Origin of the sequence: Nocardia jiangxiensis NBRC 101359 (assembly GCF_000308615.1) — a bacterium.
Classification (GTDB): domain Bacteria; phylum Actinomycetota; class Actinomycetes; order Mycobacteriales; family Mycobacteriaceae; genus Nocardia; species Nocardia jiangxiensis.
In genome coordinates, this window is the sequence record NZ_BAGB01000061.1 from 115,343 (window position 1) to 173,013 (window position 57,671).

At 68.2% G+C, this 57,671-nt stretch carries 46 protein-coding genes (2 of these 46 running past the window's edge); 22 read left to right on the forward strand and 24 right to left on the reverse strand.

From position 1 onward, the window contains the following. The 4 genes in view from ON40_RS26805 to ON40_RS26820 are tightly spaced (at most 45 nt apart) and all read right to left on the reverse strand, a layout consistent with a single transcriptional unit that may run on beyond the window. Positions 1-495: the 5' portion of an ESX secretion-associated protein EspG gene (locus tag ON40_RS26805; protein ID WP_040827383.1), read on the reverse strand. Its footprint begins 264 nt before the window's first position; 495 of the gene's 759 nt are visible here — the first part of the coding sequence; it begins with the start codon at positions 493-495; its stop codon lies off the left edge, out of view. A gap of 45 nt (positions 496-540) precedes the next feature. Next, on the reverse strand, positions 541-1,875 hold the full coding sequence (locus ON40_RS26810) for a WXG100 family type VII secretion target (protein ID WP_040827385.1): 1,335 nt from the start codon (positions 1,873-1,875) through the stop codon (positions 541-543). Continuing rightward, positions 1,868-2,278, reverse strand: a complete 411-nt coding sequence (locus tag ON40_RS26815; protein WP_245568005.1) for a hypothetical protein — start codon at positions 2,276-2,278, stop codon at positions 1,868-1,870. The genes ON40_RS26810 and ON40_RS26815 overlap by 8 nt, the downstream gene beginning before the upstream one ends. 19 nt (positions 2,279-2,297) lie before the next feature. Then, positions 2,298-2,933: an alpha/beta hydrolase gene (locus ON40_RS26820; protein WP_040827387.1), complete on the reverse strand. Its 636-nt coding sequence runs from the start codon at positions 2,931-2,933 to the stop codon at positions 2,298-2,300. 288 nt (positions 2,934-3,221) lie between these two features. Between ON40_RS26820 and ON40_RS26825 the strand changes: the two genes are divergently transcribed. Continuing rightward, on the forward strand, positions 3,222-6,725 hold the full coding sequence (locus tag ON40_RS26825) for a bifunctional RecB family nuclease/DEAD/DEAH box helicase (RefSeq protein ID WP_040827389.1): 3,504 nt from the start codon (positions 3,222-3,224) through the stop codon (positions 6,723-6,725). Between the two features lie 39 nt (positions 6,726-6,764). On the opposite strand, the gene ON40_RS26830 is transcribed toward ON40_RS26825, so the two are convergent. Continuing rightward, complete coding sequence (locus ON40_RS26830) at positions 6,765-7,940, reverse strand: alanine racemase (RefSeq protein ID WP_373281976.1); 1,176 nt, start codon at positions 7,938-7,940, stop codon at positions 6,765-6,767. A gap of 77 nt (positions 7,941-8,017) precedes the next feature. After that, positions 8,018-8,479 carry a hypothetical protein gene (locus tag ON40_RS26835; RefSeq protein ID WP_040827391.1) on the reverse strand — a complete coding sequence of 154 codons (462 nt, stop codon included), beginning with the start codon at positions 8,477-8,479 and terminating at the stop codon, positions 8,018-8,020. Between the two features lie 414 nt (positions 8,480-8,893). On the opposite strand from ON40_RS26835, the gene ON40_RS26840 reads away from it, so the two are divergent. Continuing rightward, positions 8,894-9,640, forward strand: coding sequence for a tyrosine-protein phosphatase (locus ON40_RS26840; RefSeq protein WP_040827394.1), 747 nt, complete (start codon positions 8,894-8,896; stop codon positions 9,638-9,640). A gap of 13 nt (positions 9,641-9,653) precedes the next feature. Here the strand turns inward: ON40_RS26840 and ON40_RS26845 are convergent, their stop codons facing one another. Next, positions 9,654-10,673 carry a glutathione S-transferase family protein gene (locus ON40_RS26845; protein ID WP_040827396.1) on the reverse strand — a complete coding sequence of 340 codons (1,020 nt, stop codon included), beginning with the start codon at positions 10,671-10,673 and terminating at the stop codon, positions 9,654-9,656. Positions 10,674-10,741: 68 nt separating this feature from the next. Here ON40_RS26845 and ON40_RS26850 point away from each other — a divergent pair, with 68 nt between their 5' ends. Next, the gene (locus ON40_RS26850) at positions 10,742-11,539 is read left to right on the forward strand and encodes an enoyl-CoA hydratase/isomerase family protein (protein WP_040827398.1); all 798 of its coding nucleotides are present in this window, start codon (positions 10,742-10,744) and stop codon (positions 11,537-11,539) included. A 95-nt stretch (positions 11,540-11,634) separates the two neighbouring features. Continuing rightward, entirely contained in the window at positions 11,635-12,903 is a 1,269-nt protein-coding gene (locus ON40_RS26855) for a class I adenylate-forming enzyme family protein (RefSeq protein ID WP_040827401.1), read from the forward strand. Here ON40_RS26855 and ON40_RS26860 read toward each other — a convergent pair whose 3' ends face one another. Continuing rightward, a complete protein-coding gene (locus ON40_RS26860; protein ID WP_051193586.1) occupies positions 12,904-13,329 on the reverse strand; it encodes a VOC family protein in 426 nt (141 codons plus the stop codon). It lies immediately after the preceding gene. Positions 13,330-13,333: 4 nt separating this feature from the next. Beyond that, the gene (locus ON40_RS26865; protein ID WP_040827543.1) at positions 13,334-14,242 is read right to left on the reverse strand and encodes a helix-turn-helix domain-containing protein; all 909 of its coding nucleotides are present in this window, start codon (positions 14,240-14,242) and stop codon (positions 13,334-13,336) included. 333 nt (positions 14,243-14,575) lie between these two features. On the opposite strand from ON40_RS26865, the gene ON40_RS26870 reads away from it, so the two are divergent. From ON40_RS26870 to ON40_RS56140, 7 genes are all read left to right on the forward strand, one after another. Continuing rightward, complete coding sequence (locus tag ON40_RS26870; protein WP_040827545.1) at positions 14,576-15,295, forward strand: hypothetical protein; 720 nt, start codon at positions 14,576-14,578, stop codon at positions 15,293-15,295. 43 nt (positions 15,296-15,338) lie between these two features. Next, positions 15,339-16,262, forward strand: a complete 924-nt coding sequence (locus tag ON40_RS26875; RefSeq protein ID WP_040827403.1) for an ABC transporter ATP-binding protein — start codon at positions 15,339-15,341, stop codon at positions 16,260-16,262. Then, complete coding sequence (locus tag ON40_RS26880; protein WP_051193587.1) at positions 16,259-17,077, forward strand: hypothetical protein; 819 nt, start codon at positions 16,259-16,261, stop codon at positions 17,075-17,077. Before ON40_RS26875 ends, ON40_RS26880 begins: the two co-directional genes overlap by 4 nt. A 158-nt stretch (positions 17,078-17,235) precedes the next feature. After that, the gene (locus tag ON40_RS26885; RefSeq protein ID WP_051193588.1) at positions 17,236-21,105 is read left to right on the forward strand and encodes an ABC transporter ATP-binding protein; all 3,870 of its coding nucleotides are present in this window, start codon (positions 17,236-17,238) and stop codon (positions 21,103-21,105) included. A 243-nt stretch (positions 21,106-21,348) separates the two neighbouring features. After that, on the forward strand, positions 21,349-25,170 hold the full coding sequence (locus tag ON40_RS26890) for a multifunctional oxoglutarate decarboxylase/oxoglutarate dehydrogenase thiamine pyrophosphate-binding subunit/dihydrolipoyllysine-residue succinyltransferase subunit (protein ID WP_169541909.1): 3,822 nt from the start codon (positions 21,349-21,351) through the stop codon (positions 25,168-25,170). Between the two features lie 224 nt (positions 25,171-25,394). After that, positions 25,395-26,099 carry a PadR family transcriptional regulator gene (locus ON40_RS26895; RefSeq protein ID WP_040827553.1) on the forward strand — a complete coding sequence of 235 codons (705 nt, stop codon included), beginning with the start codon at positions 25,395-25,397 and terminating at the stop codon, positions 26,097-26,099. A gap of 85 nt (positions 26,100-26,184) precedes the next feature. After that, positions 26,185-28,563 carry a DHA2 family efflux MFS transporter permease subunit gene (locus ON40_RS56140; protein WP_083895950.1) on the forward strand — a complete coding sequence of 793 codons (2,379 nt, stop codon included), beginning with the start codon at positions 26,185-26,187 and terminating at the stop codon, positions 28,561-28,563. Positions 28,564-28,612: 49 nt separating this feature from the next. On the opposite strand, the gene ON40_RS26905 is transcribed toward ON40_RS56140, so the two are convergent. After that, positions 28,613-30,361 carry a molybdopterin-dependent oxidoreductase gene (locus tag ON40_RS26905; RefSeq protein ID WP_083895964.1) on the reverse strand — a complete coding sequence of 583 codons (1,749 nt, stop codon included), beginning with the start codon at positions 30,359-30,361 and terminating at the stop codon, positions 28,613-28,615. Positions 30,362-30,674: 313 nt separating this feature from the next. On the opposite strand from ON40_RS26905, the gene ON40_RS26910 reads away from it, so the two are divergent. The 3 genes from ON40_RS26910 (at position 30,675) to ON40_RS26920 (ending at position 35,549) form a co-directional block, all read left to right on the forward strand. After that, positions 30,675-31,796: a S1C family serine protease gene (locus ON40_RS26910; RefSeq protein ID WP_245568006.1), complete on the forward strand. Its 1,122-nt coding sequence runs from the start codon at positions 30,675-30,677 to the stop codon at positions 31,794-31,796. Positions 31,797-32,471: 675 nt separating this feature from the next. Continuing rightward, on the forward strand, positions 32,472-33,512 hold the full coding sequence (locus tag ON40_RS26915) for an ATP-grasp domain-containing protein (RefSeq protein ID WP_373281981.1): 1,041 nt from the start codon (positions 32,472-32,474) through the stop codon (positions 33,510-33,512). A 39-nt stretch (positions 33,513-33,551) separates the two neighbouring features. After that, on the forward strand, positions 33,552-35,549 hold the full coding sequence (locus ON40_RS26920; protein ID WP_040827406.1) for a hypothetical protein: 1,998 nt from the start codon (positions 33,552-33,554) through the stop codon (positions 35,547-35,549). A 103-nt stretch (positions 35,550-35,652) separates the two neighbouring features. On the opposite strand, the gene ON40_RS26925 is transcribed toward ON40_RS26920, so the two are convergent. From ON40_RS26925 to ON40_RS26940, 4 genes are all read right to left on the reverse strand, one after another. Further along, positions 35,653-37,443 (reverse strand): AMP-dependent synthetase/ligase, encoded by a 1,791-nt coding sequence (locus tag ON40_RS26925; protein ID WP_040827408.1) that lies wholly within the window; start codon positions 37,441-37,443, stop codon positions 35,653-35,655. A 123-nt stretch (positions 37,444-37,566) separates the two neighbouring features. After that, positions 37,567-38,475, reverse strand: a complete 909-nt coding sequence (locus tag ON40_RS26930; protein ID WP_040827411.1) for an alpha/beta hydrolase — start codon at positions 38,473-38,475, stop codon at positions 37,567-37,569. Between the two features lie 19 nt (positions 38,476-38,494). Next, positions 38,495-39,325 (reverse strand): SDR family NAD(P)-dependent oxidoreductase, encoded by an 831-nt coding sequence (locus ON40_RS26935; RefSeq protein ID WP_040827413.1) that lies wholly within the window; start codon positions 39,323-39,325, stop codon positions 38,495-38,497. Next, positions 39,322-40,890 (reverse strand): flavin-containing monooxygenase, encoded by a 1,569-nt coding sequence (locus ON40_RS26940; protein WP_040827415.1) that lies wholly within the window; start codon positions 40,888-40,890, stop codon positions 39,322-39,324. Before ON40_RS26940 ends, ON40_RS26935 begins: the two co-directional genes overlap by 4 nt. Positions 40,891-40,950: 60 nt before the next feature. Between ON40_RS26940 and ON40_RS26945 the strand changes: the two genes are divergently transcribed. Beyond that, complete coding sequence (locus tag ON40_RS26945; RefSeq protein WP_040827417.1) at positions 40,951-41,583, forward strand: TetR/AcrR family transcriptional regulator; 633 nt, start codon at positions 40,951-40,953, stop codon at positions 41,581-41,583. A 38-nt stretch (positions 41,584-41,621) separates the two neighbouring features. Here ON40_RS26945 and ON40_RS26950 read toward each other — a convergent pair whose 3' ends face one another. The 3 genes from ON40_RS26950 to ON40_RS26960 form a co-directional block, all read right to left on the reverse strand. Continuing rightward, positions 41,622-43,226, reverse strand: coding sequence for an MFS transporter (locus tag ON40_RS26950; RefSeq protein WP_083895952.1), 1,605 nt, complete (start codon positions 43,224-43,226; stop codon positions 41,622-41,624). Between the two features lie 7 nt (positions 43,227-43,233). After that, positions 43,234-43,737, reverse strand: coding sequence for an MTB12 C-terminal domain-containing protein (locus ON40_RS48350; RefSeq protein ID WP_063713092.1), 504 nt, complete (start codon positions 43,735-43,737; stop codon positions 43,234-43,236). 80 nt (positions 43,738-43,817) lie between these two features. Beyond that, positions 43,818-44,810: a glycine betaine ABC transporter substrate-binding protein gene (locus ON40_RS26960; protein ID WP_040827419.1), complete on the reverse strand. Its 993-nt coding sequence runs from the start codon at positions 44,808-44,810 to the stop codon at positions 43,818-43,820. Between the two features lie 243 nt (positions 44,811-45,053). On the opposite strand from ON40_RS26960, the gene ON40_RS26965 reads away from it, so the two are divergent. The 4 genes from ON40_RS26965 to ON40_RS26980 are packed head-to-tail and all read left to right on the forward strand — an operon-like array spanning position 45,054 to position 48,548. Next, positions 45,054-45,950: an ABC transporter substrate-binding protein gene (locus ON40_RS26965; protein ID WP_051193604.1), complete on the forward strand. Its 897-nt coding sequence runs from the start codon at positions 45,054-45,056 to the stop codon at positions 45,948-45,950. 57 nt (positions 45,951-46,007) lie between these two features. Beyond that, entirely contained in the window at positions 46,008-47,159 is a 1,152-nt protein-coding gene (locus ON40_RS26970; protein WP_040827421.1) for an ABC transporter ATP-binding protein, read from the forward strand. Positions 47,160-47,175: 16 nt separating this feature from the next. Continuing rightward, positions 47,176-47,859 (forward strand): ABC transporter permease, encoded by a 684-nt coding sequence (locus tag ON40_RS26975; protein WP_040827423.1) that lies wholly within the window; start codon positions 47,176-47,178, stop codon positions 47,857-47,859. Further along, positions 47,856-48,548 (forward strand): ABC transporter permease, encoded by a 693-nt coding sequence (locus ON40_RS26980; protein WP_040827426.1) that lies wholly within the window; start codon positions 47,856-47,858, stop codon positions 48,546-48,548. Before ON40_RS26975 ends, ON40_RS26980 begins: the two co-directional genes overlap by 4 nt. A gap of 27 nt (positions 48,549-48,575) precedes the next feature. Here ON40_RS26980 and ON40_RS26985 read toward each other — a convergent pair whose 3' ends face one another. From ON40_RS26985 to ON40_RS27010, 6 genes are all read right to left on the reverse strand, one after another. Next, positions 48,576-48,974, reverse strand: a complete 399-nt coding sequence (locus ON40_RS26985; RefSeq protein ID WP_245568008.1) for a VOC family protein — start codon at positions 48,972-48,974, stop codon at positions 48,576-48,578. A gap of 18 nt (positions 48,975-48,992) precedes the next feature. Continuing rightward, positions 48,993-49,652, reverse strand: a complete 660-nt coding sequence (locus ON40_RS26990; RefSeq protein ID WP_444543724.1) for a response regulator transcription factor — start codon at positions 49,650-49,652, stop codon at positions 48,993-48,995. After that, positions 49,619-50,740, reverse strand: a complete 1,122-nt coding sequence (locus ON40_RS26995) for a sensor histidine kinase (protein ID WP_051193590.1) — start codon at positions 50,738-50,740, stop codon at positions 49,619-49,621. Before ON40_RS26995 ends, ON40_RS26990 begins: the two co-directional genes overlap by 34 nt. Before the next feature lie 5 nt (positions 50,741-50,745). Continuing rightward, on the reverse strand, positions 50,746-51,234 hold the full coding sequence (locus ON40_RS27000; protein WP_051193591.1) for a hypothetical protein: 489 nt from the start codon (positions 51,232-51,234) through the stop codon (positions 50,746-50,748). 107 nt (positions 51,235-51,341) lie between these two features. Next, positions 51,342-52,550 carry a DUF1501 domain-containing protein gene (locus tag ON40_RS27005; protein WP_040827430.1) on the reverse strand — a complete coding sequence of 403 codons (1,209 nt, stop codon included), beginning with the start codon at positions 52,548-52,550 and terminating at the stop codon, positions 51,342-51,344. Between the two features lie 14 nt (positions 52,551-52,564). After that, positions 52,565-53,872, reverse strand: a complete 1,308-nt coding sequence (locus tag ON40_RS27010) for a DUF1800 domain-containing protein (protein ID WP_040827570.1) — start codon at positions 53,870-53,872, stop codon at positions 52,565-52,567. Between the two features lie 83 nt (positions 53,873-53,955). Between ON40_RS27010 and ON40_RS27015 the strand changes: the two genes are divergently transcribed. The 3 genes from ON40_RS27015 to ON40_RS27025 all read left to right on the forward strand — a co-directional run bounded on the left by ON40_RS27015 (position 53,956) and on the right by ON40_RS27025 (position 56,414). Then, positions 53,956-54,639, forward strand: a complete 684-nt coding sequence (locus ON40_RS27015; RefSeq protein ID WP_040827431.1) for a response regulator transcription factor — start codon at positions 53,956-53,958, stop codon at positions 54,637-54,639. A 34-nt stretch (positions 54,640-54,673) separates the two neighbouring features. Beyond that, positions 54,674-55,993 (forward strand): sensor histidine kinase, encoded by a 1,320-nt coding sequence (locus tag ON40_RS27020; RefSeq protein WP_040827433.1) that lies wholly within the window; start codon positions 54,674-54,676, stop codon positions 55,991-55,993. 94 nt (positions 55,994-56,087) lie between these two features. After that, positions 56,088-56,414 (forward strand): hemophore-related protein, encoded by a 327-nt coding sequence (locus tag ON40_RS27025; RefSeq protein ID WP_040827435.1) that lies wholly within the window; start codon positions 56,088-56,090, stop codon positions 56,412-56,414. Positions 56,415-56,502: 88 nt separating this feature from the next. On the opposite strand, the gene ON40_RS27030 is transcribed toward ON40_RS27025, so the two are convergent. Continuing rightward, on the reverse strand, positions 56,503-57,671 hold the 3' portion of the coding sequence (locus tag ON40_RS27030; protein ID WP_245568009.1) for a glycoside hydrolase family 27 protein. It continues 214 nt past the right edge of the window; only the last 1,169 of its 1,383 coding nucleotides appear in the window; its start codon lies beyond the right edge, outside the window; it ends in the stop codon at positions 56,503-56,505.

Genomic DNA, 57,671 nt, shown 5'->3' on the forward strand with positions numbered 1-57,671 from the left:
CGGTCCGGAGATCGGCACGGTGACCAGATCGCGACTGTCCTCGCGGACCCGGCCCACCGGTGCGCTGTAGCGTGGCCCGGTGCCCGCCACGTTCTCCGGCAGCATCGAAATTACTCGGGGCGCAAGGGATTTCGGATTACCGACGAACAGCCGGATATCCGAACCGCGATCCGGCGCCTGGCCCGCACGCTGCGCGGCCACCACGGTGACATGTCCGGAGCCCGCGCCGAGCACCCGCACCGGTGGCGCGTCGGGTTCGGACCCCTGCCTGCCGAACACCTCCACCCGCACGTCCGGGCGGGCCAACACCCGCAACGCCCCTTCCAGATCGGGATCGAGTGTGCGCGAACACCATTCGTTCAATTCCGGCAGTTGTGCGGCACGTTCACCGCTGTCGCGAGCGGACAGTCGAACGGCGAGCGGATACGGAATCCGGTCGCCGTCGGTGCGCTCCCAGGCCAGTGCGAACTGGTCGGGCGTGAGCGTCCATTTCACCGGCGGCGGCCCGCCACGGATTCGAGAACCGACACGGTCGTCGGCTCACTCCTCATCGTCGACCCACTCGCCGACCACCGGCGGCGTCGTCGGGTCCAGATGCCCGACCAGCTCGGTGCCGGGTTCGGCGGGCTCGAGGAAGGTCGGATCGTCGAACTCGGGGTAGTAGTCCTCGTCGTCCTCGTACTCGTCCTCCGGAGAGCGCCGCGGCGGAGCCGGAACGGTGTTGCCCGGACGGGTCGCGTCGCCCATGGCGAACGCGCCACCCGCGAGTCCGCCGACGATCCCGGCACCCATCCCGGACGAGACGTCGCCGCCGCCGGAACCGTCACCGCTGGTGGAACCGTCGGACTGGTCCTTGCGCTTGCCGTCGCCGTCGGTGCTCTGCGGCTTCGTGGAGGTGTTCTGCGGTTTGGTCGACGTACCGCGCGGCTCGGCGGCAGCCGGGGCGGGCGCCACCGCGGGAGCGGGCGCCGATGTCACGGGAGCTGCCCGATCGGCCTGCGGCGCAACGACATTCACCGGAGCGGCGGTGGACGCGGGGTGCACGGCAGCGGGTGTCGTCGTCGCGGCGGGCGCGGTCGCCGGGGCGGTGACCGAGGCCGGTGTCACCGCGGCGGCGGCATCGGTGCGCACCTGGTCGGGCTGCGCAGCCTGCTGCTGGGACGGCTGGTGGATGGTCGGATCCGACTGCGTCCCGGCGAGATTCGAACTCGGCCCGTGCGATGTGGTCGGGCTCGCGGTATCCACGCTGGTGCCCGGGGCGCTCACGCCGGGCTGCGGCGTGGTCTGCTGCTGAGTCGGGTACATGCCGCCGACGGGGAAGCCCGGCACGTTGTTGCCGGTCGGGATGAAGGCTCCGACATAGACCGAATTCATCACCCGCACGACATCCAGGCGGACGTTCTCCGAGGTCTTCTGCGTCTCGGCATTGGCGGCGGCATGCTTCGGATCCAGCAGTGCGGCATCGAGATCCATGGCAGCCGAAACCGGGTGCGATACCGACGAACGCAGCGTCTCGGCTGCGTCATTGGCCTGTCCGAGACGATGTCCGACTTCGGACATCACATCGGCCAGATTCTGTCCCAGCGATTCGAACGCCTGCACGGCATTGGCGGCCAGTTGCGCGGCACTGCCGCGCCAGCCGTCGGCGATGGCCGCACGAATCTCCGCATGTGCCTGTTGCACAGCATCGCTCATCGCGCTGCCCGAACTCTGCCAGGTCTGGCGGCCCGCGGTGAGCACCTCCGGCTTGAGCGCCATGACGCCGCGGTAGATCTCGTCGTAGGTCAGGTGGTCGAAGACTTCGACGTTCGGCGCGTAATCCGGGTCGGAGTGGGTGGTTTCGACCGTGGTGCCGTCGCCGCTGATCTTATGCATGTCCGGCCCCCACCACGTCGCTGTCGGTCTTGCCCAGGGCCGCAGCGATATCGGCGTCGTGCTGGGTGTAGGCCGCGCCCGCGGTGCGCAGCGTCTGCGCGAGCTGGCGGGCCGCTTCGGCGTACTGTCGCAGATGTTCGAGTGCGTCGGCGGCCTTGCCCTCGAATCCGCGCTGCAGCGAGCCGCCGGACTCGAAACCGCCGAAGCCGGGCATCGCGGTGGCCGCGTGCAACACCTGCATCTGCGCTTCCACCTGCTCGGCCAGGGTTTCGTAGCGGCGCGCACAGCGTTCGTGGACGCCCTCGGTGACCAGTACACCGTCCATCCACAGTTCGCCGTCGTCGACCGCTTGCGTCAGGGCTGCCACATCGCTGCGCAGGTCCCCGGTCTCTTGTGATTGCACCGGTCCCCCTTTCTCGAGCTCACTCCACAGGTGTGCGCACCGCGCTCGCGACCACACCCCGTACCCACTCCGCGATGTCGGCGGTGACCCGCGCGTGCACCGGTTCGTGGAGCAAATCGTGCCCGGCATCGGTGTACTCACGCAACCCTACAGATTGTTGACGCCCGGTCCAGTCGCGAATCGGATCGATGGGTGCGCGACGATCGTCGACACCGTGCAGGGCCAGAACCGGTAGTCCTTCGGGCACAAGCGCATCGGGAGTCGCCGCGCGCGTGGGAGTGCCGGTGAGCACGAGCCCGGCGCAATCGGGCAGGGCCGCGAGTGCGGTCAACGCGGTGGCCGCGCCGAGCGAGTGGCCCGCCACGATCAACGACGCATCGGGCAGTTCCCGGCGGATCAGGGCGGCCAGCCGCAGCGCGTCGGCGGCGAGTTCGTCGATGGAGCCGGGCGCGGCCGGATCACCCTCGCTCAGCCCCTGCCCCGCGGTGTCCAGCCCCCACACCTCGATGTGCTGTGCGCCCAGCGCGCGGGCGAATCGGTGATAGTGCCCGGTGTGCTGCCCCGAGCCGGGCAGCCATTCCAGCACGGCCAGCGGTTGCCGCACCGGCCAGCGCCGATAGTGCAGCCGCCCGCGCGCGCCCTCGAAAAACGGCATACCGCAATCCTTTCACCGGTCGCGCCCGTCCGCGCGGCACCCCCTGCACCTGTGAAAAGCCCACCTGACCACGCACGAGGGCCCGCGTCCCATACACTCGGATCCGGGCCTTCCGTCACGCGGGGGTGCGGGCCGGTCCCCACGGCTGACTGCGTTTCACTTCACGTGACGACACGCGCCGCGTACGCCACGCCGTGCGACCTCGAATGATTACGCTGTTGCGCGACTCGGCACGCAACGGTGCGTCGCCCGGGGCTTCGGGTGTCCCGAGACACAGGAGGGCCACGATTGATTCTGTTCGGTGATCGCGTCGTGTGCAGCACCAGTGACCTGGTGGAAGCGGCGCGCTGCGAGTTCGCGCTGCTGCGCGCGCTCGATGCCGAACTGGGCCTGGTGCCGCCGGTCGCGGGTACCGGGTCATCGCCCGATTCCCTGGTCCGGACCGACGCCCGTGCGGTGGACGCCGAACTCGACGCCCTCCCGGCCCACCTGGCCGCCGCGGCGGAACGCATCGATCCGCCCGCCGGAGACGATGCCGCCGCGATGGTCGCCGCCCTGGAGCGCGCCGATCGCCGGACGGTTGCCGCCCTGCGGGCGGGCGCGCCGGTGGTCGCCGACGCACGGTTCTTCGACGGCGAGTTCACCGCCGGATGCGCCCTGCTGGTCAGAGGCGAACACGAGGGACCCCGCCCTGCCTCGACGGTCCTCGACGACAACGACGATTCCGTGGTCGACGGCGACGCCCTGGGCGCGACAGCCGACCGACTGCCCGCGTTCTCGATCAACGACGCCGCAACTTCGGACTACTCGACCCACGGTGCACTCGCCGACCGGCCGTCGGATTATTCGACACCCGATCGAGCACCGGTGTACTCGATCCACGGCGTGGCAGGTTCGAGATCCCCCATCGGCGCGCTGATCGACCTGGCGGGCTGCGCACATGCGATGCAGCAGCGGGGTTTCCAGGTGGATCCGCGCCTGCGGCTGCGCCTGCCGGACGGCTCGGAGATGATCCAGGACCTGGACACCGCCGCCGCGGTGTTCCGGGCCCGGCGCGCACGGCTGGCCACGATCCTGGCCGGGAAACAGAACGAACTGCTGCATGTGCAGTGGGGCGATCGCCGCTATCTGGCCTGCGGCCACTGCCCGACCTGCACCGCGGAACTGGTGGCCGGTCGCGATCTGCTGCTGGTGGCCGGTATGCGCCCGGGGGTGCGGGCGCAGTTGCGCGATGCCGGTATCACCACCGTCGATCGCCTCGCGGCCGCCGATTCCGCGGTCACCGGCGTTGCGGCACATACCTTTTCCGCACTGTCCCGACAGGCCGAGGTACAGCTGCAGCACGAGCGCACGGGCGCGGCGGTCTATACGGTGACCGATGCGGGGGCGCTGGGTGCGCTGCCGCTCCCCTCGCCCGGTGACGTCTTCCTGGCCGTGACGGACACGCCCGCCACGGCGGTGGGCGTCGGCGTGGCCCCGGCGCATCACTCCGAGAGCGGCGAGGATCCGGTGGTGCTGTTCCACGCCTTCGCCATCGCCGGAACGGATTCGGCCGACGAGGGTTTCGACGCCGCCGACGAGACGCCCGACCTGCTGGAATATCTCCTGGACCGCCAGGAGCACCACCCGGGTATGCGGATCTACCACTACCGTTCGCCGGTCCGGCAGTTGCTGGCCCGACTGTGCGTCCGGTACGGCGCGGATGAGCAGATCATCGATGACCTGCTCGGATCCCTGGTGGACCTGTACCCGATCCTGCGCTCCGCGCTGATCATCGGGCAGCGCTCCTACCGCCTGACCGATCTGGCCGAGCTGTTCGACGCGGGGACCGAAATCCGTTGCGAGGAACTCGAATCGGAGTGCGCGCACGCCTTGCGTCTGCGCGAGTGGCTGCGCGGGCTGGCTGCCGAGCACGGTGTTCGCCCCGCCGCACAGGCCCCTCGCCCGGAGACCGAACCGCTGCCCGCGGTCGAGGCGGCCCTGCGCGAATTCGCCTTCGACTTCGACGAATCCCGCAGCGCCGCACAGCGGGCCGCGGCGCTGACCGCCGCGACCCTGGCCTATCACCGCCGCGAGCGGCAGCCGCTGCACTGGGCGCACGAGGATCGCCTGCGGCGGCCGATCGCCGAATGGGAGGACGCTCCGGGTGTGCTCATCGCGGACTGGGGCACCGTGGACACCAAATGGCACAGCACCGGTGATCGGCCGATGCGCCGCTACCTCACGCTGACCGGACGTCTGGGCACCGGTGCCGCACCACGTCCCGGGACGCCGGTGCTCACCGTCTACGACCGGCCCGTCCCCGGCATGACCAGCTCCCCCGGCCGCCGCACGACCGCGCAGGCCACCATCCTGGGCTGTTCGCTGGATGCCAATTTCGACGACGCCCTACGGGTCGAGGAGTTGCTGCCGCAGGGCTGCGAACCCTACGACGAGCTACCGGTCGCGATCGTGCCGGGCCCGCCCGGCCAGGACGAGAACATCGCGGACGCACTCGAATCCGCGGCGCACGAACTGCTGGTGAGCCTGCCCGAGGTGCCCGCGACGGCCGCGTTCGACCTGCTGCTGCGGCGTCGGCCGCGCCTGCGTTCGGGTGCGGCGCTACCCGAGGTGTTCGGTGATCACGCCGCGGCCGTCACCGCGGCGGTGCTCGATCTGGACGATTCCTATGTCGCGGTGCAGGGGCCGTCGGGGACCGGCAAGACCGACACCGCCGTCCGCGTGGTGGAACGGCTGGTCACCCGGTACAAGTGGCGCGTCGGAGTGGTCGCCCGGTCGCACTGGGCGGTCGAGCAGGTCCTGGACGCGCTCGTGCGGGTCGGCGTACTGCCGGAACTGGTCGCCAAATCCGAGACCCACGCGGTGGCCCCGGAATGGCTGACCATCGAGCCGGGCCGTTACCCGCGTTTCCTGGACAACGCCGTCAACGGCTGCGTGATCGGCGGCCTGCCAGGCGATTTCGCCGACGCCGCGCAGGTGCCGCCCGGTGCGCTGGATCTGCTGCTGATCGTCGATGCCGGGCATTTCTCGCTCGCCGACGCGATCGCGGTCGCGGGCAGCGCGCACAATCTGCTGCTGCTCGGCGATCCGGCCCCGCTGCCCGGACACGGCATTCATCCCGAGCCGGTACACGATTCGACGCTCGGGCGTCTGCTCGGCGAATTGCCCACGCTACCGGTCGAATTCGGCTACTTCCTGGATCGGACCTGGCGGATGCATCCGCAGCTGTGCGGACCGGTGTCCCGGCTGCGGTACGCCGGACGGTTGCGTTCGAGCGAAACCGTCACTCTCGCACGCGATCTCGAAGGCGTCGCGCCGGGTGTGCGAACCAAGCCGATCGAACATCACGGCAACAGCACCGAATCCGCCGAGGAGGCCCGCGAGATCGTCCGCCGGGTGCGGAATCTGCTGGGTCTGCCCTGGCATCAGGGCGCGGTGACCCGACGCCTGCACCCGCACGACATCCTGGTCGTCACCCCGTATCACGCCCAGGTCGCGCGCATCCGCACCCTGCTGTCCCGGGCCCGCATCGAGGACGTCCTGGTCGGCACCCCCGAACGCCTGGCCGGCCGGGAGGCCGCGGTGGTCCTGGTCTCCATGACCACCTCCTCCCCCGGCGACGCCCCGCACGGCATTCACACCCTGCTGTCCCGCCACTGGATCACCACGGCCGTCTCGCGCGCCATGTGGACCGCCGTCATCGTCCACTCGGCCCTGCTCACCGAGTACCTCCCGGACACCCCGGAACAGCTCACCGATCTGGCCGCTTTCCTGGAACTCGCCCAGTCCTAGCGAGCACACCGCAGGGCAACCGATTTCGGCCGTAGAACCTCAGCCGAAGTTCTGTCCCTCGCCCCGGTAGGTGGGGACAGTGGTGCGAGTGCCGTCGGCGGCGACGATCTGCAGGGTCTCGAAACGTTCGCACAGTTCGCCCGCCTTGGCGTGCCGGAACCAGACGCGGTCGCCGATCGCCAGCTCACCGGCTCCGGCGAGCGGGGTCTGGACCTCACCCGCACCCTCGGTGCCGATGAGGCGTAATCCGCTGGGCCACACGGGCTTCGGCACGCGGGACTTTCCGGCCGGACCGGAGGCGATGTAGCCGCCGGAGAAGACCGTGGCGATATCGCGCGCAGGGCGGCGCAGCACCGGCTCGGCGAAGTACAGAGCCGGACGCGGGGTGAAGCTGCGGTATCCGTCGAACAGCGTCGGCACGTACAGTCCGGAGCCGGAGGTCACCTCGGTGACGCCGGGTGAGGAGACGCTCACCTCGATCGAACCGCTGCCGCCGCTGTTCACGATCTGCAGATCACCCACCACGGAACGGACCGCGTCCAGCACCTTGGCGCGGCGGGTGGCGATCTCCGCGGCCGAGAGCCGTTTCACCAGGCGCACAGCGGGATTCGTATCGGGCAGGCCCGCGATCTGCGCCTCGTACGTCATCACCCCGACGACCTCGAAGCCGCGATCGAGTGCCGCACGAGCCAGGCGCGCAGCCTGGTCCGGGGTGCGGATCGGCGAGCGGCGCACACCCAGATGCAACGGGCCGATCCGCAGCGAGGCGTCCACGTCCAGGCAGATGCGCGGGCGCACCCGGTCGGTGCCGACGGCGGTCTTGATCAGCTCGAGCTGTGCGGTGTCGTCGACCATGAGCGTGACCGATTCGCGCAGCAGATCGTCCTCGCCGAGTTCGGCCAGCGCGGCGCGATGCACACTCGGATATCCCAGAAGAACGTCCCGGGCGCCTTGTCGCACCAGCCAGATCGCCTCGGGCAGTGCATAACCCATGATCCCGGCGAATCCACCGGACGCGGTCAGGCGGGAGCCGAGCACTTCCTCGAGGACCGCACGGCAACGCACCGATTTACTGGCCACGCGGATCGGCACACCCGCCGCGCGGCGGACCAGATCCGCCGCGTTCGCCTGTAATGCGGCCTGATCCAGCGCGGCCAGAGGCGGATCGAGGTCGGCGGTGGCCGCATGCAGCCCGGCGATGGACACATCTGTCACATAGTCCACTGAACCATGAAACTGGACATACGTCCAGTTAAGTGGCAGCGCGCATCCGGCATCCCTCGCGGCAGTGACTACTTGTCCACGGCCTTGGTGGACAGACTCGACACGAGATCGTCGAGCACTACCACGGTCGTCTCGTCGTCACAGTCGGCGAGCCAGCGCAGCACCGTACCCTGCACCACCGCGACGGCGTAGGCCGCGATCGCCTCCACCGGCTCGATCCACTCGGTCCCGGACCGCTCCGCGCACAGCCGCAGAAATGCCGTGACCTCGGCCTCCTGATTCTGGAACAACGCGACCGCCGACTGCTCGACCGCACATTCGTCCTGCCCGTCCCACCGGCGTCGCAATGCCGCGATGGTGGCCTCGTAGATGCGCACCTGACGTTCCGGCGCGGCCGTGATCGCGGGCCACAACGCGCTCACTCCGGCATGCAACAGCACCCGCAGCGCACGCGTACCGGAAAAGTCGAGCTCGGCACACGCCCGTTCCACCGCATCGGCGAGCGCCGGCCTGGGCCGGAGCTCGGTCATCTCTCCACTAGCGCTCAACGAAGACTCCCTTGGGCAAAACTGAACACACGCGCCTCGCCTGCGCGGGCCGCTCAACGGGTTACGGATCCTCGCTGATCGGACCGGACCCGTGCCCGGTCGACCCGTTCAACCTTCCTCAATATAGAAGGTTTCCAGGGGTGGCGACCGAGTTCAGCGTGGTTTTACGGACTGACGGAATGTTTTGTTACCCCCTTGGAACCAGGCTGCGATCCAATGGACATCAGTCCCATCATCCCGCCGGAAAATGAGACGAGTCGGTGATCGGGCCGAAGTTCCAGTGAACCACGGATTCGGCTCCGAATCTCTGTGGCGGATCCCACACGCCCCGGAGATTCGCCGGTTCGATCAATGAACGACACCCGGGGGCAACCGGCCCGACCGTAGCCTTGACAGATGAATACCGCGCGTCCAGACCATTTTCTGATCTCCGGTACCTTCAACTACCGCGACGTGGGCCGACTTCACACGGCGCGCGGACGCAAACTACGCAGCGGGGTGCTGTTGCGCTCGGCACATCTGTGCCGAGTCGACGCGCGAGGCCGGGAAACATTGCGTGAACTCGGTGTGCGTACCGTGCACGATCTGCGCGGACCACGGGAGATCGACCATCTGGGCGCCGATGTCCTGCCCGAGGGCGTTCGCCTGCGGCTGACCCCGTTCAACTCGGCCATCGACGGACAGCCGCCGCACGAGGCGGCCGCGGAGCGCGACGGACTCGCCGAGATGCTCGAGGTCTACCGATCGTTCCCCGGCATGTCCGAGGCGCATCTGGCCTTGCTGGCCATCACCGAATCGATCCTGCGCGGTCACGGCGCGGTGCTGGTGCACTGCGCCGCGGGCAAGGATCGCACCGGCTGGGCGATCGCCACCCTGCTGCGGGCGATCGGTGTGGCCGAAGCCGACATCCTGGCCGACTTCCTGCTCAGCAATCATGCGGCCGAGGCCCTGGCCGCCGATGTGCACCGCAATTCCGGTGGCCGCCTTCGCCTTCCGCCCGAGGTGCTCGGCGTCCGACCGGAATACCTCGCCGCCGGCACGGATTCGATGCACGACCTGCACACCGACCTGAACGGGTACTTCACCGCCATCGGCCTCACCGAGGACGTGCGTACCCGGCTGAGTGAGCGCCTGCTCGAGTGAGCCCGGCGATCGGTCAGATCGCGAACTGGTCCGTGACCTGCTCGGCGGGACGCGGCGGGGGCGGCGGGGTGCCGTCGCCGAACGGGGTGCCGGGCAGGGTCTCGCGGCCGTGCGGGATGAGCCAGCCGGACAGCTCGGGGCCCTTGGGCACGATCCCGGTCGGATTGATGTCGGTGTGAACCATGTAGTAGTGCTGTTTGATCTGAGTGAAGTCGATGGTGTCGCCGAAACCCGGGGTCTGGAACAGATCGCGGGCGTAGGCCCACAGCACCGGCATCTCGGTCAGCTTGGTCCGATTGCATTTGAAATGCCCGTGGTAGACCGCATCGAAGCGGGCCAGCGTGGTGAACAGCCGCACATCGGCCTCGGTGATGGCCTCGCCGACCAGATAGCGCCGGTCGGACAGCCGCTCGGAAAGCCAGTCGAGGGCGGTGAACAGCCGGTCGTAGGCCGCATCGTAGGAATCCTGGTCACCGGCGAACCCGCACCGGTAGACGCCGTTGTTGACCTCGGTGTAGACGCGCCGGTTCACCTGGTCGATCTCGGCGCGCAGCGGTTCGGGATACAGCTGCGGCGCCCCCGGGCGGTGGTGCCGCACCCACTCGGTGGAGAAGTCGAGGGTGATCTGCGCGTAGTCGTTGGTGACGACCTGCCCGGTCGGCACGTCCACCACCGCGGGCACCGTGATACCGCGAGGATAGCCCGGGAAACGCGCCAGATACGCATCGCGCAGGAAGTGCACGCCCAGCACCGGGTCGACACCGCCGGGATCCAGATCGAAGGTCCAGCTGCGCTGGTCGTGCGTGGGACCGCACAACCCCAGCGAGAGCGCATCCTCGAGGCCCAGCAGCCGCCGCACGATCAACGTCCGATTCGCCCACGGACAGGCCCGCGCCGCGACCAGCCGATAACGTCCCGGCTCGACCGGATACCCGTCGCGGCCGTCGGCCGTGATGCGGGTGGTGATGTAGTTGGTGTCCCGCTCGTATGCGCCGGGCTCGATATAACCGGCCGTCTCGGAAGTGCCGCTCATACCCCGAGTCTGGCAGATCGCACCGGGTCCCTCTCCCCTTCGCCGCCTCGGCTGGCTAGATTCGGCCCATGAGTGAGCTCCCCGAACCCACCCGCCTGGACCGCACCGAAACGGACGCCGGGGCACAGCTGGCGACCATCACCATCGACCATCCGCCCCTGAATCTGTTCGACCAGGCCCTGCTGGACTCCCTGGCCGCGAATGTGGCCGAGCTGACCGCCGCGCCGCCGCGCGCCGTACTGCTGCGCGCGGAGGGCAAGGTCGTCTCCGGGGGCGTGGACGTGCACGTCTTCGAGGGGCTGTCGATCGAACAGGGCACCGAGCTGTGGGAGAACCTGTTCGGCCGCATCATCCATCCGATCGAGGCGCTGCCGTGCCCCGTGGTGTTCGCCGCGCACGGGCTGACCCTCACCGCCGCCTTCGAAATCGCCCTGGCCTGCGACATCATCCTCGCCGCGCCGAGGGCGAAATTCGGGCTGGTGGAGACGGTCGTCGGGCTGACGCCGTCCATGGGCGGGCCCCAGCGGCTGGCCGAACGCGCCGGTTCGGGCCGCGCCCGCGAATTCGTCATGACCGGTGACCTCTACGACGCGGCCACCATGGCCGACTGGGGTGTGGTCAACGCCGTGCACGAGGACGTGGACACCGCAGCTCGTGCCCTGGCAGCCCGGCTGGCCGACGGCCCGACCCGCGCACACGCGGCAACCAAGCAGATCATCGAGGCGTGGCGGTCCGGCGGTGTGGCGCACGCGGATTCGGTGACGCCGCGGGTCTCGGGCGAACTGTTCGCGACCGAGGATCTGCGCGGTGCGGTGCGCAGCTTCCTGGACGTCGGGCCGGGCAAGGCGAAATACTCCGGACGATGACGTCGGAGACACGTTTGCCGACAATCAACCCACGATTGTGAGCTGAGTCATATAGTCACAGGTGCCTGCCGGATACGAGGCACTCGGAGGGACGCATGCCACAGCTCGTCGAATATCCACAGACACGAAATCCGTGGTGTACCAACCCTCTTGCTCGCGGCGCCGACGGCGTTCTGCGATACGGCAACCTCAATCCGGCCCTCACCGAACTACTCGACGTCCAGGTACACGCGTTCTCCAACCGCGAGGCTGTGGTGGAGATAGGCGGTGCGAGCGGGCACGAGGTACGCCTGACCTACCGGCAGCTGTGGCACAGCGCGTCCAGGATCGCCGGCGGGTTGCAGGAGCACGGCATCGGCTACGGCGACCGTGTCGCGGTGCGCATGCCCGTGGGAGCGCGCTGGGTGCAAGCCTTCCTGGGTGCACTGCTGTCCGGCGCGGTGCCGGTGCTGGTGCCCGATCCGCTGCCCGATGCGCTTGCTGGCCAACTGCTCTCGGACAGTTCCGCGGATTTCGTCCTGGACGGTGGCGGGGCCGAGGCGCACTACGCGGATCTGCCCGACGGTGCGGCCTTCATCGACGACGGCGCGTCCCTGAGCGAGCTGGCCCTGCTGTGTTACACCAGCGGCGGGGTCCGCCCGGACGGTTCGCCCGCACACGGCGACCCCAAAGGGGTGGAGTTGACCAACGAGAATCTCCTCTCGGCGGTCCGTTCCATGGTGGGCGCACTCGATCTGCCCACCGACGGGCTGCGCAATCTGGTCCTGCTGCCCCTGGCCCACGCCAGCGGGTGTGTGGATCAGATGCTGCCGACCTTCGCGGTCGGCGGCACCGTCGTACTGTCTCCGGACCCGGCGTTGATCGCGGAAACCATTGTGGCCGAACGCATCGACGCGGTCTGCGCGACACCGCGCATCTTCGCCGGACTCCTGCCCGATCTGGCCGGACTGCACGCCGAGGCGGTGCGGCAGGTCTGCAGCGCCGGACATCGCGCTGAACTGGCCGCAACCGATCCCGGTACCTGCGAGGTCGTCGCCGCCGCACTGCGCGAGGTGTTCCCGCTGGCACGGCAATGGTCGGTCTGGGGCGCAACCGAGACCAGCGGGATCGGACTCGCGTTGGCCGACAGTGGCGAACCACACCGCCACGACCTGCTCGGACTTCCGTTCGGCGGAACGGAATTGGCCCTGTGGGGTCCGCGCGCCGAATCCGGTCACGGCGAGCTGCTGTGCCGCGGGCCGAATGTCGCCCCGCGCTACTGGAACGACCCCCAGACCACCGAATCCCGTTTCACCGGAAGTTGGTTCCACACCGGCAATCAGGTCGACATCGATGCGGACGGCCTCGTCCACCGCGCCGAATGATCACTCTCCGTCCGGCGCTCCGGCGTAGGTGCCGAAGCTCCAGATCACGCCCTCGGGATCACGGCAGGTGAACCCCCGGGAACCGTAATCCTCATCGCGCAGCCCGCGCATGATGATCGCTCCGGCTCGCTCCGCCCGGGTGTACAGCTCGTCGGGGTTGTCGACGACGACGTACACCGACCCGCTGGCGGTCGGCAGTTCGCTGTGCACCGAGTCCTCACGGACCGAGCCGAGCATGATGCCGCCACCGCCGGGCCAGCCGAGCTCCGCGTGCTGGACGACATCACCCTCGCCGTAACGGGCACGTTCGACGAAACCGAATGCACGGCAGAGGAATTCGATCGCCGCGGGGGCGTCCCGGTAGGTGAGGCACGGCCACACCGGGGTAGCGACGCGGGCGCTGATTTCACTGGTTGTGTCTGTCATGCCATCAGCCTTCCAACAGGTCGGGTACCGGGTCTTGGACGAATGGGAACACCTCGCACGCCAGCCACCGCGAGGGCGGCAGTCCGGCCAGTTCCCGCCATTCCCGCGCCATGTGCGCCTGGTCGTAGTAACCGGTCGCCGCGGCCACCTCGGCGAGGGTGGTGCCGGCGCGCGGCTCGGCGGCGGTAGCGCTAGCGGCTTCGGTGGCCACCGTGCGCAGCAGCCGGTGCGAGGACTCGAAGCGCGCCAGCCGCGCGGCATCCTTGGGGGTGATCCCGAACTCCGCGGCGAATCGGGCACCCAGATACCTTCTGCTCCAACCGATCTCCTCGGCCACCGCACCGACGCGGGCGCGCCCGGCCGAGCCGGTCAGCAACTGCCAGGCCCGCCGCAGCTCCGGTTCGATCGTGGCCTCACACATCAGCTCGAGCAGGATCCGGTCCAGAATCGAGAACCGGCGGGACCAGTGGGCGGTGGCCGCCATCCGCTCGCGCAACTCCGCGGCCCGTGGACCCAGCACGTCGCTCAGGTCGACCACCCACGATCCCAGATCGGCGGTCGGCACACCGAACAACACCCGCGCACCCAGCGGCGTCAACGCGAGCTGCACACCGTGCTGATATCCGTGATGCCCGATCAGGCACGGTCGCACGGTGAGCCCGCTTGCCAGCGCATCCCACCGGCCGCCGGACTGGGCGGGATGACAGCTGACGGGCAACTCGATCGGCTCATCGATCGTCACGATCACCGTCAGCGCCGTGGACGGCATCCCGATGTGCACGCCCGGCGGGAAACCACGCAGCCGATAGCCGACGTAATCCCCCAGATAGGGCCGCAGTCGCGGATCCGGTGCGGCCCGGGCCCCTTCGGAAACGCCGCCATCGGACGCGAACGCGGCACCCTCGGCTCGCAGCCGCGCCGAGAACTCGTCCACCAGCTCGCTCACGCTCGCGTCCCGCCGGAATCCGGCCCGGTCCGCCACCGATATCGCAGTCACGCGTCCACCCCCTGAACAGTTCTGTGTCCGTGCGGTGAGGACCTCCGGCCGCGGGCACCCACACCGCAGCCGAACCGATGCGGAGCAGGGAACTCACCGGTGAGCTCACTCACGCCTCCACAGTAGGCCGGACCACCGACAATTTTCGGTGACCACCGACCGACCGGCGTCATGCGGGCGAACCGGATTCGCCGGAACCGCGGCATCGTGGTCGTCCGCACTAGACTCGGCGCGGACGAGAGGGGTGACATGCCGATATTCAAGGCCGGGGTGGAGAAGGCGATCCGGGCCGTACTCGACAACGGCGCGCAGTTGCAGGCGCCCGCGGTCGCCAAGTACGTGGACCGTTTCCGGCGCGCACATCCCGAGGAATCCCCGGCACAGATCATCGGCCGGATCGAGACGCTGTATCTCACCACCGTCACCGGCAGCGGCACCGCCGTCGGCGCGACCGCCGCGGTACCCGCGGTCGGCACCCTCGCCGCGCTCGCGGCCGTCAGCGCGGAAACCACGTTCTTCCTGGAAGCCTCCGCGGTCTACACCCTCGCGGTCGCGGCCGTGCACGGCATCGCGCCCGACGACGCCGAACGCCGCCGCGCGCTGGTGCTGGCGGTCGTGCTCGGCGAGAGCGGGATGGAGATCGTGGAGAAGAACGTCGGCCGCTCGGCACAGAACTGGGCCAGCCTGCTGACCGAACGGATTCCGGGGATCCGCAGCCTCAACGACACGCTCATGCGGCGGTTCATCCTGCGCTTCCTGGCCAAGCGCAGCCCGTTGATGTTCGGCAAGGTACTGCCCGCCGGAATCGGCGCGGCGATCGGCGGATTCGGCAACCGGACGCTGGGTAAACAGACCATCGCCAACGCGCACCGGGCATACGGCCCGGCCCCGCTGGTCTGGCACACTCCGGTGGTGATCGACGCGGATCCCCTGCCTGCCCTGGACCAGCTGCGGGAGGAGCCGCAGTGACCGTCCCGCACCGCCCGACGACCCCGGCCCGCAGGAGCGAACGATGAACGCGGCACGACCGCTTGCCCTCGGCGTCAGCGGGCTGACCATGAAGTTCGACGGTGTCACGGTCCTGCGCGAGGTGAATTTCTCGGTGCCGGCCGGGACGACCGCCGCCCTGGTCGGACCGCCCGGAGCCGGGAAGTCGCTGCTCGTGCAGATCCTGCTGGGACAGTTGAAACCCTCGTCCGGAACCGCGTCGGTCGGCGGACCGGGCTCGGGCGTGCGCGGGAACCGGCCCATCGGCGCGGTGTTGCAGCCGCACGGGCTGCAGCCGGGGCGGACGGTGCGCGGGCAGTTGCTCGTCTATGCCGCGGCCGCGGGCGTCTCCGATGCCGAAGCGGACGGGATTCTCGCCCTGACCCGCCTGGATGCGGTCGCCGGGAACAAGGTGCAGACACTGCCGCCGAATATGACCACGCGGCTGGCGTTGGCGATCGCGCTGCTGGGCGACCCGCCGCTGCTGATCCTCGACGATCCGCTCACCGGACTCGACGGCCCCGAACGAGCCTGGCTGTTCGACCGCCTGCACCGGCACGCGCGCCGCGGTGGCACCGTGCTGCTGACCTCGCAGAGTCTGTCGGCGGTGTTGCCGGTCGCGGACAATCTGGTCGTGCTCAGCGCCGGATCGGTGGTGTATCAGGGCAGTCCGCGCTCGCTGCGCCGCAGCCACCCCGACCGCCTCGTGGTCGCCGCCTCGAGTCCGATCGCGCTGGCCACGATGCTGGCCGCGGAGGGCTTCACCGATACCGTCATGCGCTCGGACGGGCGGTTGGCGATCGCCGAGGCCGGTCGCGCCGAGATCGAGGCCGCCGCCGGTCGCGCGCGGGTGCGCCTGACCGAGATGATCGCTGAGCCCGTGCATCCGGACCGGGTGCTGACCGCTCTGACCAGGACCGCGCCGACACCGTACGGGATGCCGCAATGAATCTGACCATGCCCAGGCTGCCGAAGCTGCCTACCCTGTCGCAGATTCCGCTCCCCGTGCGCCGCGCTGCGTACTCGGAGATCCGCCGGGTGACCACGCAGCGTTCGGGGTGGCTGCTGCCGGCGTTCTGCGCGGCGATCGGCCTGGTCACCGGCCTGGTGAGCGCGGGAACCGGCAGCGGACCGCAGGACGGCGGGCAGATCGCCACCGGAACCGCCACGGTCGGGCTGTATCTGGCTGTGCTGGTGGCGGTCGTGGTTGCGGCGGTGAGCGGCGCATCGGCCACCGGTGCGGAATACCGTTACGAGAGCATGCCGCTGACAGCGCTGTTCGTCCCGGACCGCGACGTGCGGTTCGGGACGAAACTCGGTGTGGCAGCGTTGTATTCCCTGGTACTCGGACTGGCGGCGGAGATCGGCGCGGGCATCGGCCTCGCGATACTGGCGCATTCGGAGGTCCAGTTCGGCCTGCGGCTGACGGGTGCGCTGCTGGGCGGTCTGCTCGCGGCCGTCTGCTGGGGTGTGGCCGGCGCGAGTCTGGGTCTGCTGCTGCGCTCCACGGGCCTGGCCGTGACCGCCATGATCGGCTGGAGCCTGGTCGCCGAACCGCTGCTGTGGTTGATCGTCCGGGGAATCGGCATCGCCGGCATCGCGGTCCTGCTGCCCGATTCGGCCACCATCGGCGTGGCCGCCGTCGGTTCCTTCTCGCACAGCCCGTTCCTGGCTCCCGGTGCCGTGTCCGCCGTCGTGCTGATCATCTGGACGGCCGCCGTCGGCGCGCTGACCTGGTGGAAACTTCGCGAGCGCGACCTGTAGACCGCACCACTGCCTGGGGACCCGCCTCCGGCCGTCCCGGGCTCGCCCGGCCCTCGTTCCCGAGCTCGGTCGGCCGATCGCGCTGCACATACGCATCACCAGGGAAGGATTTGCGGGCGGGAAGGGTTGTCGGTTCCGGTCGGTACTGTCGGAGGCCGATGAGGAGCTCGGTAGAAAAGGGGGCGGGTGTGGTACGGAACCGCGAGGTCGGGTGGTTACGCCGGTTGTGGGCGGCATGCTGGGCGCGGCCCCGGTTGCTGTTCGCGGTAGTTCTCACGTTGGTGTTGGGGGCGGTGGCCGAGGCGGCGGTTCCGGTGGCGGCGAAGCAGGCGTTGGACAGCGCCCGGGTCGGCGATATGCGGGCCATCACCGGCGTCACGGGGGCTCTGGTGCTGTTGGCGATCGTGCGGTTCGGCACCGCGACCGGGCGGCGATGGCTGGCCGGTCGGCTGGCCCTGGACGTACAGCACGAGGTGCGGGTATCGCTGCTGACGGCACTGCACCGATACGACGGTCGCGGGCAGGACGGGCTGAGCACTGGGCAGGTGGTGTCCCGATCGATCTCGGATCTGCAACTGGTGCAGGGGTTCCTGGCGATGGCGCCGATGTCGGCGATGCAGCTGTTGCTCGCGGTGCTGGCCGCGATCGTGATGATCGTGCTGTCTCCGCCGTTGGCGCTGGTCTCGCTGCTGACCGTGCCCGCGCTCATGCTGGTGGTGTACCGGACCCGCCCGCGCCTGCACGCGGCCACCTGGTCGGCCCAGCAGCGCGCGGCCGATCTGGCGCAGCACGTCGAGGAGACGGTCACCGGCGTGCGGGTGGTCAAGGGGTTCGGCCAGGAGGCCCGCATGGTGGGCGTGCTCGAGGGGCATGCGCGCCGGCTGTTCGGCGAACGGATGCGCGCCGCGCGCATCGACTCCCGCTTCGCGCCCACCGTGGCGGCGATCCCGCAGATCGGCATGGTCGCGGTGATCGCGCTCGGCGGCATGCTCGCCCTGCACGGCACGATCGGCATCGGCACCTTCCTGGCCTTCGCCGCCTATGTCACGATGCTCGCGGGCAGCACCCGCGTGGTGGCGAGCGTCATCGTGATGGCGCAGCTCACCCGCGCGGCCGCGGAACGGGTCTTCGCCGTGATCGACGACGCACCCGACACCGTCGACGAGCCCGAGCCGCAGCCGCTGCCCGAGGGACCACTGGGCATCGAGATCGACTCCCTCACTTTCGGATTCGACGCCGACCGTCCGGTGCTGCACGATTTCGACCTGACCGTGCGTCCCGGCGAGACCGTCGCGATCATCGGGCCGGCCGGTTCGGGTAAATCCACCCTGGCGATGCTGCTGCCGCGCTTCTACCACCCCGATGCCGGGCAGATCATCCTGCACGGCACGAACGGCGGAACCGATGTGGAGCGGCTGCGGGCCGCCGATCTGCGCGCGGCGATCGGCGTCGTCTTCGACGAGCCGTTCCTGTATTCCGACACCGTCGCGGCCAACATCGCTCTCGGCCGTCCCGGTGCCACCACCGAGGAGATCCGCCGCGCCGCCGAACGCGCCGCGGCGCACGAGTTCATCACGGCCCTGCCCGCGGGCTACGACACCGTCGTCGGCGAGCGCGGCCTGACCCTGTCCGGCGGCCAGCGTCAACGCCTGGCCCTGGCCCGCGCCCTGCTGGCCGACCCGCGCATCCTGGTCCTCGACGACGCGACCTCCGCCGTCGACGCCGTCACCGAGGCGGCGATCTTCGACGGCCTCGCCGACGACACCGGCCGCACCACCGTCATCCTGGCCCACCGCGAATCCACCCTCGCCCACGCCGACCGCGTCATCCGCCTACCTGCGCCACCCCGCCACGAGATCACGAACCTCTGGCCGGATCCCGTCGAGACTGCCTCTGCCGCAACGAATTCCGGCAGCAGTACCCACCCGAGCGCGAACTCCTCCGCCGGCGACCCGGTCGCCGCGCTCCCGACGGCCACCGCAGATCAGCACATCGATCCCGCCGCGCCACAACAACTTCCGGCGCTCACCGGATCCACAGCGAGTCCGCCGATTTCAGCACCTGCCGGGTCCGTGGCAAATAATTCGCAACAGCTCTCGACAGTCGCGGATTCCGCAGTGAGCCGGTCGCGGCAGATCGAAGTGCCCGATGTCGACGTGCCCCCGGAGTTGCGTGACACGCTCGCACAGCTGCCCGCGGCGAACGAGCCACCCCGTATCGATCCGAGCGAGCACGAGCGTCCCGATCCGAACTTCCGGCTGCTGCGTCTGCTGCGGCCGGTGCGCTGGCTACTCGTTGCCGTGGTGGTTCTGCTGGCCCTGGACGGCGCCATCGGCGTGGCCTTCCCGATGCTGACCCGCTACGCCCTGGACCACGGCGTGGCCGCGCACAGCGGTGCGGCGCTGGTGGCCGCGGCGCTGGGCGCGCTGGTGCTGGCCCTGCTGAGCTGGCTGGACGAGTCGGTGGGCACGATGCTGTCCGCCCGCGGCGGCGAACGGATCCTCTACGGACTGCGCATTCGCAGCTACGCGCATCTGCAGCGGCTCGGGCTCGACTTCTACGAGCGCGAGCTGTCCGGCCGGATCATGACCAGGATGACCACCGACATCGATGCGATGTCGACCTTCCTGCAGACCGGCCTGAGTACCGCGCTGATCGGCATCGCCACCGTCGCCGGGGTCATGGTGGCGCTGGTGATCTGCGATGCCGGGCTCGCGCTGGTGGTCTTCGCGGCGCTGCCACCGCTGGCCGTCGCGACGCTGGTGTTCCGCAAGATCTCCGCCTCGGCGTATTCGGCCTCCCGCGAGCGCGTGGCCACGGTGAACGCGGACTTCCAGGAGAACATCGCCGGACTGCGCACCACCCAGGCGTACCGGTCCGAACCGCATGCGGCACTGCGATTCACCGACTACTCCGACGCGTACCGCACCGCCCGGATGCGGGCGCAGAAGGCGATCGCGGTGTATTTCGGCTTCATCGTCGCCTGGGCCGATCTGGCCCAGGCCGCGGTGGTGTACGTCGGCGCCCGCGATATCGCGCACGGGGTGAGCACCCCCGGCACGCTGGTCGCCTTCGTGCTGTACCTGAGCCTGCTGATCAACCCGATCGTGCAGCTGTCGCAGGTGTTCGACGGGTATCAGCAGGCCCGCGTCGGGCTCGGACGCATCGAAACACTCCTGCGCACACCGTCGTCCATCGCGCCCGACCCCGCCGAGCCGGTCCCGGCAGGCGCAGGCCGCGCCGCCGATGTGGTATTCGACACGGTGCACTTCCGATATCCGGGTGCGGCCTCCCCGGCCCTGGACGGCCTGCGCCTGCACATCCCGGCCGGCTCGAGCCTGGCGCTGGTCGGCGAGACCGGCGCGGGCAAGTCCACCATTGTGAAACTCCTCGCCCGCCTCTACGACCTGCCGCCCGCCGACGCCACCGACCGTCCCGGCCGGCCCGATCCCACGGGCCCGATCCTGGTCGACGGCGCGGACGTGCGCGACTACCGGCTGGCGGATTTCCGCGCCCGTCTGGGCGTGGTCCCACAGGAGGCGCACTTGTTCACCGGTGACATCGCCGCCAATATCGCCTTCGGCAAACCATCCGCTACTTCCGCGCAGATCGAGCGGGCCGCGGAAACCGTTGGCGCACTGGACATGATCGCGTCCATGCCGCAGGGCATGCGGCAACCGGTCGGTGAGGGCGGGCGCGGTCTGTCCGCCGGGCAGCGCCAGCTGATCGCGCTGGCCCGCGCCGAACTGGTCGATCCGGATCTGCTGCTGCTGGACGAGGCGACCGCCGTGCTGGATCCGGTCAGCGAGGAGAAGGTCCTGGCCGCCAGCGCCGCGATGACCGAAGGCCGCACCGCGGTGATCGTCGCGCACCGCCTCGCCACCGCGGCGCGGGCCGATCGGATCGCCGTCGTGGCCGCCGGGCGTATCGCGGAGATCGGCACCCATACCGAACTCGTCGCGGCGAATGGCATCTACAGCCGACTATGGGAAGCGGCAGGTGCCGATGAGGGAATATTCTCGATGTAGGACCAGTCGTCATCTGTAGAGGTCGGTCAGTCCGGCAGATTTCCTGGCAACGTTGATTCGCCAGCGGGGTGTGGAGGTCGGGACGGCCCGAAGGAGGCAGCTTGGGTAATCAGGCAGCGACCCGCGGGACCGCCGTGAAGCGCCGGTTCAGGGCTGGGCCTATCCTCAGAAAGGGCGCATCGGCGCGCATATAGCCGATACCCGTGCCGAGCACGTCACAAACGTCGCAGCGCGAAGAACGAAATGAGGCGAACACCTGCTGTGAGCAGCTCAACATCCCAGTTCGGACAGAACCAGTGGCTCGTCGACGAGATGTACCAGAAGTACAAGCAAGACCCGTCGTCAGTCGATGAGAGCTGGCACGAGTTCCTCGCCGACTACACGCCGGAGAGTCCGTCCGACAACGGTGCCAGCAACGCTGCCGCCCCGACTGCCGCCGCCACCGCGACCACAGCCGCGGCCCCCGTCCCCGCTCCCGCTGCGAACCCGACCCCCCAGGTCGCGCCCGCCCCGGCCGCCACCCCCGCCGCGGCACCGAACCCGGTCGCACCGAAGGTCGCCGTCGCGACCTCCGCCGCCGCCGCCCCGCCGCAGGCGCGCACCCCGCAGACCACCCCGGCCCCGGCTTCCAACGCCGCCACCACCTCCGGTGCGCCGAAGACCGCCGAGTCGGCCGACGCCTCGCAGGTGCTGCGCGGTCCCGCCGCCGCAATCGTCAAGAACATGTCGGCCTCGCTGACCATCCCGACCGCGACCAGCGTGCGCGCCATCCCGGCCAAGCTGATGGTCGACAACCGCCTGGTGATCAACAACCACCTGGCCCGCACCCGCGGTGGCAAGATCTCCTTCACCCACCTGCTGGGTTATGCGATCGTGCAGGGCGTCAAGGCCTTCCCGAACATGAACCGGCACTTCGCCGAGGTCGACGGGAAGCCCAATTCGGTCACCCCGGCGCACACCAACCTCGGCCTGGCCATCGACCTTCCGGGCAAGAACGGCTCGCGCACCCTCGTCGTGGCGGCCATCAAGAACTGCGAGACGATGAACTTCGCGCAGTTCCACAACGCGTACGAGGACATCGTGCGCCGGGCCCGCGACGGCAAGCTCACCACCGACGACTTCACCGGCGTCACCATCTCGCTGACCAACCCGGGCACCATAGGCACCGTGCACTCGGTGCCACGGCTTATGCCGGGGCAGGGCGCGATCATCGGTGCGGGCGCGATGGAGTACCCGGCCGAGTTCCAGGGCATGAGTGATCAGCAGCTCGCCGAGATGGGCATCGGCAAGCTGATGACCCTGACCTCGACCTACGATCACCGCATCATCCAGGGCGCGGAGTCCGGCGACTTCCTGCGCACCGTGCACAACCTGCTGATCTCCGACGAGTTCTTCGACGAGATCTTCCACGGCATGGGTGTGCCGTACGAGCCGGTCCGCTGGCGCAAGGACATCAAAGAGCGCGGCGTCGACAAGAGCGTGCGCGTGCAGGAGCTCATCGCCGCCTACCGCAACCGCGGTCACCTGATGGCCGACACCGACCCGCTGCGGCTGGTGAAGGACAAGTTCCGCAGCCACTCCGACCTAGATGTCACCCAGCACGGGCTGACCCTGTGGGATCTGGACCGCGAATTCAACGTCGCGGGCTTCCACGGCCAGGACCGGATGAAGCTACGCGACGTGCTCTCGGTGCTACGCGACGCGTACTGCCGCCACGTCGGCGTGGAGTACACCCACATCCTGGAAACCGAACAGCTGCAATGGATTCAGCAGCGGGTCGAGCAGAAGCACGAGAAGCCGACCGTCGCTCAGCAGAAGTACATCCTGTCCCGGCTGAACGCAGCCGAGGCGTTCGAGACCTTCCTGCAGACCAAGTACGTCGGCCAGAAGCGGTTCTCGCTGGAGGGCGCCGAGTCCACCATCCCGATGATGGACGCGGTCATCGACCAGTGCGCCGAGCACGGCCTGGACGAGGTCGTCATCGGTATGCCGCACCGCGGCCGGTTGAACGTGCTGGCCAACATCGTCGGCAAGCCGTACTCGCAGATCTTCACCGAGTTCGAGGGCAACATGAACCCGGCCGCCACCCATGGCTCGGGCGATGTGAAGTACCACCTCGGCGCGCACGGCACCTACATCCAGATGTTCGGCGACAACGACATCGAGGTCTCGCTGACGGCCAACCCGTCGCACCTCGAGGCCGTCGACCCGGTGCTCGAGGGTCTGGTTCGCGCCAAGCAGGACCTGCTCACCAAGGAGGACCTGGTCACCAAGGGCGAGGAGGCGCGCACCTTCTCGGTCGTGCCGCTGATGCTGCACGGTGACGCCGCCTTCGCCGGTCAGGGCGTGGTCGCGGAGACGCTGAACATGTCCGGCCTGCGCGGTTACCGCGTCGGCGGCACGGTGCACATCGTGGTCAACAACCAGATCGGTTTCACCACCGCGCCGGAGAACAGCCGCTCGACCGAGTACTCGACCGATATCGCCAAGTCGATCGGCGCGCCGATCTTCCACGTCAACGGCGACGATCCCGAGGCCTGCACCTGGGTCTCCCGACTGGCCACCGACTTCCGCGAGAAGTTCCACAAGGACGTGGTCATCGACCTGATCTGCTACCGCCGTCGCGGCCACAACGAGGGCGACGACCCGTCGATGACCCAGCCGTACATGTACGACGTCATCGACACCAAGCGCAGCGTCCGCAAGTCCTACACCGAAGCGCTGATCGGCCGCGGCGACATCTCGATGAAAGAGGCCGAGGACGCCCTACGCGACTTCCAGGGCCAGCTCGAGCGGGTCTTCAACGAGGTGCGCGAACTGGAGAAGTATCCGCCGGAGCCGAGCGAATCGGTCGAGGAGGAGCAGGTTCCCGGCACCGTCGTCACGGCGGTCGACAAGACCGTGCTGCAGCGCATCGGTGACGCCTTCCTCAACGTGCCCGAGGGCTTCAACGTGCACCCGCGCGTCAAGCCGGTGCTGGAGCGTCGTCGTGAGATGTCCTACGAGGGCAAGGTCGACTGGGCGTTCGCCGAGTTGCTGGCCTTCGGCACGCTGATCGACGAGGGCCGCGCGGTGCGCCTGACCGGTCAGGACTCCCGCCGCGGCACGTTCACCCAGCGCCATTCGGTGGTCATCGACCGCAAGTCCGGCGCGGAGTACACCCCGCTGCACAACATCGGCAGTGCGAACCCGGGCTGGTTCGCGGTGCACGACTCCGCACTGTCGGAGTACGCCGCGGTCGGCTTCGAATACGGCTACTCGCTGGGCAACCCGGACGCGCTGGTGCTGTGGGAGGCGCAGTTCGGCGACTTCGTCAACGGCGCGCAGTCGATCATCGACGAGTTCATCTCCTCCGGTGAGGCCAAGTGGGGCCAGCTCTCGGAGGTCGTGCTGCTGCTGCCGCACGGTCACGAGGGTCAGGGTCCGGACCACACCTCCGGCCGCATCGAGCGGTTCCTGCAGCTGTGCGCGGAGGGTTCGATGACGGTGGCGGTGCCCTCCACCCCGTCGAACTACTTCCACCTGCTGCGCCGCCACGCGCTGGACGGCATCCGCCGCCCGCTGATCGTCTTCACCCCGAAGTCGATGCTGCGCAACAAGGCCGTGGTCTCCAACATCGAGGACTTCACGGACAACAAGTTCCGCTCGGTGCTCGAGGAGCCCACCTACGAGAGCGGCGACGGCGACCGCGCCAAGGTCAAGCGCATCCTGCTGACCAGCGGCAAGCTCTACCACGAGCTGGTCGCGGAGAAGGCCAAGAAGGGCCGCGAGGACGTCGCCATCGTGCGTATCGAGCAGCTGTACCCGATCCCGTCCTACCGGCTCAACGACAAGCTCTCGACCTACCCGAACGCGACCGATATCGCGTGGGTGCAGGAGGAGCCGGCCAACCAGGGCGCCTGGCCGTTCTTCGGGCTGAACCTGCCGGAGATCCTGCCGGACCGGTTCACCAAGCTGCGCCGCATCTCGCGTCGTGCCATGTCGGCCCCGTCCTCGGGTTCGTCGAAGGTGCACGCGGTCGAGCAGGCCGAGATCGTCGCGGAGGCGTTCTCGCCGACGGCCTAGCCGCAAAGCCCTACGGCTCAACCGAACAATCCCGACCACTGCGCCGGGCCGGAATCGCTCCTTCCGAGCGGCTCCGGCCCGGCGCAGTCGTTCGTCCGCAGCCTGCACACCGACGGGGCCGGATCTCTTTGCTGTGACGGTGATCATCTACCTTGCCGCATCCATGTTCCGCATCGTATATTCGGCGTGGAATATTTCTCAGGGGCTACAGAGGAGTGATCACGATGACCAAGCAGTCGGGTGCCACGTTGACGCCACTGGCGATCGCGGTGCTCGCGCTGCTGGAGGAGCGGCCGATGCATCCGTACGAGATGTATCAACTACTGCTGCAACGCCGCGAGGACTATCTGCTCAAGGTCCGGCCCGGCTCGCTGTATCACTCGGTCACCCGGCTGGCCGAGCAGGATCTCGTGCACGCCGAAGGCACCGACCGCGCCGGGAACCGGCCCGAGCGCACCACCTACCGAATCACTCGATCCGGCAGCGCCGCCCTGCGCGCCCGGATCACCGACATCATCCGCACGCCCATCCGCGAATATCCGATCTTCCCGCTGGCGATGTCCGAGGCGCACAACATGCCCGCGCAGGAGGTGATCGGACTGGTCACCGAGCGCATCGGCCTGTTGGACAACGACCTCACCGAACTCGACGCGGTCCACGAATGGGTCACGACGAACCGGGTACCGCGCCGGTACTGGATGGTGATCGAATACATCCGCGCGCAGACCGATGCCGAGATCACCTGGCTGCGCCGCATCGTCGCCGAACTGCGCGACGGCACCCTCGAATGGGAGCAGTTCACTCCCGCGGGCGAGCGGATCGCTACCTGCGAGACCGACAAGGATCTGGGTCCCGGCTGGGGCGCGGCCGTCACCGAGGACGTGCTCGCTCAGTTGCGGAAGGGCGGTGCGATCCCTGCCGACCAATGAGGCGCGCCCCGCGCGGCGCGCGAACTGCACTCGACATTTCACCGATCGTTCGCAGCGATCGTCCCCTGCTGGATAGGACGCAACCATGACCACCCAACGCAGTCCATGGCTGGCGCTCTACGCGCTGGTCGTGGGATTCTTCATGATTCTGCTGGATATGACCATCGTCGCGGTGGCCAATCCGACCATCATGCACGACCTGAACACCGACATCACCAAGGTCATCTGGGTGACCAGCGCGTATCTGCTCACCTACGCGGTGCCGCTGCTGGTGACCGGGCGACTCGGCGATCGCTTCGGCCCCAAGAACATCTACCTGATCGGCTTGACGGTGTTCACCCTCGCCTCGCTGTGGTGCGGCCTGTCCGGCGGCATCGAGATGCTGATCGCGGCGCGCGCGGTGCAGGGTCTGGGCGCGGCGCTGATGACCCCGCAGACCATGGCCGTGATCACCCGCACGTTCGCGCCGGACAAGCGTGGTGCGGCGATGGGCCTGTGGGGCGGCGTCGCCGGTCTTGCCACCCTGGTCGGCCCGATCCTGGGTGGCGTGCTGGTCGACCAGTTGAGCTGGAACTGGATCTTCTACATCAACGTCCCGATCGGCATCGTGGCCTTCGCGCTGGCGGTATGGCTGGTGCCGTCGCTGCCGCGGCACGAGCACAAGTTCGATCTGGTCGGCGTCGCGCTCTCGGCTATCGGAATCTTCCTGCTGGTCTTCGGAATTCAGGAGGGCAACACCCGGAACTGGGACGCCTGGATCTGGACGATGATCATCGCCGGTGCGGTGGTGCTGGTCCTGTTCGTGATCAATCAGGCACTCAACAAGGGTGAGCCGCTGGTGCCGATGAGCCTGTTCCGCGACCGGAACTTCGCGTTGTCGAGCGTGGCGATCGCGGCGATGGGTGCGGCGATCACCGCCCTGATGGTGCCCGCCTACTTCTATCTCGAAGCGGTGCGGGAGTATTCGCCGACCCGGGCGGCGCTGGTCTTCGCGCCGATGGCGATCGTCACCGGTTTGACCGCGCCGTTCATCGGCAAGATCTCCGACCGGATGCCGCCGCGGATCATTCCCACCATCGGTTTCGCGCTGTTCGCGGCGTCGATCTTCGGATTCGCGACGTTGATGAAGCCGGACAGCTCGATCGTGCTGTTCATCGTGATCGGCGGTGTCGCCGGTCTGTCCAACTCCTGCATCTGGGCTCCGCTGGCCTCGACCGCGACGCACGACCTGCCGATGGAACTGGCCGGCGCCGGCGCCGGTGTGTACAACACGACCCGGCAGATCGGCTCGGTTCTGGGCAGTGCGGTGATCGCCGCTCTGGTCTCCAACCGGATGGCCGCCCAGCATCTCGGCGGCGGTCAGTTCTCCGAGGGTTCGGGCCCAGCGAAGCTCCCGGCGTTCATCTTGCACCCGTTCAGCACCGCGCTGAGCCAGTCGATGTATCTGCCCGCCGCCATCCTGCTCATCGGCGTCGTGGCCTCGGCCCTGTTCACGGGCAAGCACAAAGCACCCGCACCCGGCGCCGCCGAGACCGACGCGACCACAGAGCTGCCGGTCGACGAGGAACCGAACGCGGTCGCCACGCCTGCACGATTCGCCCCGGTCGATCGGGCGGGCGCCGGTCAGCTCGCCACCTCGGCCATGGGCGGCGAACAACCGCTGTCGGTGCATGTGCACCGGGAGGATGGGCGTCCGGTGGCGGGCGCGGCGCTGACGCTGATCGATCAACGCGGACAGCAGGTCGCCCGCGCCACCGGTGGCGACAACGGTGTCTACCGCATCGCGGCGCCGGTTGCTGGGCAGTACGTGCTGATCGCGGCGGCGAGCGGGCATCAGCCTGCCGCGGTCACCGTCGTCACCGGTGACCGCAACGGACCGTGGGAGCTGACCCTGAGCGGTAACGGTGAGCTGTCGGGTGTGGTCACCACCAGCGACGGGCATCCGCTGGCCGGGGTCACGATCACCCTGACCGATTCGCGCGGTGAGGTCGCCACGGCTGGGGTGACCGGCGGCGACGGCGCCTACGCCTGCCAGGGCACGATCGCGGGGACCTACACCCTGGTCGCGGTGGCCGAGGGCCGGCAGCCGCACGCCATCACCCTGACCATTCCGGAGTCGGGCACGCTGCGCTACGACATCGAACTGTCGTCGACAGGGGTACTCACCGGCCGGGCCCGGACGGATTCGGACGTGGTCGCCGATGCCCAGGTGTCGGTACTGGATTCGACCGGTCGGGTGGTGGGCTCGGTGTTCACCGATGCCCAGGGCAACTACCGCATCGAGGATCTGCCCGCAGGCGACTACACCGTGGTGGCGCGTGGATATCCGGCGGTCAGCAGTCGGGTGTGGATCGACGGAGCGAACCTCACCCACGATGTGAATCTCGGGTACGAGCCCGCCCCCGAGCCCCGTTCCGCCGAGTACAGCAACGCCATCAGCTACAACGGCGCGGATCGGTCGTGAGCCGCGGTGGCATGGCCCGCCACGGCACGCCGGGCCATGCCACCCGAACTCAGCCCACCCGAACGGTGACCGACGGATAGCCGGTGGCGCCATCCGGAACGACGTCCTGCACCACGGCGGTCTGTACCTGGCCGGTGCCGTCGGTGGCGCGGGCGCGCAGGGTATGCGTGCCTGCGGTCGGGGTCCAGTCGTAGACCCACTGTCGCCAGGTGTCGATGGTCGGTTCGGCGGCCAGGCGGGCGGATTGCCAAGGGCCGTCGTCGATCTGGACCTCGACGGCGTTGATGCCGCGGTGCTGGGCCCAGGCGACGCCCGCGACCGAGATCCGGTTTCCGCCCACCGACGCACCGTCCTTGGGGGTGTCGATGCGGGTGCCGGTCTTGATCGGGCCGCGTTCGGACCAGCCGCGTTGGGTCCAATATGCCTGGGCGCGATCGAATCTCGTGATCTCGATATCGGTCACCCATTTGGTCGCCGAGACATAGCCGTACAGACCGGGCACGACCAGCCGCACCGGGTAGCCGTGTTCGATGGGCAGCGGTTCGCCGTTCATCCCGATGGCCAGCATGGCGTCGCGGCCGTCGGTGAGGGTGGCCAGCGGACTGCCCGCGGTGAATCCGTCGACGCTGCGGGAGAGCACCATATCGGCGTCGGGATGGGGTCCGGCCTCGGCGAGCAGATCGGCCAGGGAGTAGCCGAGCCACCGGGCGTTGCCCACCAGGTCGCCCCCTACCGGATTCGAGACGCAGGTCAACGTCACCAGACGTTCGATCGGGCGGCGCGCCTTCAAATCGGCGTAGCCGAGCCGGATTTCGCGATCGACCATGCCGTGCACGCGCAGTGTCCAGGTCTCGGTACTGACCTGCGGGACGGTGAGCGCGGTATCGATCCGGTAGAAGTTGCGGTTGGCGGTGAGGTACGGGGTCAGGCCGGGAATCCGCAGATCGGCCGCGGGATCGATGGGCGGCTCCGGCGAGGGCGCGACCGGCAGCTGCACCGTGGCACGCTCGGCGGAGACACTGTGCAGCTTGGATCCGATGAACCTGCCCGCCACCCCGGCCGCCGCGGCCAGCGCTCCGACGCCGACGAGCGCGCGCATCAGACCTCGTCGATCGATCTCGGCGGACGAACCGGAAGTCATTGCCCCAGAGCCAACCTCGTCCCCCGCGGTCGCCGGACCGGAAGCTGCCGACGCACTCCGCGCCGCCTCGGTCGCCCCTTCGGGTGAAGCGGAAACCGCTGCACCCGAAGCGATCTCGCCCTCCCGGTCCGCCACCTTCGACTCGTACGCCTCGATCCGCCGAGTCAGCCCTCGCAACACCACGATCGCCAGACCGACTCCGATCACCGAGGGCAGTGCCCACGTCCAGGACGCCCCCGGTCTGGTGACCGCGATACCGGCCGCCGCCAGCCCGAAAACGGCGAACAGCACGGAACCGGCCGGGCGACGCGATTGTTCGATTCGCCCGGCGAAGGCCGCCACGATGACCGCGACGGCCGCCATCAGGATGAACAGCACCAGCTTGTCGTTGGTCCCGACGAGGCCGATCACCCATTCGCGCACACTGTCGGGGGTGTGATCCACCACGGTTCCGCCCAGTGCGGTCAGTGGCGCACTACCCGATCCGATCGGGGCGGCCACCAGCTCCGCCGCGCCCAGGGCGAACCCTGCGGTGAGGATGCCGGCGGCCGTGCGCAATCCCGATCCGGCGGCTGCGGGATCGGACCCGGGCCGGGTATCGCCGCGCTGCGTCCCGCCGGTGTCCGAAGCGGTTCCGCGCGTGCCCGAAGAGCTCATATCGTGAGCGTACTGCCGGTTCGGGGCCACGTGACCGGCCGAGAAGCCCGAAATCCGCACCGTCACGGATTCGTCAGAAATGCGGCGCGTGCGGTCCACCGGGACCGGTTCGGATATGGCGGCGCTCACCGTGGCGGTTCCACGGCATCTCCCCAGCCCGCTCTCAGGAACGGCGCGCTTAATTGATTGAGAGGTTCCTGACCAAAAGGACGTGATGACCGTGTATCCGAATCAGGGGAGCAGGCCCGGACAACCGGGCCCGTACGGAGCACCTTATGGCCCGTATGCGCCGCAGGGTGGCCATCCACCGCGTATGCCGCAGGACCGTCGGCCACGTCACGGGCTGGGTTTCACCGTCGTGGCCGCGATCGTGCTGGCCCTGGCGGTCACCATCGGCATGGTCGCGGCACGTCTGAGCACGAACGGCGCGGTCACGCGATCGCCGATGGCGCAGTCGCCGGGCATCGTGTCGCAGCCGGTCGATTCGCAGACCAGCACCGCCGATCTCACCGCCGCGGCGAACAAGGTCGTGCCCGGAATCGTCAACGTCGACACCCAGCTGGGCCTGCAGAACGGTGAGGGCGCGGGCACCGGAATCGTACTCACCTCCGATGGCGAGATCCTGACGAACAACCACGTCGTGGAGGGCGCCACCAAGATCTCGGTCACCGACCTGGGCAACGGCCGGACCTATCCCGCGACGGTGGTCGGTTACGACCGCTCCGACGACCTCGCGATGGTGAAGTTGTCCGGCGCATCGGGTCTGCAGACCGCTCCCCTGGGCAATTCGGATCGAGTAGCGGTCGGCGACGCCATCGTGGGCCTGGGCAATGCGGGCGGCACCGGCAGCCCGACCGCGGCCGCCGGGCAGGTCACCGGGTTGGACCGGTCGATCACCGCGAGTGACGAGGCGGCCGGCGCCTCGGAGAAGCTGACCGGACTCATCCAGGTCGCGGCGAACATCCAGCCGGGCGATTCGGGTGGTCCGCTGATCAACAGTGCGGGACAGGTCGTCGGCGTGGACACCGCCGCCTCCCAGGGCTTCCGCTTCGGCACCGTGAGCACGCAGGGCGGTGGGGAGGGCTTCGCCATCCCGATCAACAAGGCGCTGACCATCGCCAAGCAGATTCAGTCGGGTAAGAGCTCGAGCACCGTCCACATCGGTCGGTCCGCCTTCCTCGGCGTCACGGTGACCGACGCCGACGGCGGTGCACTGGTCCGCAATATCGTCAGCGACGGCCCCGCCGAACAACTGGGCCTGACCCCGGGCGACGTGATCACCGGCGTCGACGGCACCACGATCGGTTCGGCTCTGGAGCTCACCGACGCGATGGACCAGCACCACCCCGGCGACACGGTGACGCTGAAGTTCGCCGACCAGTCCGGGCAGGCCCAGTCGGCCAAGACGAAACTCGCCCAGGGCCCGGTCGGCTGATCGAGCACCGGCACGCGATACGGACCGGCACCGCACATTCGGTGCCGGTCCGTTTCCGTTGGAACGATTCTCGAAGAATGTCGACAATCCGATTGTTCGCCCGACATCGACCGCCGAGTCGATCTTCTACTACTGCAACATTTTTCGAGTCACGGCGGCGTGGACGTCATCCCCCGTGCGTCGAAATTTCCGCCGCCCCGGGCCCGATGGGCCACTTCTGTTTGACGTGATGCCCGCATGGGTACTCGGACACAATGACGGCAAGACGGGGTCCGATCCAATTGCCAACGCCCGGAAGCCGTTTCGATCACGTAGCCGCCGGATACCTGTATCGACGAGGATATCGGGACACTCCGCCAGCGGCAAGAGATACGGATAGCGCTCAGCACAACACCGACCGCACTGCGATATCCGCGATGACGGCCCCGAATCGACAGGCTGGATCCAGGGGTCGAGAGGAGACAGGTCTTGTCGACTTCAACACGGGGATCGGCGATCCGAAACCCGGACAAAGGTTATATCGCCCTGCTGGGCTGGAGTCTGAACGCCGTCGAAGCGGTGGATCGTTTCGACCGGCGCTACGTCGTGGTGGCTCCGGAGTGGGCGGAGGAATACTGTACCGAACACGAGATCCCTTATATTCTCTGGAATTTCGAGCGACTCAACGATCGCTCGATGGAGATCGCCGAGACGTTGAAGGCCAGGGGGGTCGACGTCGCCATTCCGATCTTCGAGGAGACCGTGGAGTGGGCCGGCGCGATCAACTCCGTGCTGCTGGACAATCCGCGCCTGCTGGGGCAGGCGATGCTGCTGCGCGACAAGTCGCTGATGAAGCGCCGCGCACAGCTCGGCGGTATCCGGGTGGGCATCTTCGAGGAGGCCCACGAGCGCGACGACGTCATCCGCTTCCTCAAGCGGGTCAACCAGACTCTGCTCAAGCTCGACGGCGACCCCAACGATCCGATCCACCTCAAGGCATTCGACAAGGCGGGTTGTCTCGGGCATCGGGTCATCCGCACACCCGACGAGATCGATTCGATTCCCGACGAGGAATTCCCGGTCCTGATGGAATCCCATCTGGACGGTTGGGAATTCGCGGTCGAAGCGTGGATCCACAACGGCAAGATCTGTTTCCTGAACATCTCCGAATATGTGACTCTCGGATATTCGGTATTCGTTCCGGCGACGCCGGAGCTGGAACAGTACCGACCGGAGATAACCCGGCAGATCGAGAAGTTGATCAAGACATTCGACATCGATTTCGGATTCGTCCACCCCGAATACTTCGTGACCAGCGACGGCGAGATGTATTTCGGCGAGGTCGCCTACCGGCCACCGGGATTCAAGGTGTTCGAACTGCTCGAGCGGTGCTACGGATTCAACGCGTACCACGCGCTGGTTCTGGCCTTCGACCCGAAGACGACCACCGAGGAGATCGAGGCTTTCTTCCCGAAGGAGGTGGTGGACGCGAAAGGGCATGCGGGCTGCTTCGGAGTTTATCCGCGCCGACGCGTGGTGAGCCGCTTGGCCATGCCCGAGGAGACCGAGGAGCATGACTACTTCGATTCCCACGAACTCACTCCGCCGCTGGAAGAAATGGTGACCAAACGCACTGCGTTCGGAAACCATTGGGGCGTACTGTACTTCTTCGGAGAGGACCCGTACACTCTCCGAAATCTGTTGAAGCGACAGGAAGAACTCGACTTCTACATTTGAATCCGTTCGTCGGTAACGGCTCACGGGAAGGCCCGGAGATTGAGTCCACTGAGCAGCGACAGCGCGGCGTTGGACAAACGCCTGGCTGCGCTGGACGATGCCACCGGATCCCTCGCGGCCGCTGCCGATTTCGGTAAGCAGGTCAAACTCACGAGGGTTCTGGGCATACTGCGGCGGGTGCTGCCCCTGCCCGGCGGTTGCGCCGCGGTGCGGGCACGCGCGGCCGGACTGGAGTCGGCCGGTCTGTTCCTCGGGACGGACTGGGCGAGTCCGGAGATCCTGATCCCGGCCCTGAGCACAGGGTCACTGCGCAGCCCCAACCCGGACACCGTCGTACTCGAGACGGTCAGCGATCTGCGTCTGCTTGCCATCTCCAAGGGCGAGTACGTGCACCCCTCGGTGTCCGCCGAATATGCCTACGAACACCTTTCGCAGGTGCTCGCGACCAACCTGTCGCTACTGTTCGCCCCGCCGTCGGAGGCCGAGCGCGAACAACAGGGCCGGATGGCGCTGGCCTCTCGCGAACTGCTGCACCATCTGGTTCAGGAGATCGGGTACGAGAAGGTGCTCGAGAATCTGATCGACGAGATCTGGCGCATCCTGCGCCAACGCCCGATCCAGGTCGATTCGGTCAAGCGGATGATCACGCAGATCGCGGTGGCGCGAGCCAACCCCGATATCGATCTGGGCGCCGGCGCACTCGGCGCGGACAGGCTGATCAGCAGTCTCTACAGCGCTACCGACGCGTGCCGCGAGGACCCCGGCGTCGAGGTCTACCGCGCCCGGCTGGAGGCGATGGACGACGGCGCATTGCAGTTCGAGGCAACGGGATTCGCGCGGTCCATGCACGACACCGGACTGGTCTCGCCGTATCACGCGACGTTGCTGCGTCATCTGCTCGGCAAGGGCGAATATCTGCTCGCCGAAGCGATGGGGTTGTCCAGCACCGGGCGCGACTGTCTGCTCTGCTACCACGAGCTGGTGCGTACCCTCATCGAGAAGGCCGTACATCCCGAGACGGCCCAGTGCGTCTACGGTCTCGCGTCGCTGCTCGAACGCGGCATCCTGTATCAACCGCCGGTCGCGCCCGCGATGTGGCGGCAGCTCGGACTGGAGTTGTCGGCCGACTCGAAGGCCCGGTTGACCCAGGTGTTCGGGCCCTCCCCCGACGCCGGCGCCTGGCTGTTGTCGGGTGTGCTGTCCATCCTGGGGCTGCCGCTGGGCGTCGGGCAGGGCGACAATCCCACGTGCCAATCGGCGCGCGCGCTGTCGATGTGGGCCTACAACGACCCCGACTACCTGTTGCAGACCGTGGCCTGGGCGGCGCGTGACGACGAGGTCGTCATGCATTTCGAAGGGCAGGCGCTGTCCTCCCGGGAGATCGCGACGGGTATGGCGACCACGCTGGCCTTCGATCTGGATCCGGTATCACTGCTGGTGGTGCCGCATCTGGACCGGATCTACGCGGAGATGGGGCGCCAATGTATCGGCCGCGAGGGCGATCCGCACCGCTGGATCAATCCGGAATTCCACGGCTGGTGGTCCGGGCGGGGATTCCGGATCAACGTCGACGTGGCCACGGGCGCGCTGACCGACCTCGACGAGTTCCTGCGGCACTTCTACGCCAGCTATCACCCGTACTACAACGGCAACCAGCCGCTGATCCACCCGCAGCCGGCCGGTATCGCCGTCACCGACAGTGCGGCCCGATTCGTCGGCTGGCATGCGATCACGATCCTGCGGGTCAGTCTCGACCCGCAGGAGCAGATGCGGGTCTACTTCTACAACCCGAACAACGACAGCGGGCAGGACTGGGGTGACGGCGTGGTCGTCGGTACCGCCGGGCACGGTGAACGTCCCGGGGAAGCCTCCCTGCCGTTCGAACAGTTCGCCTCACGCCTGTACATCTTCCATTTCGACCCGCTCGAGCACGGCGAATCGGCCTCGATCGCTCCCGACGAACTCGCGCAGGTGACCGGGTACATCCACCGCAGCTGGGGCGCGGACCGTCTGGGCGGCGAGGCCGCCGAAAGCTGACGCACCGCAACGCGATTCACGACGCACCGATTCGTCGCGAACGGCCCACCCGCAGTGCGCGGATGGGCCGTTCGTTTCGAGATCTGTTGTCCGACAGCTGGACTCAGCTGTAGATGGCCTCCACGTCGGAGGCGTAGTTCTTCATCACGACCGCGCGCTTGAGGGACATCTTGGGGGTGAGTTCGCCGCCCTCCTCGGTCCAATCGATCGACAGGATGCGGATCTTCTTGATGGCCTCGGCGTGCGAGACCAACTTGTTGGTGTCCGCGACCGCGGCGTCGATCTCGGCGACCAGATCCGGGTTCTCGATCAGCTTCTCGATCGGAGTGTCGGCGGGCAGGTTGTGGCGTTCCTTCCAGCCGGGCAGCGCCTCGGCGTCGAGGGTGATCAGCGCGCCGATGAACGGCTTACTGTCGCCGACGACCATGACCTGGCTGATCAGCGGGTTCGCGCGCAGCGAATCCTCGAGCATGGCCGGGGAGACGTTCTTACCGCCCGCGGTGACCAGGATTTCCTTCTTGCGGCCGGTGATGGTGATGAAACCGTCGGCATCGATCGCACCCAGGTCGCCGGTCTTGAACCAGCCCTCGGCGAAGGCGTCCTCGGTGGCCGCGTCGTTACCCCAGTAGCCGGAGAATACGACCGGGCCGCGCAGCAGCAGCTCGCCGTCCTCGGCGACCTTCGCACCGTGACCGGGCAGCGGGCGGCCGACCGTGCCGATGCGGGTGTGCTGGCGGGTGTTCACCGCGACCGCGGCGGTGGTCTCGGTCAGGCCGTAGCCCTCGTGGATGGTGACCCCGACGCCGCGGAAGAAATGTCCGAGGCGCGCGTTCAGCGGGCCGCCGCCGGAGACCGCGGAATCGCACCGTCCGCCCATCGCCTCGCGCAGCTTGCCGTAGACCAGCTTGTCGAAGACCGCGTGCTTGAGTTTGAGCACCAGACCGGGCCCGCCGTTGTCCAGGGCCTGGCTGTAGGCGACGGCGGTATCGGCCGCGGCGTCGAAGATCCCGCCCTTGCCGCCGTCGTGCGCCTTCTGCTTCGCGCCGTTGAACACCTTCTCGAATACGCGCGGCACCGAGAGGATGAAATCGGGCTTGTACTGGCCGAACTGCTCGACCAGGGTGGACCAGTCGGCGGTGTGCGCGACGGTGACACCGGCGTCGAACGCGGCCAGCGCCACCGCCCGCGCGAAGACGTGGGCCAGCGGCAGGAACAGCAGCGAACGCTTACCCGGCCGCAGATCCTGCGGCATGACCGCGCGGTCCGCGGCGGATTCGGCATAGAGATTCGAATGCGAGAGCATGACGCCCTTGGGGCGTCCGGTGGTGCCCGAGGTGTAGATCAGGGTGGCCGGGGAGGCCGCCTTGACCTGTGCGCGACGCTCGTGCACGACCGCATCGTCGAGATCCGCACCGCGACGGGTGAATTCCTCGACCGCGCCCTCGCTCAGCAGCAGGGTTTCCTTCAATTCCGGCAGCGCCGACTCGATCTCGCCGATCGTCGCGCGCTGCTTGGGCGTCTCGACGACGAGCAGTTTGGTCGCCGAATCCTGCAGGATCCACTTGGCCTGCTCGGCCGAGGAGCTGTCGAAGATGGCGACGGTGCAACCGCCCGCGGCCCAGATCGCAAAATCCAGGACGACCCAGTCGTACTGGGTCGAGGCCAGGATCGCGACGCGATCGCCGAGTTCGATGCCGGTGGCGATCAGCCCCTTCGCCACGCCGGTGACGGCCTGTGCGAACTGCTTGGCAGTCACATCGGTCCAGCCGCCCTTACCGTCCGGCCTGTTGAACACCACCAGGCCGGGCGTGCGCTCGGCATGCCGGAAGACGCCGTCGGAGACGTTGATGTCTTCAGGGATGGTGTAGGTAGCCGGGACTTCGAACTCTCGCATCGGTGCCCTTCCACGTGGTTTACTCACCAGTAATTTACGCTAGCCGCCGCAACGGCCGACGCGGGACCGCCGCATCGGCCACGACCGGGCCGTCTTCCGGCGCCGGATCGTCCGCACCTCATCCTATGGTCGGGTTTGCGCAGGTTGCAGCGATTCGTCGAGGAAGTCGGCGAGCTCGCGCACCGCGGCCGCCGCCGGGGCGACCAGCGAAGCCTGCAGCTGGGCCACATGCCACAGTCCGCGCGTCACCGAGAACTTCGTCGGCACACCGGCCTCGTCCAATGCCACCACCAGACGGGTGCACTGGGTGTACAGCATCTCGCCCCGGTCCGCCTGGACGTAGGTCCGCGGCAATCCGCTCAACTCACCCAGCAGCGGCGCGTAACCGGGATCCAGACCGTCACCGGCACCGAGATAGGCCTCGGCGCAGGCCCGCGACCACGGACGGCTGACCACCAGATCGCGCTCCCGCGGGGCGGATTCGTTCGGATCGGACCACGGCGCGATCAGACCCAGTGCGGCGGGCCGGATTCCGTGCTCGTCGATCAGGCGGCGAGCCAGCGCCAACGACAGCCCGCCACCGGCCGAATCACCCGCTACCGCAAGGTTTTCCGGCTGCAACCCGGTGGACAGCAGCTCCAGGTAGGCGGCCTCGGCGTCGTCGAGGGCGGCCGGATACGGATGTTCGGGCGCGAGCCGATAGTCCGGCAGATAGACCGGACGGCCGAGTTCGCGGGCCAGATGCGCGGCCAGCGAACGATGCGTGGCGATCGAACCGATGGTGTAGCCGCCGCCGTGCAGATACAGCAGCGCCCCCGAACCGGTACCCGAACCGGAGGTGATCCGCTCGGCCGGACGACCGCCCAGGCGCAACCGGTCCACCCCGGTGCCCGGCGGCAGCACCTGCAGCGCCGAGCCGGCGTCCAGCAGCGCGCGCTGCACACCCCACGGCAGGCGGGCGTGCATCGCATATCGGAACATCGGGTGCAGCACCGCGCGGGCGATCGGCAGCGGCAACGAAACAGCGGGCATCGCGGGAATCCTCATCCGATCAGGGCAGGAACCGCCGGTTCACCAGAGTGGCGATCCGCTGGTAATACGAGCCGGTGGTGCGCACGAACAGATCCAGAGCCTTTGCCTCCCAGCCGATCAGCACCCGGCCGTGTCCCTTGGCGACACCGTCGGTGATGGTCTGCGCGGCCATCTCCGGAGTGTGCAGGGCCAGCTGCTTGTCGAAGAACGAGGCGAACTGCTTGGCGTCGATCCCCTCGGCGTAGGTGGCGTTGCGCGCCACGGCGGTCTTGATGCCGCCGGGGTGCACACAGGTGACCTTGACCGGCTGCTTGCGCGCCATCATCTCCTGGCGCAGCGACTCGGTGAAGCCGCGCACCGCGAACTTCGCAGCGTTGTAAGCACTTTGGCCGGGGACCGCGATGAGCCCGAACAGGCTGGACACGTTGATCACGTGTCCAGCACCGGATTCGACCAGATGCGGCAGAAATGCCTTGGTGCCGTTGACGACTCCCCAGAAGTCGACGTCCATGATCCGCTCGATGTCCTTGAACTGCGAGTCGATCACCTCGCCGTGGAAGGCGATGCCGGCGTTGTTGTAGATCTGGTGGACGACGCCGTAGTGCTTCTTCACCTCGTCGGCGTAGAACAGTACGGCCTCGCGCTCGGCGACGTTGAGCCGATCGGATCGAACCTGCGCGCCCAGTGCCTCACAGCGTCGGACGGTTTCGGCCAGCCCCTCGGTATCGATGTCGGAGAGAGCGAGTTTCGCGCCGCGGCGGGCCAGATTCTCCGCCAGCGCGCGCCCGATGCCCGATCCGGCGCCGGTGATCACACAGACCTTGCCGGTGAAGTACGCGTCGTTGCTCACTGTCCTGCTACCACTTTCGCTTCGGGCCGCCCCTGGGCCCCGGATGTTTCGGAGTTCGCCGCGGTGCTGGTCCGATAGGCCGCGACATCGAAGGTTTCCAGCAACCTACGGAATCGGAACGTGAAATCGGGCCACAGCGTGGTGTTGTTGCCGTGCTTGTCCAGATACCAGCTCGCGCAGCCGCCGGTGCTCCACACACTGCCGACCAGCTTGTCCTGCAGTGCGCTGTTGAACGTGTCCTGCGTGTCCTTGTGCACCTCGACGGTGCGCAGATCCATCCGATCGAAGGTGGCGACCGCGTCGGCGACGTAGTTGATCTGCGATTCGATCATGTACACCATCGAGGTGTGCCCCAGGCCGACGTTCGGGCCGAGCAGGAAGAACATGTTGGGGAAGTTGGCGATCGCCGAACCCTTGTACGCCTGCTGACCGCCCTCGTCGAAGACCTCGGTCAGGGTGCGTCCGTCGCGACCCGAAATCGTCTCGTACACAGGCGAATCGGTGACGTGGAAGCCGGTGGCCACGATGATGGCGTCGACCTCGCGCTCGGCGCCGTCCTTGGTGACCACCGATCCGGGGCGGATCTCGGCGATGCCGTCGGTGACCACGTCGACGTTGTCGCGGCCCAGCGCCGGGTAGTACTCGTTGGAGATCAGCATGCGCTTGCAGCCGATGCGGAAGTTCGGGGTGACCTTCTCGCGCAGTGCGCGATCGCGCACCTCGTAGCGCAGCTTGGCGCGGGCGATGGTCTCCAGCGCCAGCATCGCGGGCGGGAATTTGGCCAGGCCGACGACCTGGGTCTCGCGGGCGGCGTAGATGGCCGCGCGGGACAACTTCTGTACGCCCGGAACGTATTTGAAGGCCAGCCGCTCGGGCAGCGTGTACGGCCGGTCCATCCGCGGCAGCAGCCACGGCGCGGTGCGCTGGTACAGATCCAGGTGCGCGACCTTCGGCGCGATCGAGGGCACGATCTGGATCGCCGAGGCGCCCGTGCCGATCACCGCGACGCGCTTACCCGCCAGATCCGCATCGTGATCCCAGCGCGCGGAGTGGAAGATCTGCCCCTCGAAGGTGTTGATGCCCTTGATATCCGGCAGATTCGGCTCGCACAGCGCGCCGACCGCGGAGATCAGGATGTCGGCGGTGAACTCACCCTTGCTGGTGTGCACCTCCCAGCGGGCCTGCTCCTCGTTCCAGCTCGCGCCGGTCATCTCGCAGTCGAACAGGTGCTTGTCGCGCACGCCGTACCGCTGTGCCACGCCCTGGATGTAACTCTGGATCTCGGGCTGCCTGGAGAACGACCGCGACCAATCCGGGTTGAGCGCGAAGGAGTACGAGTACAGGTGCGAGGGCACATCGCAGGCCGCACCGGGATAGGTGTTGTCCCGCCAGGTGCCGCCGACGTCGCCGCCGCGCTCGAGCACCAGATAGTCCTGCACCCCCTGCTGGCTGAGCCGGATGGCCATGCCCAGTCCGGAAAAGCCACTGCCGACGATCAGGACGTGGACGTGGCGGGCCGGTTCCCCCTGATCACCGACACCACTGTCTGTAACCTTGCGACTCATGTATCCGAGCCTAAGCGCTTATTGAGCCGGAGTCAACAGTATTGACTCGCGTTCAGTAGGATGGTCCCCGTGAACGGAAAAACTGCCGCCAAGAACGGGAAGCGGGTGCGCCTGAGCCCCGACGAACGCCGTCGGCAGCTGATCACCCTGGGCACCCGGATGCTGCGCGACCGCGCACTGGAGGATATTTCGATCGGCGATGTCGCCGAACAGGCCGGAATCTCCCGCGGCCTGCTGTTCCACTACTTCTCCTCCAAGCAGGAATTCCAGCTGGCGATCGTGGCCAACGCGAATGCCGAACTGCTCACCCGCACCGAACCCGACCGCAGCCTCGAGCTGGGCGATATGTTGCGCGATGCGGTGCGCCGCTACGTGGACTACGTCAGCGAGAACCGCACCTCGTATCTGGCCCTGCTGCGTCGTCCCGCCGGGACCGAACTCATGGCCCTGGTCGATGCGACCCGCGGCGCGCAGGCCGACCGCATCATGGCCGAGATCCCGCTGCCTCCGGACCATCCGGACCGTCCCCGGCTGGAGCTGGCCGTGCGCGGCTGGATCGCCTTCGTCGAGGAGGTCACGCTGAGCTGGCTCACCGCGGAGACCATCACCCGCGAGCAGTTGATCGACATGCTCGTCGAGTCGCTGCCCGGACTCGCCGCCGATCCGACGCTGATCGCTCTGCTGCGCAACTGATCCGAGCCTTTCGCCTCGTCGAACGGCAGCCCGGCCGGTCAGGTGTCGTACTCGTACCCCGCGCGATCGAATCGAGGCAGCGAGATCGCGGTCAGCACCGCCGCGAGCAGAATCATGACGGCCGAAACCAGCAGCGCCACATCCAGTCCGCGATGGAACGCCGCATAGGTGGCGGTGATGACCTTGTCGACGATGGGCCCATAGGCCGCCGAGGCGGCCTGATCACCGCCCGCGGGGACGTTGCCGGTCTCGATCGCATCGATCACGATGGCCTGGAAGTTGGCCGGGATCTGCAACTGATTCAGCCGCGAGGTCAGGTCGGAGTTGAGGAACGAGTTGACCAGCGAGCCCAGGGCCGCGACGCCGACGACAGCGCCGACCTGGCGCATGGTGTTGGTGGCCGCAGCCGCCATACCCGAATGTTCGGCGGGAACACCGGACAGCACCGCCGACGTCAGCGGCACCACCGCGATGCCGAAACCGATCCCGGCGAGCATCAGCGACAGCGCCAACGGCGTGAAATGCACGGTGACCCCGAGGAATTGGCGGGTCAGCAGAATTCCCGCACCGCCGAGTACGCATCCGGCGATCATCGGCGTGCGCGAGCCGCGCGAGGCCACCCAGAATCCGGAGATCAGCGAACCCAGGATGATGGCCACCGCCATCGGCGCGAAGACGGCCGCGATCCGCCAGCCCGAATAGCTCACCACCTCCTGCAGATACAGCGCGGTGAAGAAGAAGATCGAGAAGATGCCGAAATACACCGCGAACGCGACGATCAGCGCGCTGCGCACCAGAGGGCTGCGCAGATAGGCGAAGTCGAACATCGGATTGCGAGCCTTGGTCTCCACCACCAGAAATCCCACTCCGGCGATACCGCCCACCACGAACAGCGCGATCACCGAGGCGGCGCTGTAACCGACCTGTTCACCGGAGATGCCCGCATAGATCACGCACGCGAGAAACGTTGCGCCCAGGACGAATCCGGGCACATCGACCGGTCCCGGCTGCGGATCGGCGCTCTCGGGAACGTAGCGCAATGCGGCGACCAGCACCAGCACGCCGACGATCAGGTTGAACCAGAACACCGACCGCCAGCCGAACGCGCCGACCAGCAGACCCCCGACCACGGGTCCGGCGGCCAGCGCCAACCCCGATACCGCCGCCCACGCACCCAGTGCCTTGGCCCGTGCGCTCCGATCCGGATAGATGTGCCGGATCAGCGACAACGTCCCGGGTTCCGAGGCGGCCGCGCCCAGCCCCATCACCCCGCGCCCGGCGATCAGCACCGCCACCGACCCGGCCAGCGCCGAAAGCACCGATCCCGCACAGAAGATCACCAGTCCGGCGATCATCACCCGTTTGCGGCCCCACCGGTCGCCCAGCGATCCCGCGGTCAGCATGAGGCTGGCGAAGACCAGCGTGTAGGCGTTGACCACCCATTGCAGCGACACCACTCCGGCGTGCACATCGGACTGGATGTTGCCCAGGGTGACGCTGACGATCGTGGTGTCCAGGAACGTCACGAACAGCACCGCGGTCACGACGGTCAGCGCGAGCCGCGGCCGCTCGGCGCCGCCGCGGGTCGGATCCCGCGATATCACGGTGCGCCACAACGATTTCGGTGCGTCCGAGGAGGCCATGTCCGGCTCAGGGCGTCGGCGCGGGCGCAGGGGTCATCGCGGCGCACACCGGCGGCGGGTTGCCCTCGAGGGTCAGCAGGGCGCAGAACGTCGCCGCGGTGACCTTCCAGGTGCCGTCGGTCCGGACCGCGGTACCGGACTGCCCGGCCAGCGCCGGTTTGCCGTTGAGCAGGATGGTGAAGGTGACATCGGCGTGATCGGTGGCCGAACTGGCCACATTGGACACCGTCGCGGTGGTGCTCTTGGCCATCGAGGAGTCGGCCTGGGCCTTGATGGTGTCCGCGAACGCCTGGCCGTTCTCCAGCAGCGCGATCTTCTGATCGGCCGTGGTGGATCCGTCGAAGAAGCGCTTGTAGGTCGTCGTCACGGCCTCGGTCACGCTGGCCGGGTGAGCGCTGGACGGCGTACCGCTGGATTTGTCATCCGACCCGCCGCATGCGGCGGTGGTGCTCAGCAGTGCGGCCAGCGTGCAGACGGTGAGTGTGCGGGCCGGGATCGTTCGATTGAACATGCTCGCGCCTCCCTCGGGTGGCTGCTTGATCAACCCACCTGAGATTACTCGCCGGAACCGGCCGATGTGCCCGGATCGTCCTAGAGGTCGTGCTCGTCCAGCCAGCCGCGCGCCAGATCCGCGGCCGAGGCGTGCTCGTCGCGCAGACGACGGGTCAACGTGGTCAGGTCGGCGGTGGTGAGTTCGCCCGCAACGTAGTTCAGCTTCTTGATCTGGGTACCGGTCAGCGAGCCCTGCCGGAACAGCGGGACGATGTTCTGCGCACGGAACGCGTAGTCCGGATCGGCGGCCACGACCAGGTCACCCGGGCCGCCGGGCAGCAGCGTCGCCGGGGCGGTCAGCACTCCGGCCTGAATCCGCCCGCCCCGCAACGCGTCCCGCAGTGCGGTATCGCTGTGGTAGATCGTGTAATGGGTGATATCGCAGCCGTACACCTGTCGCAGCGGGGTCAGCACGTCGCGCTGCGGGTTCGGCCCGGGGCGCAGCGGATCCAGCTCGCTGCCCGTGGCGATGCCCACCGTCAGCTCACCGCAGTGCGCGGCCAGATCCTTCAGCGAATGCGGCAGGCGGGCGGCCTGCGCGGCGGACAGGACGAAGTCCGGGCGCAGATCGGTCCCGTCGGCGATGTCGGAGATCGCCAGTCCCTCGGGCAGCGCCCGGCTCAGCGCATCCGAGACCGAGGAACCGGGTTCGGCCTGCGCGACGGTCGTTCCGGTCGCCTCGCTCGCCTGGGCCGCGGCCGACTCCGGATCGGGGATACGCGCGGTCGAGCGTGGATCCAGCGCGGTCAGCAGATCGCCGCTGTCGTCGCCGACCAGCGTCACCCGATCCGCGTCCAGCGCGGCCAGCAGGTCTGGACGCCCGCCCAGCCGCGCGCTCACCACCGTGTGCGCGCCGGTGCGGGCCAGCGCTCCGGCATAGATCTCGGCGATCAGATCCGACTGCGCCGAACTGCCCGCGCCCACCGTGATCGTCCCGCCGGATTCGCTGTGCGAACACGAGACGACCAGCGTCAACGCCGTCACGGCGAGTACCGCGCGAGCCGCCGTTCGCAGCGACGCTGCCAATTCCATCCGGCGACACCTACTCCCGTTAGATAGTCAGAACGACACCCGGCTGCAAGGATGGACAGCCAGACCGCGGCCGTCCCGACGACGAATGGTAGCCGGGCCGCGCCGCACCTCACCCGGCAGCGCCGGGCCCTCGGAAGGACTGCAGTGAAATCCACGATCTCTCTCTCCGCGCGTCGGCGCGGACTTCGCCCCGCATTCACCGCCGTCCGGTTCGTCGCCACGGCCGTCGCGCTGGCCGCGGCGATGGCCCTGTCCGCCTGTGGCGGCAGTTCCGATCCGCTGGCCTCGGGATCGGGTAAATGCGATGGCGATGTCAACAAACTAACCGTCGGCTCGGCCAATTTCCCCGAATCCGAGACCGTGGCCGATGTGTACGCCGAGACGTTGCGCGCCAACGGTTTCACCGTCGACACCAAACTCGATATCGGCAGTCGCGAGGCGTACATCCCGGCGCTGCGGGAATGTTCGATCGGCCTGATTCCCGATTACACCGGCAATCTGCTGCAGTACCTGGACAAGTCGACGACCGCGACCGATGCGGACGCGGTGAACCAGGCGCTGAGCAAGGCGCTGGGCAATGATCTGGTCGCCGGCACGCCCGCATCGGGTGAGGATTCCGATGCGGTGGTGCTCACCCAGGAAACCGTGCAGAAGTGGAATCTGCATTCGATCGCGGACCTGGCCGCGCACTCGTCCGAGGTGAGCTTCGGCGGGTCGCCGGAATTCGCCGAGCGCCCCGACGGCCTGCCGGGCCTGAAGAAGCACTACAACCTGGATATTCCGTCGAACAGGTACGTCCCGATCAGTGACGAGGGCGGACCCGCGACGGTGCGCGCGCTGACGACCGGCCAGGTCACCGCGGCCGACATCTTCACCACCTCCCCCGCCATCAAGGAGAACAACCTGGTGGTGCTCGCCGATCCGCAGCACAATTTCGCGGCGCAGAACGTCGTGCCGGTGCTGAACGCGAAGAAGAAGTCCGACAAGGCGCTGAAGGTGCTCGACGCGATCTCCTCGAAATTGACCACCGATCAGCTGATCGCACTCAACGAGCAGGTGTCCGGGGCCACCAAGACCGAGCCCGCGGCCGCCGCGAAGTCGTGGGTCACCGCGCAGGGACTCGACAAGCCGATCGGATAGATTTGCCGGTGAGCGCGAATATCGGTGGAGGGAACCGGATGTCGGCGGGGTACGGTCGTGAGTGAGATCGAATTCAGTGGTGTGAGCAAGACCTACCCCGGTGGTACGACCGCGGTCGCCGATCTGGATCTGCGGATCGAATCCGGGTCGTTCACCGTATTCGTGGGCCCGTCGGGCTGCGGCAAGACCACGTCCATGCGGATGATCAATCGGATGATCGTGCCGACCGCGGGCACGATAACCGTGGCGGGCCAGGATATTTCGACGGTCGACCCGGTGCAGCTGCGACTGGGTATCGGCTACGTCATCCAGCACGCCGGGCTGCTGCCGCATCGCACGGTGCTGGACAACGTGGCCACGGTCCCGGTGCTGTGCGGGCAGTCCCGGCGGGCCGCGCGCGGGGCCGCCCTCGAGGTGCTCGATCGCGTCGGGCTGGATCGTGCTCTGGCGAGCCGATATCCGGCACAGCTGTCCGGCGGACAGCAGCAGCGGGTGGGTGTGGCGCGGGCGCTGGCGGCCGATCCGCCGATCCTGCTGATGGACGAGCCGTTCAGCGCGGTGGATCCGGTGGTGCGCGAGGAGTTGCAGGCCGAAATGCAACGGCTGCAAGCGGATCTGCACAAGACGATCGTCTTCGTCACGCACGATATCGACGAGGCGATCAAACTCGGCGATCGCATCGCGGTCTTCGGCCGCGGTGGCGTTCTGCAGCAATACGATTCGCCCCAGCGGGTGCTGGCCCAGCCCGCGACCGATTTCGTGGCCGATTTCGCCGGGCGGGACCGCGGCTATCGCGGCCTGTCCTTCCGCACCGCCGACGACGTCGTGCTGCACGAGATCCGGACCGTGACCGGATCGGAGGTTCCCGAACTGCGGCTCGATGCCGGGGAATGGGTGCTGGTCGTGGACGATTCGCGTCGCCCGGTCGGCTGGGTCGACGTCACCGGCGTCGAGCGCGTGCGGGCGGGAGACGCACTGGCCGAGAGCATGTCCGCGGGCGGTTCGCTGTTCTCCCCCGGCGGCGATCTGCGCCAGGCTTTGGATGCCGCGATCTCCTCGCCCTCGGGGATCGGTGTGGCCGTGGATGATTCGGGCGCGGTGACCGGCGGCCTGCTGGCCACCGAGGTCATCGATCGACTGGCCGCGCAACGGTCGGACGAGGACGCCGCACGCAATCGCCACTTCTTCGCACAGGAGCAGGCGCAGTGAGACCGGATACGCCCCGATGAGATATCTGATCGACAACTTCGCCGAGATCGCCGGATTCGCCCGCACACACCTGTATCTGGCGCTGGTTCCGCTGCTGGTCGGACTGGTGATCGCGATTCCCGCGGGTGCGGCGGTGCGGCGGGTGCCGTGGTTGCGCCGGATCACGATCACCGTGGCGAGCCTGGCCTTCACGATTCCGTCGCTGGCACTGCTGGTGATCATTCCGCCGCTGGCGGGCATCGCGACCATCGATCCGCTGAACGTGGTCATCGCGCTGAGCATCTATTCGGTGGCGCTGCTGATCATCGCGGTCCCCGCGGCGCTGGATTCGGTGCCCGCCGAGGTGCTCGACGCCTCCGACGCCATCGGCCACACCCGGCTGCGCCGCACTCTGACGGTCGAATTCCCCTTGGCCATACCGGTTTTCGTGGCGAATCTGCGGGTGGTGGCGGTCACCAACATCTCCATGGTGACCGTCGGCGCACTGATCGGGGTGGGCGGGCTGGGCAAACTGTTCACCCAGGGATACCAGCGCGACTATCCCGACGAGATCATCGCCGGAATCATCGTGGTGCTGATCCTGGCCCTGGTGGTCGACCGGGTGCTGTTCGCCCTCGGACGCTGGGCCACGCCGTGGCTGCGAGCGAGCGGGCCGAGCCTCACGCAACGGCTGCGGTCGGCGAAAGGGGTTGGCGCATGAACCTTTTCATCGACGCCTGGCACTACTTCAGCACCGCGGCGAACTGGGGCGGCCCGGCCGGAATCGGCAATCGGCTGCTGCAACACCTGTGGTACAGCTTCCTGGCGATCGCGATCTCCGCGGTCATCGCGGTACCGATCGGACTGCTGATCGGACACACCCGACGCGGCGGCGGCATGGTCGTCGGCTTCGCCAACGCGATGCGCGCGCTGCCGACGCTCGGCGTGCTGACCATCGTGGTGCTGGGCCTGGGACTGGGATTGCTGCCGCCACTGCTGGCACTGCTCACCGTCGGCATCCCGCCCCTGCTCGCGGGCACCTACGCGGGTATCGCGAATGTCGATCCGACCGTGGTGGACGCCTCGCGCGCGATGGGGATGACCGAACGTCAGATACTGCTGCGCGTGGAGACGCCGAATGCGATGCCGGTGATCCTCACCGGATTGCGTTCGGCCACACTGCAGGTGGTGGCCACCGCGACCATCGCCGCCTATGTCAACCTGGGCGGACTGGGCCGATACATCTTCGACGGCATCAGCCTGTACAAGTACGACCGGGTGCTGGTCGGGGCGCTGTTGGTGGCCGTGCTGGCACTGGCGCTGGACGCACTGCTCGCCCTGGCGGTATGGGCCAGCGCACCGGGCACGGGCCGATTGCGCCGCAGCGCAACGATTCCCGACGCCCGGTGAGCCCAGGTTGGCTCGAAAAGCCGTGCGTTACCGGAGATTCAACTGCCAGGAGACGCCGAACCGGTCGTTCACCCAGCCGAAGCGCCTGCTGAATCCGTACTCGCCCAACGGCATCAGCTCCCCGCCGCCCTCGGACAGCGCCGCGTAGAGCCGCTCGAGTTCCGCATCGGAGGAACATTCGACGAACAGCGACATCGACGGGGTGAAACCGAACTCGTGATGCACGAAGCTGTCGATGCAGCTGAACTGCTGACCGGCCAGCGCGAACACCGCACGTTTGACGGTGCCCTCCGGTCCGGGTTCACCGGCGGCGAACCGCTCGATCTCCAGCACCGCACCGTCTTCGAAAAGACTCGTGTAGAAGGTCATGGCTGCCTCGGCGGCACCCTCGAACATCAGCTGCGTGGTGATTTTCTGATCCGCCATGGCGCCCATCATGACATGTCAGCGAGCGAGTCCGGTGCGATGCGCGTAGGCGATGGCCTGTCCTCGGTCGCGGACGTCGAGCTTGGCGAACAGCGAATTGATATGGCTCTTGACGGTGCTCAGGCCGATGTACAGCTCCGCGGCGATCTCGGCGTTGTTGCGCCCCTGAGCCATCAGGCGCAGCACGTCCAGCTCGCGGTCGGTGAGATCCGCCCGCGCGGGCTGGGTGGCCGCGCCCAGTGCCGAGACCAGGCGCGCGCCGACGTCGGCGGCGAGGGTGGTGTGCCCGCTGGCGACCGAGCGCACGGCCGCGGCGATCTCGGCGCGTCCGGCGTCCTTGGTCAGGTAGCCGCGCGCGCCCGCACGCAGGGCCCCGGCGATGGAAGCGTCGTCGGCGTAGGTGGTCAGGACCAGGACCGCGGTTCCGGGATGGGCTGCGGTGATCGCGGTGGTCGCGGCCACGCCGTCGACACCGGGCATGCGCAGATCCATCAGCACAACCTGCGGAGACAGTGTGCGGACCAGTTCGACCGCCTCCGCGCCATCGCGCGCCTCGCCGACCACCTCGACGTCGGGCAGCAGCGACAGTACGGTGCTCAGGCCGTCGCGCACCGTGGTCTGATCATCGGCCACCACGACCGAGATCATCTGCGCGGCACCAGAATGCGAACCATCCACTGTTGTTCCTCCCTTCCCGCGCGCACCGTGCCGCCCACGGCCGCGATCCGTTCGGTCATGCCGAGCAGGCCCGCGCCCGCGCCGGAATCCCGCAGCGCACCGAGCCGAGCGGTGAGCGGATTGCCGACCACCACGTCCAGACCCTGGTCCCGGTCCTGGATGGTGAGCGTAATCGGTTGTCCGGGAGCGTGTTTGCGCGCGTTGGTGAACGCCTCCTGTACCGCGCGGCCGACCGCGACGGCGGTCTGCTCGTCCAACCGGCGCAGATCGGCGTCGAGGAGCAATTCCACCCGGCCGCCCGAGGCGCACTCGTCGCCGGCGAGACGGCGCAACTCCGCACCCAGGTCGAAACCGTCCGCGCGCATCGCGTTCACCACTCGCCGCGCGTCCTCGAATCCGGACCGGGCCAACTCGTGCGAAGCTTTGACCCGCTCGGACGCGCGATCCACCTCGCCCGCCTCGAGCAGCGCGTCCGCGGCGTCGAGCTGACGCACCAGTCCGCCCAGGGTGTGCGCCAGCACGTCGTGGATGTCGCGGGCCAGCCGGCCGCGTTCGGCCAGCGCGGCGGCCCGGTCCCGCTCGGCGCGGATGATCCGGTTCTGCTCGACCAGCAACCGATTCTGTTCCGCCGCCCGGCGCGACTGGCGACGGCTCCAGCCCATCAGCCCGAATACCAGCACCCCCACCAGGAGCCCGAGCAGATCGCGCGGATGGCCGGCGACGCCGAGTACCGACACGCAGGTACACACCGCGGACAGGGCCGCGACGGCGAGTCCGATCGTCACCGGCGCGGTCGCCAGCGACAACGCCGCGAAGACCGTCGCCAGTGCGGTGATCGCCGATCCCGCCACCCACGCGGCGGTCAGCCCGCCGCCGATCGCCATGGCGCACAAGCAGATCCACCCCGGCCACACCGATCCCGGGGGTTCGGCGATCCACGCCGCCCAGCCGAGCCAGGACAGCACCGCGCCCGCGGCGATCCACGGATGTGACCACAGGTGCGCGTGCAGCGAGGAGAAGAGCACGGCGACGAGCCCGACCAGGCGAAGCAGCCTGGACAGGCTCGTCGGCACGGTAGCGGCGATCATCGCGTTCAGTGTGCCGCAACCTGGTACGGCTGCCGGGTCCGGCGCAGCAACATCACCGTGCGCCCGGCCCGGTTCAGCGCCAGCATCAGCAGGATGATCCCGGCGGAGGTCACGATCTTCGCCCCGCTGGCCGAGGCCCACACGTCCACGCCCAGGCGCACCGCCAGCATGACGAACCACAGCAGCGACCCGGCCAGTCCCGTCCGCGCCTGCAACTCCCCGTCCACCCGCCGCATCTGCGACAACATCCCCATCCCGAGACCGATCCCCACACTCAGCACCGCCTCGAGCGCCAGCAGCGCCACCGCCAACCCCCCGATCGAGGCCCCGGCCACCGCCGACCGCGACACCAGCACCCCGACCACCGCCAGAATGATCGGCCCGCGCCACACCCGCGTGAGATCCACTACCTGCCACCGTGTCTGCCGATAGATGATCCACCCCAGCACCAGGACGACCAGGACACCGTCGAGTACCGCATTCTGCAAGCTCATGCTTCCAGCGTCGATCAGACAGGCCCGTCACCCCACCACCCGCGGGTGGACCCGGGGTGGAGATCGGCGGTCGGGAAGTCCACCTCCGGGGCAAGGTCCGTGGGATCTCAGGTGATCAGGCCGAGGTCGCGACGGCCCGGCCCGAGGACGGGGGCGGGGTCGGTGGCCACTACTCGGTGCAGGAGTTCGTGGTAGACGTCGCGGAAGTCGACGGTGGATTTGAGGTCACCGTCGTCGAGGTCGGTGAGGCTGGGTTCTTCGCCGTGGAAACCGCCGACGACCTGGGAGCCCGCGATGAAGACCGGGCCCGCGGTGCCGTGGTCGGTGCCCTGGGAGGCGTTGGCGGTCACGCGGCGGCCGAATTCGCTGTACGCCAACAGGACGACGTCGCGCCCGCGCGGATGTCCGGCCATACCGCGCAGGAATGCGGACACCGCCTGGTCCATCCGGCCGAGCAGTTGTTCCTGGGTGTGGCGTTCGTCGGCGTGGGTGTCGAACCCGCCCAGACTGACCGAGTAGACGCGGGTGGGCACACCGGCTTTGATGCACTGCGACACCAGATCCAGTTGCGTCGCGAGGGGATTGCCGCCGGACTCGGACTTGGCTTTCGTCTTCTTGCCCGTCTCGATCGACGAGAAGGCTTGTGAGACGGTCTGTTCCGAGTGGTATCCGCTGCACACGAATCCCTGTGCGGCACTGTCGTGCGGATCGGCTGCGGCCAGCCCGGCGAGTTCGGCCTTCAGCTGCGCCGACAGCGGAGCCGAGGACGGATCCAGCGCCGAGGCAGTGTGCTTCGCGCCGATCGCCAACGTCGGCAGGACCGAGCCGATATTGACCGCGCGCAGCGGATCGTCGCCGGTCGCGTCCAGCCAGCGGCCGACCCACCCGGTCGGCGACGGCTCATCGGGCACCGCGGTCTGCCAGATGTCCATGGACCGGAAATGACTGTGGTCCGGCTTCGGATATCCGACGCCGCGCACGATCGCCAGATCGTGCTGCCCCCACAGCTGCGCCAGACCCTTCATGGCCGGGTTGAGCCCGAGCTGCCCGTCCAGATGCAGCACCTCCTCCGGGCGATAGGACAATTCGGGACGTGCGTCGTGATATGCGTTGTCCGCGTAGGGAATCACGGTGTTGATACCGTCGTTGCCGCCGTACATGGTGAGTACCACCAGAATTCCCGATCCGGCGGGCAGCGGGGTGGTGCTCGCCGCATGGTGCAACTCGTCCCAGGTGATCGCCGAAGCCCCGAGCACCCCGAGCGCACCCAACACGCCGGAACCGACGAGGAATTGTCTGCGACTCACAGATGGCATGGCGTTTCCGTCTCTCAGCTCGTCAGGTATTCGGGAGTGTTCACGGCGATCGCGGCCAGCCGCGCCGGATTGCCGACCGCGGTGCGCAGCACCTTCGCACTGCGGTCGGACCACGCGCCCACACCCAGCAGATGTCCGGCGGCATCCACCCGATCGTTGCTACTCGCCGACGAAATCGGCGACAGGTCAGCGCCTTTGAGCAGTGCGGTGATCGCGGTCAGCCGAATCTGGGCTGCCGCGGTGGACATCCACGCCTGCCCGCTGGACCAGCCACCCACATTCGGCGGATAGAACGGCAACTGCCCCAGCGTGCGCAGCACCCCCATCACCCGATGCGCCTCGGTATCGCTGCTCAGCGGCACCCGCAACGCCCGCACCGCGCCGATCAGCCACTCCACCGGCGCGTGCGCGACGGTGTCACGGGCGCCGACGAACTCGGGATCGGTGAGGATCGCGGTGATCATCGCCCCCAGGTCACGACCGGGCCCGTACGCGGTGGTGATGCGCTCCAGCGCGGCCTGCGAGGGCGGATCGTCCGAGGCCAGTTGCTGCCACATCCGCCCGGCCACATACCGCGCCGACTCCGGGCGCGAGAGCACCGCATCGCAGAATTCCCGCACACCCAGCGGACCCGTCACGCCGAGAAGGGTTTTCGTCCCCGCGTCATGGCGTTTCGGATCGAATGCCGCCGCGCCGTTCTTGATCGTCCACCCCGTCAACGCCCGAGCCCCTTGGCGCACATCGGTTTCGGTGTAGCCGTTGCCGTGCCCGAGTGCGAACAGCTCCATGAATTCGCGGGACAGATTCTCGTTGGGGGCCTTGGCGGTATTGGTCTGGCCGTCGAGCCAGCGCAGCATCGCCGGATCGGTGAGCATCGCGTAGGCCAGGGTCGAGAAATCCCCGACGCCCATGGCGCGCAACGTCCGATTCTGCCCGGCCATCTCCGCCGCGCTGCGCACCTTCACCGCGGAGGTGGCGAAGTGGTTGTGCCACAACAGGGTCAGCTTCTCCCGCACGGGCACCTGCACGGCGGCCATCCGCCGCAACCACCACACGGTGAGCTCGTTCAGCTGTGCGGTGATCTCGGTGTTGTAGCGGTGGCGCTGGTCGGCGGTGGCCTTGCGATCGGGCGCCGCGACGAAGGAGAACTGTGGCATCGGCGTGGCGCGCGCCCCCGGATCGGCCTCCGGATCGGCCGCCAGCGCCGCGCGCAGATACGCCGCCGGATCGCTCACCGCGTCGATCTCCGGGCCCGCCGCACCGAATCCGGACCGGCGCAGCACCCGAGCGCTGCGCATCCACTGTGCTGATTGGCTGGCCATATTCCGAGTATCGGCGGTGCACAGCCCTTCCGCAGGACCCGCACCGCCGACCTTCAGCCAATCCTCAGCCCGCAACGGCCACAATGTCGGGTGTGCAGAACGGGCGAATCCTGGTCATCGAAGATGCCGAAGCCATTCGGGCGGCGGTCGCGTCCGGGCTGCGCGCGGCCGGTCACGAGATCCTCGCGCGCCCGGACGGCGGCGAGCTGGAACGGGATCTGGCGCAGTTCCGCCCCGACGTGGTGGTCCTGGACGTCATGCTGCCCGGACGCGACGGCTTCGCCCTGCTGGAATCGGTGCGCGCGCACTGCGCGGCGGGCGTGGTGATGCTCACCGCGCGGGACGGCGTGCAGGATCGGGTGCGCGGACTGCGCGCCGGATCGGACGACTACGTGGTCAAACCGTTCGATCTGACCGAACTGGTGGCCCGGGTGGAGGCGCTGCTGCGGCGAATGGGCAAGTTGCAGAACAAGATCACGATCGCGGATCTGGTGGTGGACGTCGAATCGGGAATCGTGTTGCGCGGCAACGAGACCGTCACCCTGACCGCCACCGAGTTCAAACTCCTGACCTATCTGGCCGCACATCGCGACCAGGTGGTCACCAAGACCCAGATCCTCACCGCCGTATGGGGTTACGAGGACTACGACCCGAATCTGGTGGAGGTGTACGTCAGCGCGGTCCGGCGCAAACTCGAGGAGCACGGGCCGCGACTGCTGCACACGGTGCGCGGTATGGGTTACGCCCTGCGAGCCGGGGACCGATGAGCACGCGCCGACCGAGTGCCGCGGCGAGGGCGTCATGAGGACCGTATCGCTGCGTCGCCGGGTAACCCTCACCGCCGCAATCGTTTCCGGGATCGCACTGGTGATCGTGGCGGTCGTGGTGCACGGCCTGTTCGCGGTCGTGGTCTCCCGCAGCGAGGACACCACCCTGACGGACCGGGTGCAGCTGGCCCGTCAGCTCGCCATGCAGAAGACCCCGCCCCGGGTGCTGATCGCCCGGGTCGACAATCGCTCGGTGCGGGCCAGCCTGGTGCTCGCGGACGGCCACACCTACGGCAGCCTCACTCCGCGTCGCGAGGCCGAGAACGTCGCCAAGACGCGACGGGTGATCCTGACCGGACCGGGTCAGCTCGATCATTCGCGGCTCACCGTGCAGATCGACGAGCCGCTGCTGGCCCGGATCGGCTCCCGGCTGGTCTGGGTGTTGGTCGCCGCGATCGCCGCGGCGCTGCTGCTGATCGCGGGCGGACTCTGGTTCGGGGTGCGCCGCGCCCTCGCGCCCCTGGATTCGATGACGCGCCTGGCCCGCGACATCGCCCGCGGTCACCGTGGCAGCCGGCTGTCCCCGGATCGCACCGATACCGAACTCGGCCGCACCGCAAGCGCTTTCGATGAAATGCTGGACGCCCTCGAGGGCGCCGAATCCCGGGCCCGCGGCTCCGAACAGCAGTTGCGTGCCTTCGTCGGCGATGCCGCGCACGAATTGCGCACCCCCGTCGCGGGCATCCGCGCCATCGCCGAGGCCGTCCTGCACCAACCGGCCGATGCTGATCCCGAGGAACGTCAACGCATGTATCTGCTGCTGGCCCGCGAGGCGCAGCGGGCCGGGCGGCTGGTCGACGATCTGCTCGACATGGCCCGGATCGATGCGGGCCTGCAACTGCACACCGAACCGGTGGAGCTGTACGAGCTCACCGGAATTCAGCTCGATCGCGTCCGGACGCTGCACCCCGAGGTGGAATTCCGGCTCGACGGCCAGGCCGTGCGCACGATCGCCGATCCGGAACGCATCGGGCAGATCCTGGTGAACATCCTGAGCAACGCGTGTCAGGCCATGCCCGCGGGCGGGGTGGTCACCGTGCACGTCGAGGCCAGCGACGACATGGCCCGGATCACGATCGCCGACACCGGCCCCGGCATCGCTCCGGACGACCGTGAACGCATCTTCGACCGGCTGGTGCGCCTGAATCAGGCCCGCGAAACCCGTTCGGGTGGTTCGGGCCTGGGCCTGCCCATCGCCCGCGGCATCGCCCGAGTCCACGGCGGCGATCTGAACTGCACCGAACCCGAGGACGGTCGCGGGGCACGATTCGTGCTGACCCTGAAGATCGGCTGAAGGTACGCGGGTCGAACCCCGGATTTCAGCGCGTCCTCAGCTACGCCGGGCAAATTCGGTTCGACAGCACGAATCGACCGAACGGAGTTTCCCTGTGAAACGCATCGCCGCCACCCTGCTCACCGCCACCGCGGGTCTGGCCACCCTCGCGATCGCCCTGCCCGCGACCGCCTCCGCGGATCCCGCACAGTGCACCGTGCAGAACCGCGCCGCGGCCCATGCCGCCGCCGCACCGAAGGTCGCCGCGTATCTGGCCGCCCACCCCGACCTCTCCGCCGAACTCGCCCACATCAGGACCCTGCCGAAGGATCAGCGCAAGGCCGAACGCCAGTCCTACCGCCAGGCCCATCCGGATCTGATCGCGGGCCTGCGCGGCGCGCGTCAGCCGGTGATCGACTACCGGCACGCCTGCCACCGGTAGTCGAGCTCGAGCCTCCCGACTCGGGAATCGATCGGCCGCTGCCGCATCGACACTCAGCAGGTGAGCCGGACCCGACGCCGGTGATCGGTCATGTCACCGGCGTCGGGCTGATCCGCAGCAGCACGGTGTCGTGTGCGGCCACCTGAGCGCCGACCGCGGTGCGCACGGTCGCGTGTGCACCCGACCACAGGTTGCGGGCCGTGAAACCTTCCGCCGCAGGCAGATCCAGACGCGCGAGCGGGATGGAGATGGTGGCGGTCGAATCGTCGTTGTTCCACAGCGCCACGGCCACCGAACCGTCCGACAACGTTCTGCGCCAGACCTTTTCGTCGGTCCCGGGCACCACGGTGACCGGTGCGGCGAGCAGATCCTGATCCACCGCGATGATCGCCGGATCCGTCAGCAGCCGCCAGGTCGTCTCGTTCATGTAGGGCAGGGCGTTTCCGGCGATCAGCGGTGCGGCCAGCAGGGCCCACATGCCGAACTGGGTCCGCTGCTCGGCCTCGGTCAGCCCGGGATACGAGGTGCCGAGCACACCCGGGACGCCGACCTCGAGCATATCCGGGTCGGCCCAATGCCCCGCACCGGCTCTCTTCGCCGACGCAACGGTGCTGGAGAGGATTTCGCTGACCCCCTGATCACCGGCCGGGCCCTGGTGCAATGCCCAGCCCGGCAGCAGATCGTTGGTCGTACGCCACAGGGTGCCGATGCCGGACCAGTCGTAGATCCCGCCCGGCGGCGCACCGGGAACCCGGCTGTTGGGATTGATGCTGTACACGATCGGACGTCCGGTGGCGCGCAATGCATCTCGCATGCTCGTGAATGCAGATACCTGGCGGTCGATATTGGAATCCGGTGAGCACCAGTCGTATTTGAGATAATCCACACCCCACGAAGCGAATGTGCGCGCGTCGAGCGGCTCGTGTCCGGAACTTCCGGTACTTCCCGGATAGGTTCCGGAAATCTGTGCGCAGGTGCGGGAATTCGGACTCTCGTAAATACCGAATTTCAATCCACGCGCGTGCACATAAGCGGCCAGGGCCGCGATACCGTGCGGAAAACGCGTCGGATCCGGTTGTAGCGCACCGGAAGCCGCGCGCTGCAATGCGAACCAGCAGTCGTCCACCACGACGTATCGATAACCGGCCTCGCGCATCCCGCTGGCCACCATGGCGTCGGCCGCCTGCTCCACCGTGTGCTCGTCCACCGAACAGCCGTAGGCGTTCCAGGAATTCCAGCCCATCGGCGGAGTCCGCG

Coding starts and splice junctions, on each gene's coding strand:
- ON40_RS26810 (WP_040827385.1), bottom strand. CDS start 1,875: ATGCATAAGATCAGCGGCGACGGCACCACGGTCGAAACCACCCACTCC.
- ON40_RS26820 (WP_040827387.1), bottom strand. CDS start 2,933: ATGCCGTTTTTCGAGGGCGCGCGCGGGCGGCTGCACTATCGGCGCTGG.
- ON40_RS26835 (WP_040827391.1), bottom strand. CDS start 8,479: ATGACCGAGCTCCGGCCCAGGCCGGCGCTCGCCGATGCGGTGGAACGG.
- ON40_RS26840 (WP_040827394.1), top strand. CDS start 8,894: ATGAATACCGCGCGTCCAGACCATTTTCTGATCTCCGGTACCTTCAAC.
- ON40_RS26845 (WP_040827396.1), bottom strand. CDS start 10,673: ATGAGCGGCACTTCCGAGACGGCCGGTTATATCGAGCCCGGCGCATAC.
- ON40_RS26850 (WP_040827398.1), top strand. CDS start 10,742: ATGAGTGAGCTCCCCGAACCCACCCGCCTGGACCGCACCGAAACGGAC.
- ON40_RS26855 (WP_040827401.1), top strand. CDS start 11,635: ATGCCACAGCTCGTCGAATATCCACAGACACGAAATCCGTGGTGTACC.
- ON40_RS26860 (WP_051193586.1), bottom strand. CDS start 13,329: ATGACAGACACAACCAGTGAAATCAGCGCCCGCGTCGCTACCCCGGTG.
- ON40_RS26870 (WP_040827545.1), top strand. CDS start 14,576: ATGCCGATATTCAAGGCCGGGGTGGAGAAGGCGATCCGGGCCGTACTC.
- ON40_RS26875 (WP_040827403.1), top strand. CDS start 15,339: ATGAACGCGGCACGACCGCTTGCCCTCGGCGTCAGCGGGCTGACCATG.
- ON40_RS26880 (WP_051193587.1), top strand. CDS start 16,259: ATGAATCTGACCATGCCCAGGCTGCCGAAGCTGCCTACCCTGTCGCAG.
- ON40_RS26885 (WP_051193588.1), top strand. CDS start 17,236: ATGAGGAGCTCGGTAGAAAAGGGGGCGGGTGTGGTACGGAACCGCGAG.
- ON40_RS26890 (WP_169541909.1), top strand. CDS start 21,349: ATGAGGCGAACACCTGCTGTGAGCAGCTCAACATCCCAGTTCGGACAG.
- ON40_RS26895 (WP_040827553.1), top strand. CDS start 25,395: ATGACCAAGCAGTCGGGTGCCACGTTGACGCCACTGGCGATCGCGGTG.
- ON40_RS56140 (WP_083895950.1), top strand. CDS start 26,185: ATGACCACCCAACGCAGTCCATGGCTGGCGCTCTACGCGCTGGTCGTG.
- ON40_RS26905 (WP_083895964.1), bottom strand. CDS start 30,361: ATGAGCTCTTCGGGCACGCGCGGAACCGCTTCGGACACCGGCGGGACG.
- ON40_RS26910 (WP_245568006.1), top strand. CDS start 30,675: ATGCCGCAGGACCGTCGGCCACGTCACGGGCTGGGTTTCACCGTCGTG.
- ON40_RS26915 (WP_373281981.1), top strand. CDS start 32,472: ATGGAGATCGCCGAGACGTTGAAGGCCAGGGGGGTCGACGTCGCCATT.
- ON40_RS26925 (WP_040827408.1), bottom strand. CDS start 37,443: ATGCGAGAGTTCGAAGTCCCGGCTACCTACACCATCCCTGAAGACATC.
- ON40_RS26930 (WP_040827411.1), bottom strand. CDS start 38,475: ATGCCCGCTGTTTCGTTGCCGCTGCCGATCGCCCGCGCGGTGCTGCAC.
- ON40_RS26940 (WP_040827415.1), bottom strand. CDS start 40,890: ATGAGTCGCAAGGTTACAGACAGTGGTGTCGGTGATCAGGGGGAACCG.
- ON40_RS26945 (WP_040827417.1), top strand. CDS start 40,951: ATGGTCCCCGTGAACGGAAAAACTGCCGCCAAGAACGGGAAGCGGGTG.
- ON40_RS26950 (WP_083895952.1), bottom strand. CDS start 43,226: ATGGCCTCCTCGGACGCACCGAAATCGTTGTGGCGCACCGTGATATCG.
- ON40_RS48350 (WP_063713092.1), bottom strand. CDS start 43,737: ATGTTCAATCGAACGATCCCGGCCCGCACACTCACCGTCTGCACGCTG.
- ON40_RS26960 (WP_040827419.1), bottom strand. CDS start 44,810: ATGGAATTGGCAGCGTCGCTGCGAACGGCGGCTCGCGCGGTACTCGCC.
- ON40_RS26965 (WP_051193604.1), top strand. CDS start 45,054: ATGGCCCTGTCCGCCTGTGGCGGCAGTTCCGATCCGCTGGCCTCGGGA.
- ON40_RS26975 (WP_040827423.1), top strand. CDS start 47,176: ATGAGATATCTGATCGACAACTTCGCCGAGATCGCCGGATTCGCCCGC.
- ON40_RS26980 (WP_040827426.1), top strand. CDS start 47,856: ATGAACCTTTTCATCGACGCCTGGCACTACTTCAGCACCGCGGCGAAC.
- ON40_RS26985 (WP_245568008.1), bottom strand. CDS start 48,974: ATGGCGGATCAGAAAATCACCACGCAGCTGATGTTCGAGGGTGCCGCC.
- ON40_RS26995 (WP_051193590.1), bottom strand. CDS start 50,740: ATGATCGCCGCTACCGTGCCGACGAGCCTGTCCAGGCTGCTTCGCCTG.
- ON40_RS27000 (WP_051193591.1), bottom strand. CDS start 51,234: ATGAGCTTGCAGAATGCGGTACTCGACGGTGTCCTGGTCGTCCTGGTG.
- ON40_RS27005 (WP_040827430.1), bottom strand. CDS start 52,550: ATGCCATCTGTGAGTCGCAGACAATTCCTCGTCGGTTCCGGCGTGTTG.
- ON40_RS27010 (WP_040827570.1), bottom strand. CDS start 53,872: ATGGCCAGCCAATCAGCACAGTGGATGCGCAGCGCTCGGGTGCTGCGC.
- ON40_RS27015 (WP_040827431.1), top strand. CDS start 53,956: ATGTCGGGTGTGCAGAACGGGCGAATCCTGGTCATCGAAGATGCCGAA.
- ON40_RS27020 (WP_040827433.1), top strand. CDS start 54,674: ATGAGGACCGTATCGCTGCGTCGCCGGGTAACCCTCACCGCCGCAATC.